The sequence below is a fragment of the Streptomyces megasporus genome, from assembly GCF_000718985.1.
GTDB classification, from domain to species: domain Bacteria; phylum Actinomycetota; class Actinomycetes; order Streptomycetales; family Streptomycetaceae; genus Streptomyces; species Streptomyces megasporus.
This window is the reverse complement of the sequence record NZ_JODL01000016.1, coordinates 1-57,671: the sequence shown is the minus strand read 5'-3', so window position 1 is coordinate 57,671 and position 57,671 is coordinate 1. Positions and strand designations below refer to the sequence as shown.

41 protein-coding genes and 1 tRNA gene (1 of these 42 running past the window's edge) are annotated in these 57,671 nt (G+C 71.6%); 25 read left to right on the top strand and 17 right to left on the bottom strand.

Annotation, left to right across the window (positions count from 1 at the left end; genetic code table 11):
- A protein-coding gene (locus IF47_RS0115070) for a dolichyl-phosphate-mannose--protein mannosyltransferase (protein ID WP_031509292.1) crosses the window boundary here: on the top strand, nucleotides 1-894 show its 3' portion. The gene continues 879 nt to the left of window position 1, outside the view; the window shows 894 of its 1,773 coding nt (coding positions 880-1,773); the start codon falls outside the window, past its left edge; it ends in the stop codon at nucleotides 892-894.
- 145 nt (nucleotides 895-1,039) lie between these two features.
- Here the strand turns inward: IF47_RS0115070 and IF47_RS31240 are convergent, their stop codons facing one another.
- Entirely contained in the window at nucleotides 1,040-1,438 is a 399-nt protein-coding gene (locus IF47_RS31240; RefSeq protein WP_031509291.1) for a hypothetical protein, read from the bottom strand.
- 2,010 nt (nucleotides 1,439-3,448) lie between these two features.
- Here IF47_RS31240 and IF47_RS0115060 point away from each other — a divergent pair.
- The 6 genes from IF47_RS0115060 (at nucleotide 3,449) to IF47_RS0115035 (ending at nucleotide 13,192) form a co-directional block, all read left to right on the top strand.
- Nucleotides 3,449-5,098, top strand: coding sequence for a penicillin-binding transpeptidase domain-containing protein (locus tag IF47_RS0115060; protein ID WP_031509290.1), 1,650 nt, complete (start codon nucleotides 3,449-3,451; stop codon nucleotides 5,096-5,098).
- Between the two features lie 586 nt (nucleotides 5,099-5,684).
- A complete protein-coding gene (locus IF47_RS27835; protein ID WP_157839975.1) occupies nucleotides 5,685-6,326 on the top strand; it encodes a hypothetical protein in 642 nt (213 codons plus the stop codon).
- A 160-nt stretch (nucleotides 6,327-6,486) separates the two neighbouring features.
- A complete protein-coding gene (locus IF47_RS0115050) occupies nucleotides 6,487-8,316 on the top strand; it encodes an ABC-F family ATP-binding cassette domain-containing protein (protein WP_031509289.1) in 1,830 nt (609 codons plus the stop codon).
- Between the two features lie 254 nt (nucleotides 8,317-8,570).
- Nucleotides 8,571-10,454 (top strand): outer membrane protein assembly factor BamB family protein, encoded by a 1,884-nt coding sequence (locus tag IF47_RS0115045; RefSeq protein ID WP_157839974.1) that lies wholly within the window; start codon nucleotides 8,571-8,573, stop codon nucleotides 10,452-10,454.
- A 437-nt stretch (nucleotides 10,455-10,891) separates the two neighbouring features.
- Nucleotides 10,892-12,271, top strand: coding sequence for an outer membrane protein assembly factor BamB family protein (locus tag IF47_RS0115040; RefSeq protein ID WP_031509287.1), 1,380 nt, complete (start codon nucleotides 10,892-10,894; stop codon nucleotides 12,269-12,271).
- A 207-nt stretch (nucleotides 12,272-12,478) separates the two neighbouring features.
- Nucleotides 12,479-13,192, top strand: coding sequence for a response regulator transcription factor (locus IF47_RS0115035; RefSeq protein WP_031509286.1), 714 nt, complete (start codon nucleotides 12,479-12,481; stop codon nucleotides 13,190-13,192).
- A 34-nt stretch (nucleotides 13,193-13,226) separates the two neighbouring features.
- On the opposite strand, the gene IF47_RS27830 is transcribed toward IF47_RS0115035, so the two are convergent.
- Nucleotides 13,227-13,592 carry a hypothetical protein gene (locus IF47_RS27830; RefSeq protein ID WP_051717709.1) on the bottom strand — a complete coding sequence of 122 codons (366 nt, stop codon included), beginning with the start codon at nucleotides 13,590-13,592 and terminating at the stop codon, nucleotides 13,227-13,229.
- A gap of 38 nt (nucleotides 13,593-13,630) precedes the next feature.
- On the bottom strand, nucleotides 13,631-15,301 hold the full coding sequence (locus tag IF47_RS0115025; protein WP_031509284.1) for a sodium:solute symporter family protein: 1,671 nt from the start codon (nucleotides 15,299-15,301) through the stop codon (nucleotides 13,631-13,633).
- Between the two features lie 121 nt (nucleotides 15,302-15,422).
- Between IF47_RS0115025 and galT the strand changes: the two genes are divergently transcribed.
- The 4 genes from galT (at nucleotide 15,423) to IF47_RS0115005 (ending at nucleotide 19,860) form a co-directional block, all read left to right on the top strand.
- Nucleotides 15,423-16,538 carry a galactose-1-phosphate uridylyltransferase gene (galT, locus tag IF47_RS0115020; RefSeq protein ID WP_031509283.1) on the top strand — a complete coding sequence of 372 codons (1,116 nt, stop codon included), beginning with the start codon at nucleotides 15,423-15,425 and terminating at the stop codon, nucleotides 16,536-16,538.
- Complete coding sequence (galE, locus tag IF47_RS0115015) at nucleotides 16,535-17,563, top strand: UDP-glucose 4-epimerase GalE (protein ID WP_051717706.1); 1,029 nt, start codon at nucleotides 16,535-16,537, stop codon at nucleotides 17,561-17,563. Before galT ends, galE begins: the two co-directional genes overlap by 4 nt.
- Nucleotides 17,560-18,771 carry a galactokinase gene (gene galK, locus IF47_RS0115010; protein WP_037732663.1) on the top strand — a complete coding sequence of 404 codons (1,212 nt, stop codon included), beginning with the start codon at nucleotides 17,560-17,562 and terminating at the stop codon, nucleotides 18,769-18,771. The genes galE and galK overlap by 4 nt, the downstream gene beginning before the upstream one ends.
- A 342-nt stretch (nucleotides 18,772-19,113) precedes the next feature.
- Nucleotides 19,114-19,860: a response regulator transcription factor gene (locus IF47_RS0115005; RefSeq protein WP_031509280.1), complete on the top strand. Its 747-nt coding sequence runs from the start codon at nucleotides 19,114-19,116 to the stop codon at nucleotides 19,858-19,860.
- Nucleotides 19,861-19,918: 58 nt separating this feature from the next.
- On the opposite strand, the gene IF47_RS0115000 is transcribed toward IF47_RS0115005, so the two are convergent.
- Nucleotides 19,919-20,425: a MarR family winged helix-turn-helix transcriptional regulator gene (locus IF47_RS0115000; RefSeq protein ID WP_031509279.1), complete on the bottom strand. Its 507-nt coding sequence runs from the start codon at nucleotides 20,423-20,425 to the stop codon at nucleotides 19,919-19,921.
- Nucleotides 20,426-20,498: 73 nt separating this feature from the next.
- Between IF47_RS0115000 and IF47_RS0114995 the strand changes: the two genes are divergently transcribed.
- Nucleotides 20,499-21,347: a methyltransferase domain-containing protein gene (locus IF47_RS0114995; RefSeq protein ID WP_031509278.1), complete on the top strand. Its 849-nt coding sequence runs from the start codon at nucleotides 20,499-20,501 to the stop codon at nucleotides 21,345-21,347.
- A gap of 583 nt (nucleotides 21,348-21,930) precedes the next feature.
- Here the strand turns inward: IF47_RS0114995 and IF47_RS0114990 are convergent.
- Entirely contained in the window at nucleotides 21,931-22,599 is a 669-nt protein-coding gene (locus IF47_RS0114990) for a TetR/AcrR family transcriptional regulator (RefSeq protein ID WP_031509277.1), read from the bottom strand.
- Nucleotides 22,600-22,606: 7 nt separating this feature from the next.
- Entirely contained in the window at nucleotides 22,607-23,611 is a 1,005-nt protein-coding gene (locus IF47_RS0114985) for an acyl-CoA desaturase (protein WP_031509276.1), read from the bottom strand.
- Between the two features lie 356 nt (nucleotides 23,612-23,967).
- Here IF47_RS0114985 and ppc point away from each other — a divergent pair, with 356 nt between their 5' ends.
- Complete coding sequence (ppc, locus tag IF47_RS0114980) at nucleotides 23,968-26,655, top strand: phosphoenolpyruvate carboxylase (protein WP_031509275.1); 2,688 nt, start codon at nucleotides 23,968-23,970, stop codon at nucleotides 26,653-26,655.
- Nucleotides 26,656-26,745: 90 nt separating this feature from the next.
- On the opposite strand, the gene IF47_RS0114975 is transcribed toward ppc, so the two are convergent.
- From IF47_RS0114975 to IF47_RS0114935, 9 genes are all read right to left on the bottom strand, one after another.
- Nucleotides 26,746-27,555, bottom strand: a complete 810-nt coding sequence (locus tag IF47_RS0114975) for an LPXTG cell wall anchor domain-containing protein (RefSeq protein ID WP_031509274.1) — start codon at nucleotides 27,553-27,555, stop codon at nucleotides 26,746-26,748.
- Nucleotides 27,556-27,759: 204 nt separating this feature from the next.
- Nucleotides 27,760-28,203: a hypothetical protein gene (locus tag IF47_RS0114970; protein ID WP_245641121.1), complete on the bottom strand. Its 444-nt coding sequence runs from the start codon at nucleotides 28,201-28,203 to the stop codon at nucleotides 27,760-27,762.
- Nucleotides 28,204-28,397: 194 nt separating this feature from the next.
- Nucleotides 28,398-28,988, bottom strand: coding sequence for an aminoacyl-tRNA hydrolase (gene pth, locus IF47_RS0114965; protein ID WP_031509272.1), 591 nt, complete (start codon nucleotides 28,986-28,988; stop codon nucleotides 28,398-28,400).
- A gap of 160 nt (nucleotides 28,989-29,148) precedes the next feature.
- Entirely contained in the window at nucleotides 29,149-29,733 is a 585-nt protein-coding gene (locus tag IF47_RS0114960; RefSeq protein ID WP_031509271.1) for a 50S ribosomal protein L25/general stress protein Ctc, read from the bottom strand.
- A gap of 222 nt (nucleotides 29,734-29,955) precedes the next feature.
- On the bottom strand, nucleotides 29,956-30,933 hold the full coding sequence (locus IF47_RS0114955; protein WP_031509270.1) for a ribose-phosphate diphosphokinase: 978 nt from the start codon (nucleotides 30,931-30,933) through the stop codon (nucleotides 29,956-29,958).
- 92 nt (nucleotides 30,934-31,025) lie between these two features.
- The gene (glmU, locus tag IF47_RS0114950; RefSeq protein ID WP_078591842.1) at nucleotides 31,026-32,492 is read right to left on the bottom strand and encodes a bifunctional UDP-N-acetylglucosamine diphosphorylase/glucosamine-1-phosphate N-acetyltransferase GlmU; all 1,467 of its coding nucleotides are present in this window, start codon (nucleotides 32,490-32,492) and stop codon (nucleotides 31,026-31,028) included.
- A 185-nt stretch (nucleotides 32,493-32,677) separates the two neighbouring features.
- A complete protein-coding gene (locus tag IF47_RS0114945; protein ID WP_078591841.1) occupies nucleotides 32,678-33,703 on the bottom strand; it encodes a hypothetical protein in 1,026 nt (341 codons plus the stop codon).
- Between the two features lie 351 nt (nucleotides 33,704-34,054).
- A complete protein-coding gene (locus IF47_RS0114940) occupies nucleotides 34,055-36,352 on the bottom strand; it encodes an SUKH-4 family immunity protein (protein ID WP_031509266.1) in 2,298 nt (765 codons plus the stop codon).
- Nucleotides 36,353-36,358: 6 nt separating this feature from the next.
- Nucleotides 36,359-37,363 carry an SMI1/KNR4 family protein gene (locus IF47_RS0114935; protein ID WP_031509265.1) on the bottom strand — a complete coding sequence of 335 codons (1,005 nt, stop codon included), beginning with the start codon at nucleotides 37,361-37,363 and terminating at the stop codon, nucleotides 36,359-36,361.
- Between the two features lie 213 nt (nucleotides 37,364-37,576).
- Between IF47_RS0114935 and IF47_RS0114930 the strand changes: the two genes are divergently transcribed.
- Nucleotides 37,577-38,083, top strand: coding sequence for a YwqJ-related putative deaminase (locus IF47_RS0114930; RefSeq protein ID WP_031509264.1), 507 nt, complete (start codon nucleotides 37,577-37,579; stop codon nucleotides 38,081-38,083).
- On the top strand, nucleotides 38,080-38,589 hold the full coding sequence (locus tag IF47_RS0114925) for an SUKH-3 domain-containing protein (RefSeq protein WP_245641120.1): 510 nt from the start codon (nucleotides 38,080-38,082) through the stop codon (nucleotides 38,587-38,589). The genes IF47_RS0114930 and IF47_RS0114925 overlap by 4 nt, the downstream gene beginning before the upstream one ends.
- A 60-nt stretch (nucleotides 38,590-38,649) precedes the next feature.
- Here the strand turns inward: IF47_RS0114925 and IF47_RS0114920 are convergent, their stop codons facing one another.
- Nucleotides 38,650-40,035 carry a sensor histidine kinase gene (locus IF47_RS0114920; RefSeq protein WP_031509262.1) on the bottom strand — a complete coding sequence of 462 codons (1,386 nt, stop codon included), beginning with the start codon at nucleotides 40,033-40,035 and terminating at the stop codon, nucleotides 38,650-38,652.
- 536 nt (nucleotides 40,036-40,571) lie between these two features.
- Between IF47_RS0114920 and IF47_RS0114910 the strand changes: the two genes are divergently transcribed.
- From IF47_RS0114910 to IF47_RS0114880, 7 genes are all read left to right on the top strand, one after another.
- Nucleotides 40,572-40,643 (top strand) — tRNA-Gln (locus IF47_RS0114910).
- 379 nt (nucleotides 40,644-41,022) lie between these two features.
- Nucleotides 41,023-41,811 carry an ABC transporter ATP-binding protein gene (locus IF47_RS0114905; protein ID WP_031509260.1) on the top strand — a complete coding sequence of 263 codons (789 nt, stop codon included), beginning with the start codon at nucleotides 41,023-41,025 and terminating at the stop codon, nucleotides 41,809-41,811.
- A complete protein-coding gene (locus tag IF47_RS0114900; protein ID WP_031509259.1) occupies nucleotides 41,808-44,384 on the top strand; it encodes an ABC transporter permease in 2,577 nt (858 codons plus the stop codon). Before IF47_RS0114905 ends, IF47_RS0114900 begins: the two co-directional genes overlap by 4 nt.
- A gap of 223 nt (nucleotides 44,385-44,607) precedes the next feature.
- Nucleotides 44,608-48,141, top strand: coding sequence for a transcription-repair coupling factor (gene mfd / locus IF47_RS0114895; RefSeq protein WP_031509258.1), 3,534 nt, complete (start codon nucleotides 44,608-44,610; stop codon nucleotides 48,139-48,141).
- Nucleotides 48,142-48,233: 92 nt separating this feature from the next.
- Nucleotides 48,234-49,217 carry an aldo/keto reductase gene (locus tag IF47_RS0114890; RefSeq protein ID WP_031509257.1) on the top strand — a complete coding sequence of 328 codons (984 nt, stop codon included), beginning with the start codon at nucleotides 48,234-48,236 and terminating at the stop codon, nucleotides 49,215-49,217.
- 142 nt (nucleotides 49,218-49,359) lie between these two features.
- Entirely contained in the window at nucleotides 49,360-50,634 is a 1,275-nt protein-coding gene (locus IF47_RS0114885) for an ATP-grasp domain-containing protein (RefSeq protein ID WP_031509256.1), read from the top strand.
- A gap of 8 nt (nucleotides 50,635-50,642) precedes the next feature.
- Nucleotides 50,643-52,664 (top strand): CocE/NonD family hydrolase, encoded by a 2,022-nt coding sequence (locus IF47_RS0114880; protein WP_031509254.1) that lies wholly within the window; start codon nucleotides 50,643-50,645, stop codon nucleotides 52,662-52,664.
- A gap of 108 nt (nucleotides 52,665-52,772) precedes the next feature.
- Here the strand turns inward: IF47_RS0114880 and IF47_RS0114875 are convergent, their stop codons facing one another.
- Nucleotides 52,773-53,360 (bottom strand): DUF4352 domain-containing protein, encoded by a 588-nt coding sequence (locus IF47_RS0114875; protein WP_031509253.1) that lies wholly within the window; start codon nucleotides 53,358-53,360, stop codon nucleotides 52,773-52,775.
- A gap of 187 nt (nucleotides 53,361-53,547) precedes the next feature.
- Between IF47_RS0114875 and IF47_RS0114870 the strand changes: the two genes are divergently transcribed.
- The 3 genes from IF47_RS0114870 (at nucleotide 53,548) to IF47_RS0114860 (ending at nucleotide 57,576) form a co-directional block, all read left to right on the top strand.
- The gene (locus tag IF47_RS0114870; RefSeq protein ID WP_031509252.1) at nucleotides 53,548-55,437 is read left to right on the top strand and encodes an N-6 DNA methylase; all 1,890 of its coding nucleotides are present in this window, start codon (nucleotides 53,548-53,550) and stop codon (nucleotides 55,435-55,437) included.
- A 133-nt stretch (nucleotides 55,438-55,570) separates the two neighbouring features.
- Nucleotides 55,571-56,203 (top strand): hypothetical protein, encoded by a 633-nt coding sequence (locus IF47_RS0114865; RefSeq protein ID WP_157839973.1) that lies wholly within the window; start codon nucleotides 55,571-55,573, stop codon nucleotides 56,201-56,203.
- Nucleotides 56,200-57,576 carry a serine/threonine-protein kinase gene (locus tag IF47_RS0114860; protein ID WP_051717703.1) on the top strand — a complete coding sequence of 459 codons (1,377 nt, stop codon included), beginning with the start codon at nucleotides 56,200-56,202 and terminating at the stop codon, nucleotides 57,574-57,576. Before IF47_RS0114865 ends, IF47_RS0114860 begins: the two co-directional genes overlap by 4 nt.
- Nucleotides 57,577-57,671: the final 95 nt, after the last annotated feature.

The following is a 57,671-nucleotide window of genomic DNA, read 5'->3' as shown; positions in this document are numbered from 1 at the left end:
TACGTGCTGGCGGCCTTCGGCGTCCTCACCGTCCTGTGGGACGCCGCGTCCCGCCGCACCGCCGGGGCGCGGCGTCCCCGCCGGTCGATGCTGCGCCGTGACGCCGCTCCCGCGTTCCTCTCCCTGGTGCCGGTCGCCGGCCTCGTCTACCTCGCCTCCTGGTTCGGCTGGTTCACGAGTCGGGACGGCTACTTCCGCACCTGGGCGGAGGGCCGCCGGGGCCTGTCGCCGGAGCTGTCGATCCCCCTGCCCCTCACCGAGCAGCGGATTCCACTGCCGCGGTTCGACATGACCTGGGTGCCGGAGGCGCTGCGCAGCCTGTGGCACTACGAGGCCGAGGTCTACACGTTCCACGTCGGGCTGACCTCCGAGCACACCTACCAGTCCCACCCCTGGAGCTGGCCGGTGGCCGCCCGGCCGGTGTCGTATTTCTACGAGTCCGCGGAGGAGGGCGAGCACGGTTGCACGGCCGCCGGCGGCTGCGCCCGCGAGGTGCTCGCGCTGGGCACACCGCTGCTGTGGTGGGCGGCGTGTTTCGCGCTGCTGTACTGCCTCTACCGCTGGGCGCTGCGGCGCGACTGGCGCGCGGGCGCGATCCTGTGCGGGGTGGCGGCCGGCTGGCTGCCGTGGTTCCTGTACCAGGAGCGGACGATCTTCTACTTCTACGCGGTCGTCTTCGTGCCGTTCCTGTGCCTGGCGTTGGCGATGGCGATCGGCGCGATCCTCGGACCGCCCGGCTCCCCGGAGCGACGGCGGGCGGTGGGCGCCGTGGCCGCGGGCGTGCTCGTGCTGCTGATCGTCTGGAACTTCGTCTACTTCTATCCGCTCTACACCGGGGTCCAGATTCCCAAGGAGGCGTGGCAGAACCGCATGTGGCTGGACACCTGGATCTGAAGAGACAGCGCGGGCCGGTGGTCCCGCGTCCCTCGGATTCGGCGGGGAGAAACCCGCACAGAACCGACGCCGCCCGCCGGGAAACCCGGCGGGCGGCGTCATCTGGAGGGTCAAATGGAGGGGCACATGGTCGGACGCGAGAGCGTCAGTCCTTCTTGGACTCGTACTCGTGCTCGTCGTCCTGCTTCTGCTTCTGCTTGGCCTCGGCGTCCTGCTTCTGACCCTGCTCGGCCTTGGCGTCCTGCTTCTGGCCCTGGCCCTGACCCTGTGCCTGCTCCAGCTTGGGGGCGAAGGTGAACTTGTGGTCCTTCTCGACCTTCACCTTCTTCTCGACCTTCACCTCCTTCTTGTAGTTCTCGGAGCAGTCGATGTTGTTGTTGGCGGACGACAGGATCGGGATGTCGATGACCTCGACCACGTCGCAGCTCAGGATCTGGGTGTTGTTCTGGAACTTCGTGTCGTCGCCGGCGTAGGCCCCGGTGGCCCCGCCCATGAGCGCCAGGGCGGCGGTGAACGAAACGACGAGCGTCTTCTGCAGCTTCATGCGGTCTTGTCTCCTTGACGAGAGAAGGAAAGGTCCGATGGTCCCCGACCGCCGCCGAGCGGTCGAAGAATCGGTTTCCGGAGTACAGTCACCATGCGGCCGGTCCACCGGAAGGGCGGGAGTGACCCCCACGTCGGCGACATTAACCGAATGAATCCGCGTTTTCTCGCTTTTGCGTCGCTGCGTGTCTCGCGGAAAGTCACCGATCGATGTCGCCCACCGGTGAACGAGCCGGCCTCCGATATGTTGCTGCGCCGATCGGGTGCCTTTGTGGACGGGTATTGCGCGACGTGCCGGGGAAAGGCGAAAGGCCGCCCGCCGGTGAACCGGTGGACGGCCTCGAGAAGCCGTGGTCGGACGTGAAGGACGACTTCAGTACCTGTCGTGGCCCTTGTCGCGGTCCTCGTCGTGCTTCCGGTCGTAGTCCCGGTCGCGGTCCCGGTCGTGCTTCCGGTCGTAGTCCCGGTACTCGTGCTTCTCGAACTTCGCCTCGTGCTTGTAGTTCTTCGAGCAGTCGATGTTGTTGTTGGGTGCGCTTCAGATTCATGGGTGTTTACCTCCAATGTACGAAGCCGCTTCACGGGCTTGTGCTGTGCAATGCTAGGGCGTGTTCGCCGAGCACACGGTAGACGTTGCCGCGTGCCGCCCTTTTGTTTTCTGCTCCATACGTGTCACGGGCCCGTGTTCTCGGGAGAAACACGGACCCAAGCCATTGTCTCCGGATGGCGGATAGGCCGTCTTTCGGTGTACGGGAACGCGCGGAACGGGGACGGAGACCCGTAGCGCCGCAAGAGTGAACGCACCGCGCGGCATCCGGGTGACCCGGTGGCGCGGGAGCCCTTCCCCGCCTTCTCGCCCCGGCGGAAACGCCCGTCGTTCCGCGGTGGCCGAGGGACGGGTGCCCCGCTTTCCGCACGCTTTCCGGCGAGTGGTGAGCACGTCCGCGGGCCACCCGGGTCCGGGAAGTCCCGCGCGGCGGGACAGTGGCGACCGGGCCCCACGGGGCGAAAAGGCCGGCCGTGTCCCGACCGGCGCGCCGGGAACGGTGGGTCGCGGGGCGAATCGTCGTCGCGGACGAGGGACCGACGATTTCCCGTTCGCCGACGAGGATTTCCGACGTTTCACGGTGGAGGTTTCCACCCGACCCCGGTGGCCGTGGAGACGGCGACATCACCGATCGGTCGCCGGATCGCGCGAGCCGAGCGCCGCGCGACTTCCCGTGCGCTCCGCCCCTCGGGCACACCGGAACTCGGATACCGCCTTCCGAACCCGGTCCCGAACACATTCGTGCCCCCGGCGCCGAAGCACAGCGAAAGGCTGCCCCCGGTACACCGGGGGCAGCCTTTCGCGGAGTCGTTCGGACGGTGTCTCCCGGCTATCGGCCGAGGAACGCCGAGAACTTCTTCTTCTCGTTGTGCGAGCAGTCGATGTTGTTGGTGCGCTTCAGATTCATGGGTGTTTACCTCCAATGTACGAAGCCGCTTCACGGGCTTGTGCTGTGCAATGCTAGGGCGTGTTCGCCGAGCACACGGTAGGCGTTGCCGCGCGCCGTCCGAATACTCCTCCGCCGAACACCAGCGGGCCCGTGCCACTGGATGTGGCGCGGGCCCGCACGGTTATTGCCGGGAGGAGGATCGGCCTTCCGCATCGCTGTGACAACGAGCGCCCGGAGCGACGGTCGTGCTGCCGTATGAGTGAATTCCGGATGCGTCATCCGGGTGACCACCGGCGTGGCCGGCTTCTTCGAGTTCCTTTCTTCCGAAGAAATGACCAATCATTCTCGTGGTGTACGGAAAGTCGGTAATCCCGTTTTCCCGCCGCCGCCGACGCACGGAGACCGGGTACCGGCGGCGGCGCCCCGGCCGCTTTTCCACCCGTTCGGCCCCGAGACACCCGGGTGACCCCGTGGCGGGCACCTGGACCTGACTCCTGTCACTCGAGTGCTCTAGGGTTCCTCGCACGGATCCTCGGCGGCGACGGGCCGAGGCAGGGGCGGAGGTTCGGACACGCATGCGCGACGGGCAGAAGGTGGCGGTGATCGGAGCGGTCTTCACCGTGATGGTCGGAGCCGCCGGATTCGGGGCGTACACCCTGATCGGCGACGGCGGCACGTCCTCCGACAGCGGTGGACGGGACGTGACCGTCGCCGAGGGATCGGCGAACGCGGCGATCGAGACCGGCCCACCGTCGGCCGAGGAGGTCCGAACGACAGCCGAGGAATTCCTCGACGCCTGGCAGGCCGGGAAGATCGAGGAGGCCGCCGCGCTGACGGACGACGAGAGCGGGGCCGCCGAGGCGCTGACCGGTTTCCGCAAGGACGCCCGGGTGACGCAGGCCCGCTTCGAGCGGGGCGCCCCCAAGGACGCCGAGGTCCCGTTCACGGTGCGGGCGCGGGTGGAGTACGACGAGGAACAACTCGCCGACTGGAGCTACGAGTCGGAGCTGAAGGTCGTGAGGGACACCCGGACGGGCAAGGCCGTCGTCGACTGGGAGCCCTCCGTCCTGCACCCCGCCCTGAAGGAAGGCCAGACGCTGGAGACCGCCGAGGCCGACACCCCGCCCGTCAAGGCCCTGGACCGCAACGGCACCGAGCTGACCGCCGAGGAACACCCCGAGCTGGCCGGCGTCCTGGCCGACCTGCGCAAGCGGTACGGCGACAAGACCGACGGAAAGCCCGGCGTCGAGGCCCGGATCGTCGACGCCAAGGGCAAGGAGGTCAAGACGCTCAAGGAGTTCAGCGAGGGCACCCCGGGTGAGCTGAGGACCACCCTGGACGCCACGGTGCAGAAGGCCGCGGTCCAGGCCGTCTCGGGCAAGACCAAGGCGTCGGTCGTGGCGCTCAAGGTCAGCACCGGCGAGATCCTGGCCGTCGCCAACACCCCGGCGGGCGGCTTCGACACCGCTCTCAAGGGCTCCCTCGCCCCCGGCTCCACGTTCAAGATCGTGACCGCGTCGATGCTCGCCGAGAAGGGCCTGGCGTCCGCCTCCGCGCAACACCCCTGCCCGAAGTACTTCACCCACGGCGGCTGGCGGTTCCAGAACCTGGACAAGTTCGAGATCAAGGGCGGAACCTTCGCGCAGTCCTTCGCCGCCTCCTGCAACACCGCCTTCATCAGCCAGGCCGGGAAGTTGAAGGACGACGACCTCACCCGGCAGGCCCGCGACGTCTTCGGCATCGGGCTGAACTGGCAGGTGGGCACGGCCACCTTCGACGGCTCGGTGCCCGTCCAGTCCGACGCCCAGATGGCCGCCTCGCTGATCGGACAGGGCGGAGTCCGGGCGAACCCGCTGATCATGGCCTCGGTGTCGGCGACGGTGAAGAGCGGTGTCTTCAAGCAGCCGTACATCGTCTCCCCCGAGGTGGACGGCCGCAGCCTGGCCCGGGCCCCGCGCACCCTCCCGGCACCGATCTCCCAGGAACTGCGCGACCTGATGCGGCTGACCGCCACCAGCGGCACGGCCGCCGAGGCGATGGCCGGCACGACCGGCGACTTCGGCGCGAAGACGGGCTCGGCCGAGGTGGACGGTCAGGAGAAGCCCAACGCCTGGTTCACCGGTTACCGCAACGACATGGCCGCCGCGGCGGTCGTGCCGGCCTCCGGCCACGGCGGCAAGAACGCGGGCCCGATCGTCCGCGCCGTCCTGAACTCCGCCGGCTGACCCACCCTCCGCCCACCCGGACGGCCCACGCGAAACCGTCTCGCGCGGGCCGTCCGCGTATCAGCCCCGAGCCGGTCGACCGCGCCCGAACCCGGTGCCGCCCGCTTCCAAGGCCGCGCGGAACTCGGGCGCACTCCCGAAACGACCCCGGGCGCCTCCGACCGGACGGGAGGCGCGGTGTCCACCGAAAGAACCGAAGGAACCGACGAAGGCCGGCGGGAACAAGCGGTCGGAATCGCCATGCTCGTCCGGGGGACCGCGGGGGCGCTGTCACACCCGGGAACGTGGCGGGCGCTGATCCACGTGGCGGTGGCGGGCACGGCGCGACCGAGGCGTGGGCGCGCCTGGGAGAAGGGTCGGTGACGGCCTGTGGCGGGAGCGCGGCCCGTGCCCGCCCGAGAACGGAAACGGACGTTCTCCGGCTCCGTGGGGATCGAATTCGGCAGGAGTCGTGTAGGAGTCGTGACCTGCGAACTCTCCGTGACGAACATCTCCCCGAAGCCGTCGCGGAGCGATACGGTACGGCTCCGAAACGTAAGGCCGATGCCGCGGAACCAGGCGGCTTCGGAAGGAGGGGGACCGTTCCGTGCCCACTGACTACGCGTGCCAGGCGGCTGCCGAGCAGGCTGCCCACGGTGTCGCGCCCGTGAGGGCGCTCCTGGTGCCCGCCCGGCAATCCGCCCCGCCGAGGCAGGAGGAGGTCTCGGTCGTCATCCGCTCGTTCCTGGGGGCGGACGGAGCCGCCGGGCCGCCCGCGTCGGACAACGCCCCTCCCCGGATCGAGCCCGTCAGCCCGCCCATGGGCGCGGCCGTGCTGCTGTCCCTCCTCGACGGCCTCCGAGCCGATCTGAACGGCGCGCTGGTCGACTGGTACTCCACGATTCCCACCCAGCTCCCCCTGACACTCGGCGCGCCGGCCGAGCAGCCGGGACGGCCCGCCGTCCGTCTGCCCAACGGCTGGCAGACCTTGAACGACCTCCAGACCAACGCCCAGGACGTGCTGACCGTCCTGGCGAGCCGCCCCCGCGGCCAGGTCGGCCCCGCCGAACTGAACTGGCGACTGGCGCTGCTGGAGGACGTGTTCTCCGGCGCCCTGCGCCGCATGGGCGTCCCGGACGACACGTCGGCGGAGTGCGCCGCGGAGCTGACGAGCGCCACCGGTTCGCTGTTCGGCCTCAACCGGCCCACACCGCGCTCGGCTCCCGCCCGGCACGGCCGGTCGTACTGAGGTCCCTGCGGGAAGGACCCCGTGGGGACCCCGTGTCCGCCCCGGACGCGGGGGCCCCACGGGGCGGACGGGCCGGGCCCGGCGGGACGGCGACTAGGCTGAGAGGTCGACCAGCACACTCGAACCACACCAGCCCGGCGCGCCGGGCAGCGGGAGCTCCATGGCCACGAACCTCGTCAATCTGGAAGCCGTCGGCAAGGTGTACGGCACGCGTGCGCTGCTCGACGGCGTCTCCCTCGGCGTCGGCGAGGGAGACCGGATCGGCGTCGTCGGGCGCAACGGCGACGGCAAGACCACTCTCGTCCGCATCCTGTCCCGGCTGGAGCCCGCCGACACCGGGCGGGTCACCCACGTGGGCGGACTGCGGCTGGGGGTGCTCACCCAGCACGACTCGCTCGACCCGGCCGCCACCGTCCGTCACGAGGTCATCGGCGACATGGCCGACCACGAGTGGGCCGGGGACGCCCGCGTCCGCGACATCCTCACCGGACTCTTCGGCGGACTGGACCTCCCCGGCTTCCCGCAGGGGCTGGACACCGTCATCGGCCCGCTCTCCGGCGGCGAGCGGCGGCGCATCGCGCTGGCCAAACTGCTCATCGCCGAACAGGACCTGATCGTCCTGGACGAGCCCACCAACCACCTCGACGTCGAGGGCATCGCCTGGCTGGCCGGACACCTGCGCTCCCGCCGCTCGGCGCTGGTCTGCGTCACCCACGACCGCTGGTTCCTGGACCAGGTGTGCACCCGGATGTGGGACGTGCAGCGTGGCACGGTGCACGAGTACGAGGGCGGCTACAGCGACTACGTCTTCGCCCGCGCCGAACGCGAACGCATCGCCGCCACCGAGGAGACCAAGCGGCAGAACCTGGTCCGCAAGGAGCTGGCCTGGCTGCGGCGCGGCGCGCCCGCCCGCACCAGCAAGCCCCGCTTCCGCGTCGAGGCGGCCAACGCGCTGATCGCCGACGTGCCGCCGCCGCGCGACAGCGCCGAGCTGATGAGGTTCGCGGGCTCCCGGCTGGGCAAGACCGTCCTCGACCTGGAGGACGTGACGATCCAGGCCGGACCCAAGGTGCTGCTCAAGCACCTGACCTGGCAACTCGGCCCCGGCGACCGGATCGGCCTGGTCGGCGTCAACGGCGCGGGCAAGACCTCGCTGCTGCGGGCGCTGGCGGCGGCGGCCGACAGCGCCGGAGAGGAACAGCCCGCGAGCGGCCGGATCAAGGTCGGCAGGACGGTACGGCTGGCGTACCTCTCCCAGGAGGTCGCCGAGCTCGATCCCACCTGGCGCGTGCTGGAGGCCGTGGAGCAGGTCCGCGCCCGCGTCGACCTGGGCAAGGGCCGCGAGATGAGCGCTTCGCAGTTGTGCGAGCGGTTCGGCTTCGGCAAGGAGAAGCAGTGGACGCCCGTCGGCGACCTCTCCGGCGGCGAGCGGCGGCGGCTCCAGCTCCTGCGGCTGCTGATGGACGAGCCGAACGTCCTGTTCCTGGACGAGCCGACCAACGACCTGGACATCGAGACGCTGACCCAGTTGGAGGACCTGCTCGACGGCTGGCCGGGCTCCCTGGTCGTCATCTCCCACGACCGCTACTTCATCGAGCGGACCACCGACACGGTGTACGCGCTGCTGGGCGACGGCACACTGCGGATGCTGCCGCGCGGACTGGACGAGTACCTGGAGCGCCGCGAACAGCTACGGCAGACCACCACCGCCCCCAAGGTCCCGGCCGCGAGGACGACCGGCGCGCCCGCCGAGCCGGACCGGCCCGCCGGCCGGTCCACGGGCCTCTCCCGGGCCGCCCAGAAGGAACTGCAGCGCATCGAGCGCAGGCTGGAGCGGATCGGGGAGCGGGAGGCGGCACTGCACGCCGAGATGGCCGAGCACGCCACCGACTTCGAGAGGATCGCGGGGCTGGACGCCGAACTGCGGGAGCTGGCGGGGGAGCGGGACGAGTTGGAAACGCGCTGGCTGGAGCTGGCCGAGGAGGGGTGACGGCGGTCGCGCGCTCGGCTTCGGGGAGCTTCGACGCGGGTAACGGCGCGGTCGCGGGCCGGTCTCACCTCACCGACCGGACGGGAACCGGCCCCGGGCCTGTCGGTGTCCGGTGATAGAAAGAGCTTCGTTCCCATCGTCGGTGTCCAACACGTCGAGAAAAGTCGAGAAGTGGCGGGCCAGTGTCCGATGCGCTCTGCCCTACGGGGGGCTGAAAAGCAGGGCAGCCGGTCCGCGCGTGAATGAGGAAACCCATGTCGCAGCCGCCTCCGCCACCCAACCAACCGCCCTCGGGCGGTTTCGGCGCACCGCAGGAACCGTCGTCCTCGCACGGCCGGCCGCAGCAGCCGTCGGAGCCGCCGGAGTCGTCGGAGCAGCAGTCGGAGCAACAGCCGCAGCAGCAACCGCGGTCCGACGGGCAGCAGCCGCAGCAGGACCGGCAGGACCCGCTGAGCAAGACCCCGCCGCCCGCCGCGCCGCCGCAGCAGCCCGAGCAGCCCCCGCAGGCGCCTCCGCCGGGATACGGCTACCCGCACCAGCAGCCCACGCTCGCCGCGGGGGCGCAGCCGCCGCAGCCCCCGCAGGTCCCGCCGTCCTACGGCTATCCGCAGCAGGGGCAGCCGCCGTACGGTCAGCCGCCCGCGTACGGTCAGCCGCCCGCGTACGGACAGCCCCCCTACGGCCAACCGCCCGTCTACGGTCAGCCGCCGTACGGGCAGCCACCGGCCTACGGGCAGTACCCGACGCAGCCCATGCCCGAGGCCGGGGGACGGCCGGGAGGCGGCAAGGGCAGGATCGTCGCCATCGTCGCCGCGGTGGCCGCGGTCCTGCTGATAGCCGGTGGCGGCGTCTGGCTCCTGGCCGGCGGTGACGACGACACCCGGGCCAAGGACGACACCAAGGGCTCCAGCGAGGGCGGCACGAACGGGGGCTCCGAGGGCAAGAGAAACCAGAAGAGCGAACTCGAGGTGGCCTGGAAGCTCGACCCTCCGGACATCTCCAAGGGCGAGGACAGGATCCACGAGCTGCCCGGCACCTGGTTCGTGGGCGACACCGTCGTCAGGGCCCTGGTCGACTCCGTCACCGCGTACGAGATGGACACCGGCAAGGAGGCCTGGTCCATCGACATGGCCCGCGGCGCCAAGTGCTCGGCCGCGCCCACCGCCGCGGAGAACAGGACCGTGGTGCAGTGGGGCCGCAAGTGCGAGAAGGTCATGGGGATCGACCTCGCCGCGGGCAAGAAACTGTGGGAGAAGGACCTCCCCAGCAAGGACTACGGACCGTCCGAGTTCAGCTTCACCGAGATGGCGGTCAGTGGTGACACGGCCGCCGTGTCGTGGACGGGCAACGCCGTCGGCTACAACCTGGCCGACGGCAAGAAGCTGTGGGAGATGGAGCGGGGCGCCGAGTGCCGGGACGCCGGCTACGCCGGCGGCGAGCAGCTCCTCGCACACGTCGAGTGCGGCTTCGGCGAGGAGCACACCCTCCAGTCCGTCGAGAACGGCGGGGACAAGGGCTGGGAGTGGAAGGCCCCCAAGGGCGTCGAGATCAAGCGGGTCTTCTCGGTCGATCCCGTGGTGGTCGGCGTGGTGGCCGGTGGCGGCCTCGACATCACCGACATCATGCTCCTGGACGACAAGGGGAAGCTCAAGGCGAAGATCGGCATCCCCAAGGACCGCTACCACTTCGCCTGCGAGGGCATCAAGCTGTCCGACTGCCACAACGTCGTCGTGGACAAGGCGAACAACGCCCTCTACCTGCAGACCGACACGCACCAGGGCGACGGTGGCACGGTCAACGAGATCGCCGCGTTCGACCTGACCACCGGCAAGTCGAAGTGGCTCTCCGAGCCGACCAGGGAGGGCCGGACGAGCCCGCTGGCGATCGAGGACGGCAAGCTGCTCGGTTACGAGCAGGCGACGTACGACAAGGCGGGCCTGATCACGAGCATCGACCCCAAGACCGGCAAGGCGACCCCGTACACGCGACTGCCGGAGGACAGTCGCCAGGCCGAGCGGGACATGGTCTTCGTCGGCCAGGCCCGCCCCTTCTGGAACGAGGGCGGGCTCGTCCTGGTGGTCACCGACTTCTACCAGGACACCAGCCTCAACAAGGGAAGCGTCCTGGTGTTCAAGTGACACCGTGACACCGAACGACCCCGCACCCCGTGAGAGACGGGGGCGGGGTCGCTCGCTCGCGTCTTCGGACGCCCGGGCCGACGGCCGCCCACACGGGAGCCGGTGGCGGAGAAGGACCCGCTCCGATCGCCCGGTGTCCGCGTACGAGAACAGCCGAGCAGCGACGGGCCGGTGCCCGATGAGGTATGGACGGCCGGTCCGCGCGTGAGTGAGGGGAACCCATGTCGCAGCCGCCTCCGCCGCCGAACCAGCCGCCCTCGGGCGGTTTCGGTCCGCCGCAGGAGCCGCCGCCGTCCTACGGTTATCCGCCGCAGGGGTCGCCGCCGTCCTACGGCTACCCGCCGTACGGCCAACCGCCCGTCCACGGTCAACCACCCGTCTATGGCCAACCGCCCGCCCATGGTCAACCGCCTTACGACCGGCGACCGACGCAGCCCATGCCCGAGACCGGGGGCGGGGGACGGCCGGGAGGCGGCAAGGGCAGGATCGTCGCCGTCGTCGCCGCGGTGGTCGCGGTCCTGCTGATGGCCGGCGGCGGCGTCTGGCTCCTGGCCGGCGGTGACGGTGACACCGAATCCCGGAAGAGTGACGGGAACACCGGCCGGGACGAGAGCGCGCGCAAGCACAAGGACCGGCTTGGGATGCTGTGGGAAGTCGACCCACCGCGGGTGGCGGGCAGCACGACGGGGCCCGCGGAGGCACGTGGCACCTGGTTCGTGGGCGACACCATCGTCCGGGCGTGGTTCGACTCCGTGACCGGGTACGACATGAACACCGGCAAAGAGGTCTGGTCACTGGACCTGGCACGCCGAGGGCCCGGGTGCGGGGCCGCTCCCACCGTCTCGGACGGCAGGACCGTGATCCAGTGGGGCGGGATGTGCGAGAAGGTCATGGCGATCGACCTCGTCCAAGGCGAGAAGTTGTGGACCAAGGACCTCCCCTCCAAGGGCCGGGGAACGGACGAGTACCTCGAGACCAGGATGGCGGTCAGCGGCGACATCGCAGCCGCCGCGTGGATCGGCAACGCCATCGGCTTCGACCTGTCCACCGGCGAGGTCCTGTGGAAGGCCGAGGACGGTGCCGAGTGCCGGGACACGGACTATGTCGGCGGCGAGCGGCTCATCGCGAAGGTCGAGTGCGACTTCGGCGCGACAGTGGCTCTCCACTCGGTGAAGCCCGACGGCTCCAAGGGATGGGAGTGGAAGGCCCCCGACGGAGCCTTCGTCGAGAGGGTCATCTCACTGGACCCGGTGGTGGTCGGGATCAAGGCCGGTGAAGCGCTCGACATGAGCGACATCGTGGTCCTCGGCGAGAACGGCGACGTCCGGTCGAAGATCAATATCCCCGAGGGGCGTTACCTGTTCCACTCCACGGGCATCGGGCTGGCCGACTGCTGCCGCAACATCGTCGTGGACAAGGCCAACGACGCGCTGTACCTACAGACCAACAACCATCAGGGCGACGACGACAGCGTCACCGAGATCGTCGCCTTCGATCTGTCCACCGGCAAGTCGAAGTGGCTCTCCGAGCCGGTGGAGGAGCGCTGGGCGGCTCCCCTGGCGATGCAGGGCGGCAAACTGCTCGGCTACGAGCAGGTGACACACGACGCACCCGGGCTGATCACGTCCATCGATCCCGAGACCGGCAAGGCGAGCGCGTACACACGGCTGCCGGAGAACACTCAGGAGAAGGAGTTCCAGATGGTGATCGTCAACGAATGCCATCTGTACTGGCGTGACGGCATGTTCCTGGTGGTGGCGTACTCGTTCAAACAGAACGAAGCGCACAACGAGGAGGGCGTTCTGGCCTTCGGGTGACGGCCGGGCGGGCCGGACCGGAGCCCGGACGCGGGCGGTTCCGCGCTCTCTCGGGGAGGAGCGCGGAACCGCCCGCGTCGTTCTTGTCGGAAGGGGCGCGCGGCGCCGGGCGAGCGTGTAGCTTCCGGGGGCACAGGGCGGAGTCGGGCGGGTCGGGGCGGTGCCCGGACACCACGGGCCCGCGCGGACGGAACGACAGGGGTGTGGATGACCGTGCGACTCGTGGTGGTCGACGACCACCGTCTGCACGCCGAGGCGCTCGCCTCGGCGCTGAGGTTGCGCGGGCACCGTGTGCTCGCCGCCGCCGCGCCGGCCGCGGGGGCGGCCGACCTGGTGATCGGCAAAGTGCCGGAAGTGTGCCTGTGGGGGACGGCGGCGCCCGCGGAACCGGAGGCGTTCGAGCCGGTGGCGCGGATCAAACGGGAGAGGCCGCAGATAGCGGTGGTGGTGCTGGGGCCGGTGCCCAGCCCGCGGGGGATAGCGGCGGCCTTCGCCGCGGGGGCGTCGGGCTATGTGCGGCACGACGAGCGGATCGAGTGCGTCGAACGCGGGATGGTCCGGGCCCGCGCCGGGGAGGTGGCGGTGACGCCGCAGCTACTCCGGGGGGCGTTCGCGGAGCTGCTCAACCCCACGGCCGAACCGGACGACGAGGGAGCGCGGCTGCTCAAGGCGCTCACGCCGCGGGAGATCGAGGTGCTGGTGCGGGTGGCGGAGGGGGAGGACACCCGTGAGGTCGCGGTGGGCATGGGGATAGCGCCCAGCACGGCCCGTACGCACGTGCAGCGGGTGTTGGTGAAGCTCGGGGTCGGTTCGCGGCTGGAGGCGGCGGCGCTCGCGGCCCGGACCGGGTTGCTGGACCGGGTGACCGGCCCGGGCTCCGGGGGCGGGAGACCCGGGAGACCGGGGCCGGGGAGGGCCTGAGGCGCGGCACCGTCCCCGGCCCCGGAACGGTGCGTCACTCGCCGTGGGACGGACGCTCCCGAGGGGCGGACCTGCGTTCGCGCTCCTCGGCCGACGGCGGCGGGACCGTCGGGCTCAGCCGCAGCCAGAGCAGGAAGAACAGCCCCAGGGCGAGCATCGCGAGCCCGGTCCACAGGTTGATGTTGATCTCCTGGGCCTTCATCAGGTCCTCGTCGGAGACGAAGAGCCCGGCGAGGGTGACCAGGAGGCCGTAGATCACGAAGAGGAAGCCGATGACCCGGCGGACGTCGAACAGCCGGGCGGCACTGGCCGAGCGCTGCTCCAGCTCCTTCTCTTCCTCCTGCCAGTCCGCGGCGGCGGAATCGTGGGAGCCGTGCGGGCCGTTGGTGCCGTTCGTCACGGTGGATCACATCCTTCGCTGTGCGGTGCGCGGGGAGCTCAGAAGGAGAACGGGATGTAGCAGAGGGCGGCGAGGATGATCGCGCCCCAGCCCAGCAGCGCGGGCTTGCGGTACCAGGCCTCGTCCCCGGCCTCCGGGAGCTCCTCCAGACCGGGGGAGCGGGTGCCGTACACCAGGCCGGCCAGTTGCTCGACGGGCCTGGGTTTGGTGAGGGGGGTGACGATCAGGACGACGATCGCGCCGACGACGAAGGCGATGATGGCCGAGACGAAGTTGGCGCCCTGGTCGGAGGGGATGTCGATGAGCCCGCCCTTGTAGAACCAGAAGTAGTTGATCATCGCCGCGACGGTGCCCGCCAGCAACCCCCAGAAACCGGCCGCGGGCGACATCCGCTTCCAGAACATGCCGATGATGAACACGGTGAACAGCGGCACGTTGAAGAAGGAGAACAGCGTCTGGAGGTAGTTCATGATGTTGCTGAACGTCGCCGCGATGAACGCCGTCCCCATGCCCAGCACCACGCCGACCGCGGTGACCACCCGCGCGGTGACCACGTAGTACTCGTCCGGGCGGTCCTTCACCAGGTAACCCCGCCAGATGTCGTGGGTGAACACCGTGTTGAAGGAGGAGACGTTGGCCGCCATGCCCGCCATGAAGGCGGCGAGCAGACCGGTCACCGCCACGCCCAGCACGCCGTTGGGCAGCAGGTCCCTCATCAGCAGCGGGATGGCGTCGTTGTACTGCAGCCCGTCGCCCTGCCCGATGTTCGGCGCGATCACCAGCGCGATCAGGCCCGGAATGACGACGATCGCCGGGATGAAGATCTTGGGGAAGGCGGCGATCAGCGGGGTGCGCTTGGCCGCGGAGAGGTTCTTGGCCGACAGGGCGCGCTGCACCTCGGCGAAGTTGGTCGTCCAGTAGCCGAAGCTCAGGGCGAAGCCGAGGCCGAGCACGATGGTGAGCCAGTTGGCGCCGAGTGGGTTGTCCGAGCCGATGCCCGTGCCGCCCCAGGCGGTCATGAAGTTGTCGCCCTTGGCGCCGGTGAGGGAGTCGTACAGCCCGCTCCAGCCGCCGACCCGTTTGAGGCCGACGATGGTCAGCGGGATCAGTCCGGCCAGGATCACGAAGAACTGCACGACCTCGTTGTAGATGGCCGAGGAGAGGCCGCCCAGGGTGATGTAGAGCAGGACGAACACACCCGAGACGACGATGGACACCCACTGCGGCCAGCCGAGCAGTGCCTCCAGCACGATGGCGAGCGCGTAGAGGTTGACGCCGGCGATCAGCACGGAGGCCGCGGAGAAGAGGATCGCGCTCAGCAGGTGGGAGGACGGCCCGAAGCGGTGGAGCAGGAACTCCGGGACCGAGCGCACCCGTGACCCGTAGTAGAAGGGCATCATCACCAGGCCGAGGAAGACCATGGCCGGGATGGCGCCCACCCAGTACCAGTGCACGGTGTAGACGCCGTACTGGGCGCCGTTGGCGGCCATGCCCAGGATCTCCAGGGCACCGAGGTTGGCCGCGACGAAGGCCAGGCCGGTGACCCAGGCGGGGAGCGAGCGGCCGGAGAGGAAGAAGTCGAGGCTGGTCTTGACGCTGCGCCGGGCCGCGAACCCGACTCCCAGGACGACGATGAAGTAGATGGCGAGGATCGCGTAGTCCAGAAGGTTCGTGGGGAGTCGCAGATCCTGGGCCAACTGGTGGGGCATGAGCAGGTCGCCTCCAAGGCGTGACGGGGCCGTTGCGTGGGGGGCGGCCCCTTGACGTCAATGTTCACTCATGGTTTTTTATGTTCGATTATGTTTGGATCGCAGTATAAGGAGGCCCCGGTTGAAAAAGACATCGACTCGCCTCGCGGACGGCCGTGAGCTCATCTACTACGACGCCCACGACGTTCCGGGGCGCGACGCGGTGGACCGGCGTCCCCTCGATGCCGTCGCCACCTCCTCGGAAATCCGACACGACCCGCTGCTGGACGAGTGGATCGCCGTCACCGCCCACCGCCAGGCCCGGACGTACCACCCGCCACCGGACGAGTGCCCACTCTGTCCGTCCCGGAACGGCCGCCTGACGGAGATTCCGGCGGACGACTACCAGGTGGCGGTCTTCGAGAACCGCTTCCCCTCTCTCGCGGGTCCCCCGGGGCCGTCGGAGGCGGAGGATCCCGGAGGGCTCTTCCTGCGCGCCCCGGGCGCCGGACGCTGTGAGGTGGTGTGCTTCACCTCCGACCACGACGCGTCCTTCGCCGATCTCGACGAGGACCGGGCCGCCCTGGTGTTGGCGGCCTGGACCGACCGGACGGCCGAGCTCTCGGAGCTCCCCGGGGTCCGGCAGGTCTTCTGCTTCGAGAACCGCGGCAGGGAGATCGGCGTCACCCTCGGCCACCCCCACGGCCAGATCTACGCCTACCCCTTCGTCACCCCCCGCACGGAGCGGATGCTGAGCTCGGCCGCCGCCCACCGGGAGCGCACGGGCGGCAACCTGTTCGACGACCTCGTGGCCGCCGAACGCGCCGACGGGCGACGCGTCGTCCTCGACGCGGAACACTGGACGGCCTTCGTCCCGCACGCCGCGCGCTGGCCGTACGAGGTGCACCTGTACCCCCGGCGACGGGTGCCGGACCTGACGGCGCTGGACGACGCGGCCCGCGCGGAGTTCCCCGGCGTCTACCTGGAACTGCTGCGGCGCTTCGACCGGATCTTCGGGCCCGACGAGCCCCCCACGCCGTACATCTCGGGCTGGCACCAGGCGCCCACCGGGCCGGAGGGCGAGGAGGACTGGGCCGGTCGGGCGGATTTCGCCCTGCACCTGGAACTCTTCACCATCCGACGCACATCGGGGAAGTTGAAGTACCTGGCGGGTTCCGAGTCGGGCATGGGCGTCTTCGTCAACGACGTACCGCCGGAGGCCGCCGCCGAACGACTGCGAGAGGTGGCAAGCGAGTGAGCGGCACGTATCTGGTGACCGGCGGCGCCGGTTATGTGGGGAGCGTCGTCGCGGCGCACCTGCTGGAGGCGGGGCACCGGGTGACGGTACTGGACGACCTGTCCACCGGCTTCCGGGAGGGCGTGCCCGAGGGAGCGGAGTTCGTCGAGGGGGACCTCCGGGAAGCCGCGCGGGTGCTGGACTCCTCCTACGACGCGGTGCTGCACTTCGCGGCCAGTTCGCAGGTCGGCGAGTCCGTGGTGCACCCCGAGAAGTACTGGAGGAACAACGTCGGCGGCACGATGGCGCTGCTGGACGCGATGCGCGAGGCGAACGTCCGCACGCTGGTCTTCTCCTCCACGGCCGCCACCTACGGCGAACCCGAGTCCATCCCGATCCCCGAGGACGCGCCCACCGCGCCGACCAGCCCCTACGGCGCCTCGAAGCTCGCCGTGGACCACATGATCGCGGGCGAGTGCACCGCTCACGGGCTGGCGGCCGTCTCGCTGCGCTACTTCAACGTGGCGGGCGCGTACCACGGCAAGTACGGCGTCCTGGGCGAGCGGCACCAGCCCGAGTCGCACCTCATCCCGCTGGTGCTCCAGGTCGCCCTGGGACAGCGGGAGTCCATCTCGGTCTACGGCGACGACTACCCGACGCCCGACGGCACCTGTGTGCGCGACTACATCCACGTCGCCGATCTGGCCGAGGCCCACCTGCTGGCGCTGGAGGGCGCCAAGCCCGGGGAGCACCTGGTGTGCAACCTGGGCAACGGCAACGGATTCTCGGTCCGCGAGGTCATCCGGACGGTCCGCGAGGTCACCGGCCACCCCGTGCCCGAGGTGGTCGCGCCGCGCCGCGGCGGGGACCCGGCGTTCCTGGTCGCCTCGGCGGACCGGGCCAGGGAGCGGCTGGGCTGGCGGCCGTCGCGCACCGATCTGAGGGACATCGTCGCCGACGCCTGGGCCTTCGCCCGGGGGAACGCGCTGGAGAAAACCGGGGAGAGCTCCGGGGAGAACGAGGAGAAGGCGGGGAGCGGCGGATGAGCGGGACGGGGACGGCGGAAGCGGCCGTCCGGGAGGCGGTCGAGGGGTTCCGCGCGGTCCACGGGGGCGAGCCCGCCGGGGTGTGGGCGGCGCCGGGCCGGGTCAACCTGATCGGCGAACACACCGACTACAACGACGGCTTCGTGATGCCGCTCGCCCTGCCGCACACCACCCGGGTGGCGGCGGCCCGCCGTGACGACGGGGTGCTGAACGTGTACTCCGCCGACGTGACGGGCGGCGCGGTCCGGCTGCACGTGGGCAAGTTGACGCCGGGCGGCGACGGCGGCGGGACGGGCGGTTGGGCCGCGTACCCGGCCGGCGTGGTGTGGGCGCTGCGCGAGGCGGGCCTGCTCACGGGGGACTCCGGACGCACGGCCGGGGGCGCCGACCTGTACGTCCACAGCGACGTGCCGACCGGCGCGGGCCTGTCCTCCTCGGCCGCGCTGGAGGTGTCCGTGGCCGTCGCGCTGAACGACCTGTACGGACTGGACCTGGAGCCCGAGCGGATCGCGCTGCTCTGCCGCCGAGCCGAGAACGCCTTCGTCGGCGTGCCCAGCGGGATCATGGACCAGATGGCGTCCGCCTGCTGCACGGCGGGGCACGCGCTCCACCTGGACACCCGGGATCTGGCCCGCCGCCAGGTCCCGTTCGACCTCGCGGCCGAGGGTCTGCGGCTGCTGGTGGTGGACACCCGGGTCAAGCACGCGCTGAGCGACGGCGAGTACGCCCGACGCCGGGCGGGCTGTGAGGCGGCCGCCGAGGCCCTGGGCGTGCGCGCCCTGCGTGACGTGCCGTACGAGGAGTTGGACGCGGCGCTGGCCCGGCTGACCGATCCGGCCCTGCGCCCCCTGGTGCGCCACGTGGTCACCGAGAACCGGCGGGTGGGCGAGGTCATCGCCCGCCTCGACGCGGGCGAGCCCCGCGCCATCGGACCGGTGCTGACCGCCGGACACGCCTCCCTGCGCGACGACTTCGCCGTCTCCTGCCCCGAGCTGGACCTGGCGGTGGAGACGGCCGTCGCGGCGGGCGCCCTGGGCGCCCGGATGACGGGCGGTGGCTTCGGCGGCTCGGCGATCGTCCTGGTGGAGGCGGTCGGGGCGGAGGAGATCGGGAAGGCCGTCACCGACGCGTTCGCGGCGGCGGGCCACCGGGCTCCGCGCCTGTTCGAGGCGGTGCCCGCACCGGGGGCGCGGCGACTGGACGGCTGAGAGGCACCGGGCGCGGGCGGCCGGTCGCCGGGGAGACCCCGGTCCGGCGGAAACGGTCGCTTCGCGCGTCGCGGAAGATCGAGGGTGGCGCCCGAGGTGGTGGAAAAAAGAGCGGAGCCGGTCAGTTTTCCACAATCCACTTCCCTTGTCGGACCCCCGCCGTACGCTGATGAACAGCGCCGGTGGGGGCCGATGCCGTTCCAGGGGCGGGACGCGCCGGATGCGCCGTCCGGCGCGGGGTATCCGGCAGGGCACGGCGGGCGGGCCGTGCGACCGCGATGCGTCTCCGTGTCGGGCGCCGTGCCCGGCACGGGTGGGTCCTTTCGGCGACAGGGGGTGTGCGTGCAACGTATCCGGGTTCTCGTGGTGGACGACCACCGCATATTCGCCGAGTCCCTCGCCGCCGCGCTCGCGGTGGAGCAGGACGTGGACGTGGCCGCCGCGGGCAGCGGCCCCGCGGCTCTGCGCGCCGTCGAGCGGGCCGCGGCCGACGGACGCCGTTTCGACGTGCTGCTGATCGACGCCGACCTGGGCGGGGCGCCACCGGAGGCGGTGGAGGCGTCCGCGCCGGAGCCGGGCGACACGCCGGCCGCGGCCGGCGGGCTGGCCCTGGTCTCGCGCGTCCACGCCCATCACCCCGACACCCGCACGGTCGTGCTCGCCGAGCGGGACGATCCGCGCCGCGCGGCGGCGGCGCTCCAGGCGGGGGCGTCGGGCTGGGTCGCCAAGGACTCCTCGCTGTCCCGGCTGCTCCAGGTGGTCCGGGGCGTGTTGCGGGGGGAGACGCACCTGCCGCCCGCGCTGCTGACCGGGGTGCTGCGCGAACTGACGGCGAGTCGCCGACACCGGAGCGAGAGCGAACGGTTGGTGGAGACGCTGACTCCGCGCGAGCACGAGGTGCTGCGCTGCATGGTGGCCGGGCTGGGGCGGAAGGCGGTCGCCGAGCGGCTGTACCTGTCCCCGCACACGGTCCGCACCCACATGCAGAACGTGCTGGGCAAGCTCGGTGTGCACTCCACCCTGGCCGCCGTGGCGCTGGCCCGGCGGGCGGGGGTCGGTCCGGTGGATCTGGAGCACGTCACCACATGACTCGTCCTGTCAGGGCCATGCCATACCTGGGTTCGCGGCACGGTCGGGTGCGGAGGGTCTAGCCGTGGTGCCCTTGAACGTTGTCGAAGGGAGCGGTGAGTTGCCGCAGCAGCCCGGCCAGCTCGCTCCGCTGGATCGGGGAGAGTCTCGCGAGGATGGCCCTCTCCTGCTCCAACAGTCCGGCCAGGGCGCGGTCGGCCCGGTCGCGCCCGGCGTCCGTCAGGCGGACCAGGACGCCGCGCCGGTCGCTGGGGTCGGGCAGGCGTTCCACGAGGCCCTTCTTGGCCAGCCGGTCGATGCGGTTGGTCATGGTGCCGGAGGTGACCAGGGTCTGGGTGAGCAGTTGGCCGGGGGAGAGCTGGTAGGGCGCGCCCGCGCGACGCAGCGCGGTCAGCACGTCGAACTCCCACGGCTCCAGCCCGTGCTCGGCGAAGGCGATGCGACGGGCCCGGTCGAGATGGCGGGCGAGCCTGCTGACGCGGCTGAGCACCTCCAAGGGCCCCACGTCGAGATCCGGACGCTCACGGCGCCACGCTGCCACCAGTCGGTCGACCTCGTCCTGCATGGGGTCAGTGTAGTAGTTCTGTCGACATGAAGTCTCTTGACATCAAGAGATATGGTGAGGAAAAGTGCTCATCATGGACATCTCGCCGACCGCCGTCGTCCCCGACTGGGACCCTGAGCAGTACCGTTACCACGCAGGCCCACGGCTGCGCCCGCTGTACGACCTGCTGGCCAGGATCCCCGAACTCCCCTCGTCGCGGCCCCGCATCGCCGACCTGGGGTGCGGCCCCGGCGGCCCGTCCCTGCTGCTGGCCGAGCGCTGGCCGAGCGCGGTGATCACCGGCTACGACGTCTCCGAGGCCATGCTCTCCGAGGCCCGAGCCTACGCCGGCCCCACCACGGGGGGCGGGCACCTGAACTTCGTCCACGCCGACATCGCCACCTGGCGCCCCGACGAGCCGCACGACCTGATCGTGTCCAACGCGGCCTTCCAGTGGGTCACCGACGAGGGCGGGAAGAGGACGGAGGGCCACACCGACCGCTTCCCGCTGTGGATCGAGGCCCTCCGTCCCGGCGGCGTCCTCGCCTTCCAGGTCCCCGGCAACTTCGCCGCGCCCGGCCACATCCTCCTCGCCGAACTGCGCACCTCCCCGCGCTGGCGCGACCGCCTGGGCGAGGGGGCCGTCCACACCCCCGTGGCCGAGCCGGTCGAGTACGCGCGCCTGCTGACGGACCTCGGCTGTGAGGCCGACGTCTGGGAGACCACCTACGCGCACCTCCTCCCCGGCGATGATCCGGTGCTGGAGTGGACCAAGGGCACCACCCTGCGCCCGGTGCTCTCCGCGCTCGACGACGACCCGGCCGCCCGCGACGCCTTCCTCGCCGAGTACCGCGCCCTGCTGCGCGAGGCCTACCCGAAGGAGCCGCACGGCACCTGGTTCCCGTTCCGCCGGATCTTCGTGGTCGCCCACAAACCCCGCTGAGCACGTCCGAACGCGCCTGGGCCCGTCCGGGTCCGAGGCGAGAGGGAGACGACCGTGACAGAGGCCCTCGGCCACGTCCGGATCGCCGCCCCGCCCGGCTCGGAGAACGACCCGCGCACCCACCACGCCGGGGTGCTCGGCATGATCGAGGTGCCCAAGCCGCCCGTGCTCGCGGCCCGCGGCGGCTGCCGGCTCCAGACCGGCACCCTCCTGCTCCACCTCGGGATCGAGCGGGACTTCCGTCCCGCCCGCAAGGCCCACCCCGGCATCCGGGTGGGGGACGTCGACGCCTTCGCCGCCCGCCCGACGGCCGCCGGGGCCCGGGCCGACCGGGACGACGACCTGCCCGGCCACCGCCGCTTCCACTCGACGGACCCGGTCGGCAACCGCCCGGAGTTCCTGGAACCCACCGGCCGACGCGCCTCGCCCCCGTCGGCGAGACGCCGGAGGCGGAGGGACGGCGAGGGGCGTCCGGGGACGGCGAGGGAGAGGCGGACGGCCGCCGAGAGGGCGGAGCCCCGCCCTCTCGCCGCGGGCGCGTGGCCCGGGAGAAGGCGGGGAGAGGGCGGGCGGCACCGCCCGGTCAGCTACGTCGATGGCCTATCAGACGCGGTTTCTGCTCCAACCCGTCCAGGCCGTGCCAGGCCAGGTTCACCAGATGGGCGGCCACCTCGGACTTGTTCGGCTTGCGGGCGTTCAACCACCACTGGCCCGTCAGGGCCACCATGCCGACCAACGCCTGGGCGTACAGGGGCGCGAGCTTCGGATCAAAGCCGCGCGCCTTGAACTCCAATCCCAGGATGTCCTCCACCTGGGTGGCGATGTCGCTGATCAGCGACGCGAAAGTGCCCGTCGACTGGGCGACGGGCGAGTCGCGCACCAGGATGCGGAAGCCGTCCGTGTAGTACTCGATGTAGTCCAGCAGCGCGAAAGCCGCCTGCTCCAGCAACTCACGCGGATGGCCGCCGGTCAGCGCGCCCGTCACCATGTCCAGCAACCGGCGCATCTCCCGGTCGACCACGACCGCGTACAGCCCCTCCTTGCCGCCGAAGTGCTCGTACACGACCGGTTTGGAGACCCCGGCCTTCGCCGCGATCTCCTCCACCGACGTGCCTTCGAAACCTCGCTCGGCGAAGAGCGCGCGGCCGATGTCCAGCAGTTGCTCGCGGCGCTCCTTCCCCGTCATCCGGCGGCGCCCCCGCCGGGTGGGGTTCGAAGCCCTGGCCTTGGTACTGCTGTCGTCGGTCGCCACACCTCCATCATGCCGCTTCGGCGGTCTCCCGTTGTCGTCGGGAGTTGATCCGCTTCTCGGACGGCCAGCGCACGTCGTACGCCCAACCGGCCTTCTCGAACCAGCGGATCAGCCGCGCGCTGGAGTCGATCTGACCCTTGAGCACTCCGTGCCGGGCGCAGGTCGGGTCGGCGTGGTGGAGGTTGTGCCAGGACTCCCCGCAGGAGAGCACCGCCAGCCACCACACGTTGCCCGAGCGGTCACGCGACTTGAAGGGCCGCTTGCCGACCGCGTGGCAGATGGAGTTGATCGACCAGGTGACGTGGTGCAGCAGCGCCACCCGGACCAGCGAGCCCCAGAAGAAGGCGCTCAGCGCGCCCTGCCAGGACATCGTGACCAGTCCGCCCACCACCGGCGGGATGAGCAGCGAGACGGTCGTCCACAGCACGAACTGGCGGGAGATGCGGCGGAGCACCGGGTCCTTGATCAGGTCCGGGGCGTACTTGTGCTGCGGGGTCTGCTCCTCGTCGAACATCCAGCCGACGTGCGCCCACCACAGGCCCTTGAGCAGGGCGGGGACGGTCTCGCCGTAGCGCCAGGGGGAGTGGGGGTCGCCCTCGGCGTCGGAGAACCTGTGGTGCTTGCGGTGATCGGCCACCCACCGCACCAGCGGGCCCTCCACGGCCATCGAACCGGCGATGGCCAGCGCGATCCGCAGCGGCTTCTTGGCCTTGAAGGCGCCGTGCGTGAAGTGGCGGTGGAAGCCGACGGTGATGCCGTGGCAGCCCAGGAAGTACATGCCGACCAGGAGCCCGAGGTCCAGCCAGCTCACCCCCCAGCCCCAGGCCAGCGGGATCGCGGCCACCAGGGCGATGAAGGGGACGGTGATGAACAGCAGCAGGGTGATCTGTTCGATGGAGCGGCGCTGTTCCCCGCCGAGCGTGGCGGAGGGGAGGGGAGACTCCTCGGAGGCCGCGGAGGTTTTCGCAGAAGACTCGGAAGAGGTTTTCAGTACGTCCGGACTAGTGGTCATGCGTGACTCTCGTTTGAAGCTGGGGGACGGGACGGCGATACTTACGATGCCGTAACCTACGGCACCGTAAGTATGGCAGTCCTGGGCGAGCGGACAAGAGGGCCGAATCGTGGGACGGGATGATCCACGGTGGCGGGCGCGGCCTATCCTGGTGGCCGTCGGACAGCGCGGTCCGTGACCTGCCAGAAGCATCGCCGCAAGGAGCCGCACCTGTGAGCAGTGCCGACACCTCCCCGAGCACCGGTGGTACGAATCCTGTCCCCGGCGGGGGGGTCCCCACACCGGGCCTTCCGAGTACCCCGGAGGGCCGGACGGAACCCGGCAACCCCGAAACCACACCCGGAACGAGCAGTGCCCTGCGGGCCGACATCCGCCGCCTGGGCGACCTCCTCGGCGAGACGCTGGTCCGCCAGGAGGGCACCGAACTGCTGGAACTCGTCGAGCGCGTCCGCGCCCTGACCAGGTCCGACGGCGAGGCAGCCGCGGCCCTGCTGAGGCGGACCGACCTCGCGACGGCGACCAAGCTCGTCCGGGCCTTCTCCACCTACTTCCACCTGGCCAACATCACCGAACAGGTCCACCGCGGACGCGAACTGCGCGCCCGTCGGGCCGCCGAGGGCGGCAACCTCTCCCGCACCGCGGACATGCTCAAGGAGGCCGACCCCGACCACCTGCGGGAGACCGTCCGCAACCTGGGCGTACGACCCGTCTTCACCGCACACCCCACCGAGGCCGCCCGCCGGTCCGTGCTCACCAAGCTCCGCAGGATCGCCGAGTTGCTGGAGAACACCGACCCCAACGAGCGGCGCCGCACCGACCTGCGACTCGCCGAGAACATCGACCTCATCTGGCAGACCGACGAGCTGCGCGTCGTCCGTCCCGAGCCCGCCGACGAGGCGCGCAACGCCATCTACTACCTCGACGAGCTGCACCGCGGCGCCGTCGGAGACGTCCTGGAGGATCTCTCCGCCGAACTGGAGCGCGCCGGAGCGCCGTTGCCGCCCACCACCCGCCCGCTCACCTTCGGCACCTGGATCGGCGGCGACCGCGACGGCAACCCCAACGTCACCCCTTCCGTGACCTGGGAGGTGCTGCTGCTCCAGCACGAGCACGGCATCAACGACGCCCTGACGCACGTCGACGAACTGCGCGCCGCCCTGTCCAACTCCATCCGCAACAGCGGCGCCACGCAGGAGCTGCTGGACTCCCTCCAGCGCGATCTCGACGTCCTGCCCGAGATCAGCCCCCGCTACAAGCGGCTCAACGCCGAGGAGCCCTACCGGCTCAAGGTCACCTGCATTCGGCAGAAGCTGCTCAACACCCGCAGGCGACTGGCCGAGGACGCCCCGCACGTCCCCGGCCGCGACTACCTGGGCACCGGCGAGCTGATCGAGGACCTCGCCCTCGTCCAGACCTCCCTGCGCGAGCACCGCGGCTCCCTGGTCGCCGACGGCCACCTGGACCGGGTGCTGCGCACCCTGGCGGCCTTCGGCCTCCAACTCGCCACCATGGACGTGCGCGAGCACGCCGACGCCCACCACCACGCCCTCGGGCAGCTCTTCGACCGGCTCGGCGAGGAGTCCTGGCGGTACGCCGACATGCCGCGCGACTACCGGCAGCGCCTGCTCGCCAAGGAGCTGCGCTCCCGCCGCCCGCTGGCCCCCACCCCACCGCCGCTGGACGCCGCCGGGGCGAAGACCTTCGGCGTCTTCGAAACGGTCCGCAAGGCGCTGGACACCTTCGGCCCCGAGGTCATCGAGTCGTACATCATCTCCATGTGCCAGGGCGCCGACGACGTGTTCGCCGTGGCCGTGCTGGCGCGCGAGGCCGGACTGATCGACCTCCACGCCGGATGGGCGCGCATCGGCATCGTGCCGCTGCTGGAGACCACCGACGAGCTGCGCATCGCCGACGAACTCCTCGACGCGATGCTGTCGGACCCCTCCTACCGGCGGCTGGTCGCCCTGCGCGGCGACGTCCAGGAGGTCATGCTCGGCTACTCCGACTCCTCGAAGTTCGGCGGCATCACCACCTCCCAGTGGGAGATCCACCGGGCCCAGCGGAGGCTGCGCGACGTGGCCCACCGGCACGGGGTGCGGCTGCGCCTGTTCCACGGCCGGGGCGGCACCGTCGGCCGCGGCGGCGGCCCCACCCACGACGCGATCCTCGCCCAGCCCTGGGGCACCCTGGAGGGCGAGATCAAGGTCACCGAGCAGGGCGAGGTCATCTCCGACAAGTACCTGGTCCCCTCCCTCGCCAGGGAGAACCTGGAGCAGACCGTCGCCGCCACCCTCCAGGCGTCCGCCCTCCACACCGCCCCGCGCCAGTCGGACGAGGCGCTGGCCCGCTGGGACGCGGCGATGGACACCGTCTCCGAGGCCGCCCACGACGCCTACCGGAAGCTGGTGGACGACCCGGACCTGCCCGCCTACTTCTTCGCCTCCACCCCCGTGGACCAGCTCGCCGACCTCCACCTGGGCTCCCGCCCGTCGCGCCGCCCGGACTCCGGTGCCGGGCTGGAGGGGCTGCGGGCCATCCCGTGGGTCTTCGGCTGGACCCAGTCCCGGCAGATCGTGCCCGGCTGGTTCGGCGTCGGCACGGGCCTGAAGGCGGCGCGGGAAGCCGGACTCGACAGCGTCCTCGACGAGGCGTACGGGCGCTGGCACTTCTTCCGCAACTTCCTGGCCAACGTCGAGATGACGCTGGCCAAGACCGACCTGCGGATCGCCCGGCACTACGTGGAGACGCTGGTGCCCGACGAGCTGCGGCACATCTTCGACATGATCGAGGCCGAGTACGAGCTCACGGTGCGGGAAGTGCTGCGGATCACCGGTGAGAGGGAACTGCTGGACGCCAACCCGGTGTTGAAGCAGACCTTCGCCATCCGCGACGCCTACCTGGACCCGATCTCCTACCTCCAGGTGGCGCTCCTGCACCGGCAGCGCGAGGCCGCGCGGCGCGGCGAGGAGCCCGACCCGCTGCTGGCGCGCGCCCTGCTGCTGACGGTCAACGGCGTCGCGGCGGGCCTGCGCAACACCGGCTGACCCGCCGACACCCGTGACGGGAAGGGCCCCTCTCCGGTGGGAGAGGGGCCCTCGCACGTTCGTGCGGTGCGGTGCCCGAGGGGCGCGTGGTCAGGCCTGCTGGGCGGCCTTGCGACGGCGCATCATCAGGTACGAGCCCGCGCCCAGCAGCGCCGCGGCGGCCGCGGCCAGCGCGGCGATCGGGGCCGAGGAGCCGGTCTCGGCCAGGTTGCCGTCGCCGGGGGTCTCGCCCGGGGTCTCGCCCGGGGCCTCGTCCTCGGTGGTCTCGTCCGGGTTCTCGGCGCCACCGGCGGTCTCGCCCGTGCTGCCGCCGGTGGTCTCCTCGACGGTTCCACCGGTGGTGCCTTCGGCGCCTCCGGTGGTGGTGTCGCCGGTGGTCCCGTCGGAGGTTCCGCCGGTGGTCTCCTCGGAGCCACCGGTGGTCTCGCCCGAGGTCTCGCCGGTCGAGCCCTCGGTGGTCTCACCGGCGGTGCCGCCCGGGGTCTCGGAGTCCTCGCAGTCCACCTTGAAGACCTTGTGCTTGGGGGCGCCCTTCTTGCCCTCGAAGGTCCAGTACAGCTTGTACTGGCCGTCGGGCAGGCGCAGGTCCTCGGTGCGGCCGTGGCCGTCACCGTCGAGGGTGATGGCTCCCTCCAGGGAGGGCTTGTCGGGGGAGTGCGGGTGCCGGTAGATCTCCCAGGAGACTTCCTGGGCCGCGTCGAACCGGAAGGCGTCGAGATAGAACTCGCACACCTTCGGGTTGTTCCGCATGTCGTACTCGGCATCGGTCACGGAGTCGTGGATCTTCACCGTGCCGTTGTCGCCCTTGGTGGCGGGCGAGAGGGCGTACGCGGTGGAGGCCGGCAGCAGACAGGCCGCTGCGATCGCCGTCACCACGGACACCGAAGAGAAGGTACGCATGAACTACCACCTTCGGTGGCGGGAAGTGTTCAGGGACGTGTGGGGAGTGGGGTGGCCGTAGCCTCTCCCGCCCCACCGGGCCGGTCAAGCGGGAAGAGTCCCATCTGCGCCATTGCGTCTCATCCGCACCAAAAGGATTGTGTAACAATCCCATTAAACTGGCGTTTGAAGGATTAGGACGGCGCGGAAGAAGAAAGTCGCTGGTCAGAGCGTTACGAACGCCGCCCCCAGCAACGCCGCGCCGGACAGCCCGGCGGCCCACGCCGTGCGTCGCTTCCCCAGACCGGCCGCGATCACCGGCGCGGCCAGCACCAGCGCCCCCGCGAACGGCGACCACGCCCGCAGGACCCCCGCGGTACCGGTGCGCAGCACCTCGTCCGCGCCCGGCCACAGCACGACCGGGACCTTCTCACCGGCCGCGTGGGGGACCGGCGCCTCCAAAGCGGCCTCGACGGGCGCGCCCCCGGCGGCGTCCTCGGGCGCGAAGGCGCCCCGGCACGTCCACCCGTCGCACTCCTCGACCGTCAGCGTGCCGCGCACACTGCCCCGGTCCGCCGTCACGAGCCGCATGGCGTCCAGGGAGGCCCACACCCCGGCCATCAGCAGAACCGCGGCCACCACACCCATCAGCGCGGTCCTCGCGAGCAACAGCAGGCCGTACGCGCTCTCACCGGCCCGACGCGCCGGACCGCGCCGAGCCGCGGCACCGGACGGCGACCCGGACGACGGCCCAGAGGACGACCCAGAGAACATGGCGGCGATCCTTGGCCATCGAACAACGGGCGGTCAACCTCCGCGCGCGCCCGTCCCGCGCCCACCGGCCCGGAGAGGGGCACGGGGTATCAGGAGTTGTAGGTGTTCTGCGCCCGCTCCAGACCGTCCAGGACCAGGGACTCCACCGCGTCGGCGGCCCGGTCCACGAAGTAGTCCAGCTCCTTGCGCTCCACCGACGAGAAGTCCTTCAGCACGAAGTCGGCGACCGGCATCCGGCCCGGCGGACGGCCGATGCCGAAACGGACCCGGTGATAGTCGGGACCGAGCGCCTTGGTGATGGACTTCAGCCCGTTGTGGCCGTTGTCCCCGCCGCCCCGCTTCAGCCGCAGCGCCCCGTAGTCGATGTCCAACTCGTCGTGGACGACCACCAGGCGGTCCGACGGGACCTTGTAGAAGTCGCGCAGCGCGGTGACCGGCCCGCCGGAGAGGTTCATGTACGACATCGGCTTGGCCAGCACCACCCGGCGACCGCCGGCGCCCGGTGCGCCCAGTCGACCCTCCAGCACCTGCGCCCGCGACCGGTGCGTCCTGAACCTCCCCCCGATCCGCTCGGCGAGCAGGTCGGCGACCATGAACCCCACGTTGTGCCGGTTCGCCGCGTAGCCGGGGCCGGGGTTGCCCAGGCCCACCACCAGCCAGGGGGCGTCGGCGTCGCTCATCGTCGTCCTCTCCTGCCACGGGCCGTCCGGGGCGCCGGGGCCGTCGGTGCGCGGAACGGGGAAAGCGCGGGCCCGCGGCACGTCCGCACGGACCCGGAGGCCGCCGCCCCGTGCCCACGGCACGGAACGGCGGCCGGAGAAAGAACCGGAGGGACCGAGGTCACTCCCCGGCGCCCTCGCCCTCCTCCTCGGTCTCGGTGACCTCGGCCTGGCCGGCCAGGACCTGCAGGATGATCTCGTCGTCCTCCAGCGCCAGGGTGGAACCCTCGGGCATGACGACGTCCTTGGCCTGGACGGAGTCGCCCGCGGACAGACCCGCGATGGAGACGGCGATCGAGTCCGGGATGCTGGTGGCCTCGGCCTCGACCGGCAGGGCGTTGTACATGTACTCCAGGACGTTCTGGCCCGGGGCCAGCTCGCCCTCGGTGTGGAACGGGATGTCGACGACGACCTTCTCGCCCCGCTTGACGACCAGCAGGTCCACGTGGACCAGGAAGCCGCGGATGGCCTCGCGCTGGACGGCCTTGGGGATGACCAGCTCCTGCTTGCCGTCCACGTCGAGCGTGATCAGCACGTTCGGGGTCTTCAGGGCCATCATCAGGTCGTAGCCCGGAAGGGCCACGTGCACCGGCTCGCCGCCGTGGCCGTAGACCACGCCCGGAACCTTCTCCGCGCGGCGCAGCCGGCGGGAGGCACCCTTGCCGAACTCCTTGCGAACCTCGGCGGAGATCTTCACGTCGCTCATGACGCACTCCTCGTCTCTCAAGTCGGATCTGTGGCGGTTGCCAGGGCTACTCGGCCACGACTGACCTGCTGCGAAGAGCGCGTCGATAACGGAGACCGTGCCACCACCGGACACGGCTCCCTCGCCGAGCAACTCCACGAGTCTACCGCCCCGGACACACCGGGTCGGAACGCACCCGGGGCGCCGTACCGGGCAGACCCGGCACGGCGCCCCGGCGAAGCGTCACGCCTGCTCGTCGAAGAGGCTGGTGACCGAGCCGTCCTCGAACACCTCGCGCACCGCGCGGGCGATCGTGGGAGCCATCGACAGCACCGTGATCTTGTCGACGTCCACCTCGCTGGGCGTCGGCAGGGTGTTGGTGAAGATGAACTCGCTCACCGCGGAGTTCTTCAGCCGGTCCGTCGCCGGACCGGACAGCACCCCGTGGGTGGCCGCCACGATGACGTCCTCGGCGCCGTTGGCGAACAGCGCGTCCGCCGCCGCGCAGATCGTGCCGCCGGTGTCGACCATGTCGTCCACCATCACGCACACCCGACCGCGGACGTCGCCGACCACCTCGTGGACGGTCACCTGGTTCGCCACGTCCGGGTCACGGCGCTTGTGCACGATCGCCAGCGGCGCGCCCAGTCGGTCGCACCAGCGGTCGGCGACCCGCACCCGGCCCGCGTCCGGCGAGACCACCGTCAGCTTGCTCCGGTCCACCTTGCCGCCCACGTAGTCCGCCAGCACCGGCAGCGCGAACAGGTGGTCGACCGGGCCGTCGAAGAAGCCCTGGATCTGGTCGGTGTGGAGATCCACCGTCAGGATCCGGTCCGCGCCGGCGGTGCGCAGCAGGTCGGCGATCAGCCGCGCCGAGATGGGCTCGCGACCGCGGTGCTTCTTGTCCTGGCGGGCATAGCCGTAGAACGGAACGATCACGGTGATGCTCCGGGCCGAGGCCCGCTTGAGCGCGTCCACCATGATCAACTGCTCCATGATCCACTTGTTGATCGGAGCGGTGTGGCTCTGCATCAGGAAGCAGTCCGCACCGCGGGCCGACTCCTGGAAGCGGACGTAGATCTCACCGTTGGCGAAGTCGAACGCCTTGGTCGGGACCACGCTGACACCGAGATGCCCCGCGACCTCCTCCGCCAGCTTGGGGTGGGCGCGGCCGGAGAAGAACATCATTTTCTTCTGGCCGGTCGTCTTGATCCCGGTCACAACAACAATCTCCTTGCCAGCATCGATTCGTCGAGGGTGCACCAGGGCGTGCGCTTCTCACGGTACGCCCTGCCCGGAGCACACTCCTCCGGTCACCCCCCGGTAACCGGGGCGTCGCCCTCGCGCTCCTCGGCGGCCCGCGCCGCCTGCGCGGCGGCGCTCCCGGGACGCTTACGAGCCACCCAACCTGGGATGTTGCGCTGCTGGCCGCGCGCCACGGCCAGCGAACCGGGCGGCACGTCCTTGGTGATCACCGACCCGGCGGCGGTGTAGGCGCCGTCCCCGACCGTGACGGGAGCCACAAACATGTTGTCCGACCCCGTCCGGCAGTGGGAGCCGATCGTGGTGTGGTGCTTGTTCACCCCGTCGTAGTTCACGAACACGCTGGCCGCGCCGATGTTGGTGTGCTCGCCGATCGTCGCGTCCCCCACGTACGACAGGTGCGGCACCTTCGTGCCCTCGCCGATGTCGGCGTTCTTCATCTCCACGTACGTGCCGGCCTTCGACTTCGGCCCCAGCCTCGTCCCCGGCCGCAGGTACGCGTACGGGCCCACCGAGGCGCCCGGACCGATCTCCGCCGAGTCGGTGACCGCGTTGCTCACCACCGCGCCCTCGCCCACCCGGGTGTCCGTCAACCGGCAGTTCGGCCCGACCTCGCAGCCCGCGCCCAGGTGCGTCGACCCCAGCAACTGCGTCCCCGGATGCACCACGGCGTCCGGCTCGTACGTCACCGTCGTGTCCAGCCACGTCGACGCCGGGTCCACCACCGTCACGCCGTCGAGCATCGCCCGCTCCAGCAGCCGGTCGTTCAGCAGCCTGCGGGCCTCGGCGAGCTGCACCCGGTTGTTGATCCCGACGATCTCCCGGTGGTCCTCCGCCACGCACGCCCCGACCCGGTGCCCGTCCGCGCGGAGGATCCCCAGCACGTCGGTCAGGTACTCCTCGCCCTGACTGTTGTCGGTGCTCAACCGGCCCAGGGCCTCGACCAGCAACCGCCCGTCGAACGCGAACACGCCCGAGTTGATCTCGCGGATCGCCCGCTGCTCCTCGGTGGCGTCCTTGTGCTCCACGATCGCCGTGACCGAGCCGTCCTCGCCCCGCACGATCCGCCCGTACCCGCCGGCGTCCGGCACCCGGGCCGAGAGCACCGTCACCGCGTTGCCCTCACCCGCGTGGGCCGCGGCCAACCGGGCCAGCGTCCCGCCCGTCAGCAGCGGGGTGTCGCCGCAGGTGACCACCACCGTCCCCGTCGGCTTCACACCCTCGGCCGCCAACGCCTCCAACGCCGTGCGCACCGCGTGCCCCGTGCCCCGCCGCTCGTGCTGCACCGCCGTGCGCACCCCGGCGTCCAGCCCGGCCAGATGCTCGGTGACCTGCTCGCGCCCGTGCCCCACGACCACCACCAGGTGCTCGGGCTCCAGCTCGCGGGAGGCCGCGACCACATGGCCGACGAGCGACCGCCCGCAGATGTCGTGCAGGACCTTGGGCCTCGTGGACTTCATGCGGGTGCCCTCACCCGCTGCGAGAACGACGACGGCTGCCGGGCGGATGGCGCTCACGGGTGTGCCCTTCGGCTTCGGGACGGATCAACGGGACACCCGCGGGGACGCACCCCGGACGGACACGGACCCGCCCGGAGGCCACCCCCGCACCCCTGGCGGACACCGCCGGTTCACGAAGAAGACGACCGCGGCGGAACCGCGCGGGAAAGAGTGGTGTCCCCCGCAGGATACCGGTGTCACGTTCATTCCGCCGGTGACCCCTGTCCCGGCACCGTCCCGCTCCCCGTTCCCCGATCCGGCCCCGGAACCGCGTCCCGGGCCGTCCCCCGGGCCGTCTCCCGGGCCTCGGCGTCACCGCCTCCCAGCACCGCGGCACCCTCGGCGCCCTCCTCCGACCCCCGCCCGGTGAGCGCCGCCAGACTGGCGCGCACGTGCGCCATGTGCTGACGCACCGCCTCCCGCCGCTGCTCGTGCGCGCGCACCACCCGCTCCGTCTCGCGCTCGACGCGGTCCTGACGCAGCCGCGCCTGCGCCAGCAACTCGGCCGCCCGAGCCTCGGCGTCCTCCTGGAACCGCCGTGCGTCCTCCTCGGCCCGGACGTGATCCCGCCGGGCCCGCTCCAGCAGCGACTCGCCCCGCTCCGCCAGCTCCGCCACCCGCGTCGACACCGCCTCCTCCCGCGCCGCCAACACCCGGTCGAGCTCCTCGCTCTCCTCCGCGTGCTTCCTCTCCTGGGCCAGCAGCAACGCCTCACACCGCTCGGCCGTCTCCCGCAGCTCCCGCTCCGCCGCGCCGCGCACCTCCCGCGCCTCGGCCAGCGCGGCCCCGCGCACCTCATCCGCGCGCTCCCGCGCCTCGGTCAGCACCCCCTCCGCGACCGCCTCGCCCTCGGCCCGCGTCCGCGCCGCCTCACCGTGCGCCGCCTCCCGCAGTGCACGGCCCGCCTCCTCGGCCGCCTCCCGCACCCGCCGCGCCTCGGCCTCGGCCGCCGTCCGAACCTCCCGCGCCTCGGCCTCCACCTCCGCCAGGATCAGCGCGGCACGCTCACCCAGCGCCTCGTACGTCTGGGGAGGCAACGTGGCCACCGCGGACCGCAGCCGATCCGCCTCGCCCTCCAACTCGCCGGCGAGCACACCCAACCGCGCCAACCGCTCCCGCGCGTCGTCGAGATCCTCGTACAGCCTGCCGGCGAAGCGATCGACCTGGTCGGGCCGGTAGCCACGGCCCCGTACGACGGCGAAGCCATGAGGCGACCTGGACACTGACATGGCGAACCCCTACCTCCACGCGATCCGGCGGACATCCCACCCAGCATGCGCCATGAGGTGCGGCAGTCCGCAATCGACACAAACCACGCGAACGCGCGCGGAAGCACGCCGAACGCCAACGCGCCCCCCGAACACACCCTTCCCGGCCCACCGCCCCCTCATCCGGTCCCACTCGACCCCGAGCGGCCCGACCGAACGAAGGGCAGGACCCGCGAGCGCCTCGACGGCCACACTGGCCGAAGCCAGCCGGAACCGGCCGGAAACATCCGAAAACGCCGCCGCGTCCGGCACCCACCACACGGGCACCGGACGCGGCGCGGAAGGAAGCGCGACGAGGACGAGGGACGCGGACTACAGCAGGCCGTCCCACATCTGCTCGAGCAGCACCGCCCACCAGTTCTCCGGGTCGGCCAGCGCCGCCGGGTCCAGACAGGCCAGCATCCCCTGGAAGTCCACCGTCCAACGGCCCGCCTGTTCCGGCGTCAGCCCGTACCGCAGCCGCCACATCCGGCCCAACAGGGCCAGGCACCGCACGAACTCCGGCAGACCGCTGTTCACGAACTGCGGCACCGCCGGCCGCCCGCTCGGATCACCCTCCAACGGCACCGCCACGATGTGCGCCGTGCCGTACTGCACGCACAACTGACGGCCGTAGTCGTTCCCCATCACCAGGTACGACGCCGCGTCCGACCCCGGCCGGACCCCACGCTCCTGCGCCAGCTCCGCCAACGTCGGCACCGGACGCCCCGGTTGGGCCTGCGCCCAGAAGAACGGACCGAACTCCACCGGCAGCCCCGCCCACACCAGCGTCTGCCCGACCACCTCGGGCACACCCTGCCGGGAGACCGCCCGCTGGTCGAACCGGAAGATCGCCTGCGGACCGAACGCCTCCGCCAACTCGTGCGCCAACCCCTGGGGCGGCACCGGCGGCGCCGGCTGGATCAGGTGCGGCGGCGGCAGCGGCACCCGCACCGGAGCCGGACGCGCCGGACCGTCCGCCACCTGGTGCAACTCGCCCTGGTGCTCGATCAGATGACGCACACCCTGCCGGCGCGACGTCACGTCACGCCCGTACGGCGCGGTGTGGCTGATCCGCACCTGCGGCCACGACTCCCGCACCATCCGGGCGCAGTAACCCCCGGGCACGTCACAGCACTCCAATTCCGTGTGCAGCTCCAGCACCTGCTGCGGCGGAACGTTCATCGACCGCAGCTCGTGCAGGATCTGCCACTCCGGATGCGGCAGGCCCGGCGCCGAACGCCGGATCACCTGCTGCTCGGACCCGTCCGGCGCGCGGTAGCGCAGCACCGCCATGTACCCCGGCCCCACCGTCGGCAGCCCACCGGGCTGCTGCGGATACCCGTACCCGGGAGCCCCCGGAGCACCCGCGGCAGCGGCGGGCGGAACACCGGGTGGGCCGGGGGGCGGCGGAGCGCCGGGCGGCTGCGGCGCGCCCGGACCACCGGGCCCCGCCACCATCGTCGCCGCGTGGTGCGCCCCGCCCGCCGGGGCACCCGGAGCGCCGGGCGGGCCGGGGGGCGGCGGAGCACCGGGACCGGCCGGGCCGATCGCCGACGGATCGGCCAGCATCGTCGCCGCGTGGTGCACCCCACCACCGGACGAACCACCGGCACCGCCACCGGGAGCACCCGGCGGGCCCGGAGGCCCCGGCACCCCGGCGCCCTGGGAGGCCACGTCGTCCGCCGACACCACCTGCGTCGGCGCGTACGCACCCGACCCGCCGCCCGACGACACGGCCCCCGGGACACCCGGAGCGCCGGGCGGGCCGGGGGGACCGGGCGGCGGCGGAACATCGGGACCGGCCGGCGGCGTCACCGCGTGAGGCGTCCCCTCCGCCGGCGTACCCGGACCCGCCGACGGCCCCTTGGGACCGTCGACCGCCGGAGCCACCGTCGTCTCCGGCAGCGCACCGCCCTCCGACAACAGCTCCGTCCTCGCCTCCGCACTCGCCCGCGGCGGCGGAGGCGCCTGACCGTCCTCGTCGTCACTGCCGCTGATCGGCGGGGCGAACACCGTCATGGGCGGCGACACCGACACACCGTCCCCACTGCCGCTGGTGTCCGTCGCGTCCCACGGCGACGCACCCGAAGACGTCCCCGTGGACGCCGACGAGGACGCGGAAGACGGGGCCGGCGGAGGCGTCGCCGAGGACGGCACCGGACCGCCCACCGACCCCTCCGAACCGGCCGACCCGCCACCGGAGCCACGACGGTCCGGAATGCCCATCCGATCCGCCGCCTCCTGCAACCACTCCGGCGGCGTCAACAGGAACGACGTGGCCTCCAGATCCACCCGCTTCGGCGGAGCCGCCGGCGCCGGCTCGACGGCCGGCGCACCGTACTCCTCCTGGTACCGCCGGATCACCTCACCCACCGGCAACCCCGGCCACAGCGTCGTGTCACCACTGTCCCGCGCGATCACCAACCGCTGCCGGACACCCGCCGGCGACGGACCGTCCGGACCGGAGAGACCATCCGAGCCGTCGGACCCGGCCCCGGAGGGAGCCTCGGCCCACGCCACGAAACCCAGATCGAACTCCCGCACCCGCACCTCACGGCGCCGGTGCGCCGGAACACCGCCGTTGATCCAGCGCTCCGCACGCTCCTGCGCCTGCGCGAACGTCACCATCGCGCCTCACCCCTCCACCGGGACGGCACGCGCGAACCCGCCGTCCACCATCAGGTTGGCCACGGTCTCCAGCTCCGGCGGACTGCCCGCCAACCGCAACAGGAACTCGTCGAAGTCCGCACCACACGGCAGCAGCAACTCGTCCACCCGCTCCCGCACCGTCAGCCCGTCCCGGTCCCGCGCGTCGTCATAGGCGCAGAACCACACCGACCCGACGCCCTCGCCGCGCACCTTCACCGCGACGATCCCACCCTGCACGAACCCCACACCCAGGTAGTCCTTCGTCAGGTGGTCCCGCAGACACTTGTTCACGTACACCAGGTCGTTGACCGCCGCCTCCTCACGCACCGTGAAGAACGGCTGGTCCAGCAACAACCCCAGCTCGGCGTCGAGCGCCACACCCACCGGCGCGCACCCGCCGGCCGCCTTCAGGAACGTCCGGTACGCCTCCGGCAACCGGTACCCCAGCGTCTCCTCCACATCCAGCACCTGCTCCTCGGACACCGCCACCCGGTGCGGCACCTCGAAGTGCGCCGGACGCGTCTCCTGCAACGGCCGCGTCCCCCGCTTGCCGTGATCCACCGCGGCCGTCGCCAACCCGCCGTGGTGCCGCAGCAACGCCTTCACCTCGGCCGGCACCAACTCCAACCGACGGCTGTACGGCACGTGATGCCACGTCCAACCATGAGGCGTCGCCACCGGCGACAGATCCGCCCACAACTCGTGACCCTCGGCGTGCAGCGCCGCGTTCGCCGACACGTAGTCCGTCAACCGCAACTCGTCCGCACCGAAACCCTCCGGCGGCTCCGCGACCTCCGCGGCGGCCCGAGCGTACGGCGAGAAATCCGGAAAGCCCCTCTCGTCCACCCGCACACCCGCCGGATAACGCGCGGCCCGTACCGGATCCGGAAAGTGCACGACCTGTCCGGCATAGGCCGTGTTCGGCGGCGCGGACTCTCCCCCAAACCGGGAACCGGGAGAGACCCCCAGCCCAGGCCTACCTGTCGTCATGGCGGTGCCCCTCTGCTGAAAACGGCTACACGGGCGCTGATGGGCGCTGACCGACACAGCCTAAGCGCAACACCCACCACCGGTCCCGCCCCGCCCCGACCACCCGACCCCACACCGGGACACGCGCCGGAACCGACCCGGTTTCCCCAACGTCCCACCCATTTGGCACTCTGAACCGACGCCATCGGGGGGATGCGCGGGAGGACACACGAGATGCACGCCACACGACACCACACACCCGGCCTGCCCGGAGACCCCCGCATCGGCTGGGGCGCCCCCGACGACACCGCCCCCACCCTGCGCCACCGCCGCGACGGCATCATGCCCACCGTCGCCGCCGCCCTCTCCGTCCGCGGCCAGACCCTCACCTGCACCGCGAGCAAGGCCGACCGACCCCCCGCCCTCCACCCCCTCGTCCAGGACTACCTCGACACCCTCACCACCGACCGACGCGAACGCCACACCGGACGCTGCCCCGAAGCCGTCCTCGTCTCCCGCTACCTCACCTCCGCCGAGGCGGCCCGCGGCAAACGCGCCTCCCGCAAACCCCTCACCACCTCCGAAGCGCGCCGCGCCCTCAAAGGAGCCAAAATCACCGCCCGACGCATCCGCGAGGACGGCGATCCCCGACACGGCAGCTACGCACCCCCCTGCCGCTCCTGCACCGCCCTCCTCGCCCACTTCGGCGTCCGCGCAGTCGACCCCACAGGAGAACGGTGATCACCCCCCACGCCGCCCGGACCGGCACCACCCGCTTCCCCGTCCCCGTCGACGCGGCCCTCCGCGCCGCCGGCTGGCACCCCGGACGCCGCGACATCGAACAAGCCGAAATCTGGGCCGACACCCTCCGCGACCACCGCTCGCCGGCCGGACACCGTCACGCGATCTTCCCCGCCGCCGTCGAAGCCTGGGCCGAATTCGGCAACCTCCACATCACCAGCGCCGAACCCGGCCGCCACATCGCGCCCACCGGAATCCACATCGACCCTCTCCGCGGACTCCACTGGCCCCGCACCCTCACCGACCTCGGCCGCGCCCTCGACACCCCCGTCGCACCCCTCGGCGAAGAGGACAACGGCAACGCCCTCCTCGCCATCGACGCCCACGGCCGCGTCTACAGCATCGACCACACCGGCGACTGGTACCTCGGCGCAACCGTCGACGACGCGCTCGCCACCCTCGTCACCGGCCGCACCCCCCGACGCCTCAGCCGCGAACCGGGCTGACCCACCCCGGGCGCACGCCCGCGCCCCCGACCCGAACCCCCGGCCCCGCGATCCGGCCCCTCAACCCCGGTCCGGAATCACCGCCGACACCCGGAAGCCCCCACCCTCCGTCGGCCCCGACACGAAACCCCCGCCCAACGCCGTCACCCGCTCGCGCATCCCCACCAGACCGTTGCCACCACTGGGCAACCCCGCGTCCCGCACACCCGCCGCCGGCGCGTCGTTCTCCACCAACACCGCGACCTCCCCCTCACGGTGCGCCAACCGCACCCGCGTCCGCGCGCCCCCCGCGTGCTTGTGCACGTTCGTCAACGCCTCCTGGACCACCCGGTACGCCGTCCGCTCCACCCGACCCGCGTACGAACGCACCTCCCCCTCCACCGAGAACTCCACCGTCACCCCCACCGCACGCGACTGCCCCACCAGCGCATCGAGGTCCGCCAGACACGGACCGGGCTCCTCGTGCCCCACCGCGCCCCCACCGGAACCACCCCCGTCCGTCCGAGCCGACCCGCGCCCCGCCGCGGCCGCCGCCTCGGCGGCCTCCGCCACCTTCGCCAACGGCCGCTCCGCCCCGACCGCGCCCCCGACCGCCGCGGGCTTCGACTCGTGCGCCCGCAACACACCCAGCATCGTCCGCAGTTCCGTCAGCGCCTGCCGACCCATGTCCCCGATCAACGCCGCGTTCCTCGACGCCTTCTCCGGGTCCTTCAACGCCACCGCCTGCAACGCCGCCGCGTGCACCACCATCAGACTCACCCGATGCGCCACCACGTCGTGCATCTCCCGCGCGATCCGCGTCCGCTCCTCGTTGCGGGCCCACTCCGCACGTTCCTCCGCGCGGTCGGCCAACAGCGACAGCTCACGTTCCAGCCCGTCCGCCCGCTCCCGCAGACTCTCCACCAGCCGCCGCCGGGCGCCCACGTACAGGCCCAACAGCACCGGCGGCGCCGTCACCCCCACCACCAGTACCAGCGAGACCACCGGAACGAACCACCGCAGCGGCTCGTAGTCGTAGGCGTCCGGCCCCAACTCCCGCCGCATCGGCACGAGGGTCATGATCAGCGTTCCCAGCGCCTGCATGCCGGTGAGCAGCGCGATGATCCGCCGCGGCACCTCCGACGCCGCCAGCGTGTACAGGGACACCGTCCCCAGCACGAGACCCATCTCGGCCGGCGTCACCGCGATCGACACCAGCACCACCGCGATCGGCCACCGCCGCCGCAGCACCAGCGACAACCCGGCCAGCACCCCCAGGCCGACCGCCAACCCCACCGGAATCCCGGCCTCACGCGCGAACGGAACCCCCTGGGCACCACACTCCGCACCGGACGCCAGTGCGAGCAGCACGTCCAGTACGACACTCCGACGCCGCCTCCACCACAGCGGCCCCCGAGGTGCGCGGCCCTGGTCCCGGGCGTCGACGCTTTCCCCCGTCTCGGTCATACCGCCCAGCCTACGACCGCCCGCCATCGGTTTTGGAAGGGGCATCAACCCCCAAAACCACTGTGTCCAGAGGGAGAACAGCGACATTTCACTCGAACTGTTGAATCGCCCTGATATTCGACTCGTCGGTGCCTTCGGGTGACCGGGCCGGCTCCATGGTCCGAATCAAGACGGAACCGAGGGAACGCGCCCGCGAGCTCCGCCGCGCGAGCGGGTCGTCCGCCGCCGGCAGACGAAGCCGGCGGCGGCCCGCGAGATCGGTCGCCTGACCGATCGGGAGCTGTTCCTGGTGGGGGTGGGGCTCCACTGGGTGGACTTGGTCGGGGCGGAGGTGTCGTTGCCCGAGAAGGCGACGCTGAAGAGGCGCAACCCCAAGACGTCCCGCAAGAACGCGGGGGAGGAGTGTCGGGAGTGCCTTTCCGTCCGCGTCCGGCGTAGTGCCGACCTATACCGTCGCGTCGAAGGCTGGTGGTACGGCATAGTAGTGGGAGCCGACCGGCAGCCTGAGTGAATGTCCGGTTCGGCATGATGCGCCATCCCCTGTGGTGTAATTGGCAGCACGATGGTTTTTGGTGCCATTTGTCCAGGTTCGAGTCCTGGCGGGGGAGCTTGAAGCTCGCGTGCGAGGGCCCCGACCTTTTCGAGGTCGGGGCCCTTTGTCGTGTCCACGGCCGAACCGGTGCCACTCCGGCTTGGGGTCGATGTAGGGGTGGGGGGCGACTCGGAGGCCGATTCCCCTAGGGGGCGGTACGCGGTTCCTCCTACCCGGGTGTCGTCCTGTGGCAGGACGAGGGGTGGGCCGCCCGCTTCCTAGGCTTGAGAAGGGTTCGCCGCACCGGTGGGGTGGGGCCGGCCCCAGCACGGATACGGAGCCGTGCACCATCGCGGCGATCGTCCCGCGTGCGACAGGCTCTGCGCGTACCCGGAACCACGACGAGTGTTCGAAGACTTCTCGCACCTCTCATCGACCTATATAGGAGACATACCGTGACAACGGCTGTAGCGGACCCCAGGACCGGGGGCAGTGGAGGGCGTACGGCCGTGGCCGCGAAGGCGCGGCAGGTCGTCAAGGCGTATGGCTCCGGGGAGACGAGGGTCGTCGCGCTGGACCGGGTGGACGTGGACGTCGAGCGGGGGGCGTTCACCGCGATCATGGGGCCGTCGGGCTCGGGCAAGTCCACGTTGATGCACTGCCTGGCGGGGCTGGACTCGGTGACGTCCGGGCAGATCTGGGTGGGGGAGACCGAGATCACCGGGTTGAAGGAGAAGAAGCTCACCCGGCTGCGGCGCGACAGCATCGGGTTCATCTTCCAGGCGTTCAACCTGCTGCCGACGCTGAGCGCGTTGGAGAACATCACGCTGCCGATGGACATCGCGGGCCGGAAGGTCGATCGGGAGTGGCTCGAGAAGGTGGTGGAGACCGTCGGCTTGTCGGGGCGGCTCAAGCACCGGCCGAACCAGCTCTCGGGCGGTCAGCAGCAGCGTGTGGCGGTGGCGCGCGCGCTGGCGGCGCGGCCGGAGATCATCTTCGGTGACGAGCCGACGGGCAATCTGGACTCGCGGGCGGGGGCGGAGGTGCTGGGCTTCCTGCGGCGTTCGGTGGACGACCTGGGTCAAACGATCGTGATGGTGACGCACGATCCGGTGGCCGCGGCGTACGCGGACCGGGTGCTGTACCTGGCGGACGGGCGGATCGTGGACGAGATGCGGGAGCCGACGGCGGAGGCCGTGCTGGACCGGATGAAGGCGTTCGACACGTTCGGGCGGGTGTCGTGACCGTTCTGAGGACTTCGCTGCGGAACTTCGTCGCCCACAAGGGGCGGATGCTGCTGAGCGGCGTCGCGGTGGTGCTGTCGGTGGCCTTCGTCTGTGGAACCCTGGTGTTCACGGACACGATGAACGCGACGTTCGACCGGCTGTTCACGGAGACGGCGGCGGACGTGACGGTCTCCTCCAAGGACGCGGAGAGCGACGAGACGCCGGACACGGGGAAGCCCGCGACGGTGCCGGCGTCGCTGTTGGACGAGCTGGAGGGTGTCGAGGGGGTGGCCTCGGTCTCCGGCGGCGCGCTCAGCATGGGCGTGACGGTGGTGAACGCGGACAACGAGAACATGGGGGCCACCACCGGCGCTCCGACGATCGCGAGCAACTGGAGCGATGTCGACGAGTGGTCGATGGACATCGCCTCGGGCCGGCTGCCGCGCGGCGAGGGCGAGGTGATGGTCGACGCGGACACGGCGAAGAAGCACGGTCTGGAGTTGGGGGACGAGCTGCGGACGATCGCGGTGACGGGCGAGTTCCGGGCCGAGATCGTGGGTGTGGCGGCGTTCCGGTCGACGAATCCCGGCGCGACGGTGGTCTATTTCGACACCGAGACGGTGCAGACGAGGCTGCTGGGCGAGGAGGACGCGTACACGTCGGTGTATGTGACGGCGGCCGAGGGTGTCGGTGACGAGGAGCTGAAGCGGAGCGTCGTCGCGGCGTTGGGCGCGGGCGAGTACAAGGTCCGGACGCGGGAGGAGTACGCGGCGGAGAGCCAGGACGAGCTGGGGGCGTTCCTGGACGTGATCAAGTACGCGCTGTTGGGGTTCGCGGGCATCGCGCTGCTGGTGGGTGTGTTCCTGATCGTCAACACGTTCTCGATGCTGGTGGCGCAGCGGACCCGTGAGATCGGTCTGATGCGGGCGATCGGTTCGAGTCGCCGGCAGGTGAACCGGTCGGTGCTGGTCGAGGCATTGCTGTTGGGCGTGCTGGGGTCGGTGTTGGGTGTGGGGGCCGGTGTGGGTCTGGCCGTCGGGCTGATGGAGCTGATGGGCCTGGCCGGCATGAACCTGAGCACGGACGATCTGACGGTGAAGTGGACCACGCCGGTGGTGGGTGTGGTGCTGGGTGTCGTGGTGACGGTGCTGGCGGCGTACCTTCCGGCGCGGCGTGCGGGGCGGATCTCGCCGATGGCGGCGTTGCGGGACGACGGTCTGCCGGCGGCGGGGAGCCGGGTGGGCCGGGTCCGTTCGGGTGTGGGGCTGGTGCTGACGCCGGTCGGCGTGGGTGCGCTGGTGGTGGCGGCCGGTTCGGCGGAGGCGTCGCAGGGTGCGGCGTTCCTGGGCCTGGGCGTGGTGCTGACGCTGGTGGGCTTCGTGCTGGTGGGTCCGTTGTTGGCGGGTGTCCTGGTGCGGGTGCTGGGTGCGGCGCTGCTGCGGGTGTTCGGCCCGGTGGGGCGGATGGCGGAGCGGAACGCGCTGCGCAATCCGCGCCGTACGGGGGCGACGGGTGCGGCGTTGATGATCGGATTGGCGTTGGTGGCGTCGCTGTCGGTGGTGGGTGCGTCGCTGGTGGCGTCGGCGGGTGACGAGCTGGACCGGACGGTGGGCGCGGACTTCATCGTGCAGTCGGACACGTACCAGCCGATCGTGCCGGAGGTGGCGGGGCGGCTGGGGTCGGTGGACGACATCGAGCACGTCACGGAGTACCGGGTGCTGGAGGCGCGGTTGTCGCTTCCGGGTGGTGGTTCGGTGCGGGACTCGGTGACGGCCGCTTCTCCGACGTACGCGGAGGACCTGCGGGTGGAGACGGTCTCCGGTGAGTTGGCGGACGCGTACGAGCGGGATGCGATGTCGGTGCCGGAGGACTTCGCGGAGAAGCACGGTGTCGAGGTGGGGGACCGGATCGGGGTGGATTTCGCGCGTGGTGATCGGGCGGAGCTGACGGTTCGGGCGATCACGGCGGCGGACACCAGTGTCGATCAGGGTGCGATGTACCTGAGCACCGAGACGGCCGAGCGGTATGTGGACGAGGACCGGATGCCGTTGAACATGATCATGTTCGCGAAGGCGGAGGAGGGCCGGGAGGACGCGGCGTACGCGGCGCTGAAGGCGGAGCTGGAGCCGTTCCCGCAGTACACGGTCCGTAACCAGGCGGATTACAAGGAGCTGCTGGAGGACCAGGTGGGGCAGTTGCTCAACATGGTCTACGGACTGCTGGCGCTGGCGATCGTGGTGGCGGTCCTGGGTGTGGTGAACACGTTGGCGCTGTCGGTGGTGGAGCGGACGCGCGAGATCGGTCTGATGCGGGCGATCGGTCTGTCGCGGCGGCAGTTGCGGCGGATGATCCGGTTGGAGTCGGTGGTGATCGCCCTGTTCGGCGCGGTGCTGGGCCTGGGTCTGGGGCTGGGCTGGGGGGTGGCGGCGCAGCGGCTGCTGGCTCTGGAGGGGCTGAAGGTCCTGGAGGTTCCGTGGCCGACGATCGCGGTGGTGTTCGTGGGAGCCGCGGTGGTGGGACTGGTGGCGGCTCTGGTGCCGGCGTTCCGCGCGGGTCGGATGAACGTGTTGAACGCGATCGCGACGGAGTAGCGGCGGGGTGTCGGGCGGCCGGGTGGCGGCCTGGCAGCGGCCCGGTGGCGGCCCGGTTCCGGTGGGTGGTGTGTGTGTCCGCCGGGGCCGGGCCGCCGGCGTGTTGTGGTGCGGCGGCGGCAGGGGAGTGACCGTCGTAGGCTGGAACCCCCCGGCTCGCGCGGCGTGTCGGGTTGTTCGTGTTGTCCGGATTTGTTGTCCGCCTTTGGGATGGAACGCCTCCATGAGTCTCACCGGTCTTCTTGATGCCGTCGTACGGGATCCCGCTCTGGGGGAGGCGGTGCGGGCCGCCGCGGACGGCAGGCGACACGATGTGGATCTGGTCGGGCCGCCGGCGGCGCGTCCGTTCGCGGTGGCGGCGCTGGCGCGGTCGGCGGGGCGTCCGGTGCTGGCGGTGACGGCGACGGGGCGCGAGGCGGAGGATCTGGTGTCGGCGCTGCGGTCGCTGCTGCCTCCGGACGGGGTGGTGGAGTACCCGTCGTGGGAGACGTTGCCGCACGAGCGGTTGTCGCCGCGTTCGGACACGGTGGGGCGTCGGTTGGCGGTGTTGCGGCGTCTGGCGCATCCGAGCGCGGACGATCCGTCGGCGGGGCCGGTGAGTGTGGTGGTGGCTCCGGTGCGGTCGGTGTTGCAGCCGCAGGTGAAGGGCCTGGGGGACCTGGAGCCGGTGAGTCTGCACACGGGCCGGCAGGCGGAGATGGACCGGGTGGTGGAGGCGCTGGCCGCGGCCGCGTACACGCGGGTGGAGCTGGTGGAGAAGCGGGGGGAGTTCGCGGTCCGGGGCGGCATCCTGGACGTCTTCCCGCCGACGGAGGAGCATCCGCTGCGGGTGGAGTTCTGGGGCGACGAGGTGGAGGAGATCCGCTACTTCAAGGTCGCCGATCAGCGGTCGCTGGAGGTGGCGGAGCACGGTCTGTGGGCGCCGCCGTGCCGTGAGTTGTTGCTGACGGACGAGGTGCGGGCGCGTGCGGCGGAGCTGGCCGAGGCGCATCCGGAGCTGGGCGAGCTGCTGGGGAAGATCGCCGAGGGCATCGCCGTGGAGGGGATGGAGTCCCTGGCTCCGGTCCTGGTGGACGAGATGGAGCTGCTGCTGGACGTGCTTCCGGAGGGGAGCATGACGGTGGTGTGCGATCCGGAGCGGGTGCGGACGCGCGCGGCGGATCTGGTGGCGACGTCGCGGGAGTTCCTGGAGGCGTCGTGGGCGGTTTCGGCCGGTGGTGGCGAGGCGCCGATCGATGTGGGGGCGGCGTCGCTGTGGTCTCTGGCGGACGTCCGGGAGCGGGCGCGCGAGCTGGGGATGATGTGGTGGTCGGTGAGCCCGTTCACGGTGGACGAGGAGTTGGACGGGGACTCGTTGACGCTCGGCATGCGGGCTCCGGAGAGCTATCGGGGGGACACGGCGCGTGCGCTGGCGGACACCAAGGGGTGGCTGGCGGACGGCTGGCGGTGTGTGTACCTGACCGAGGGGCAGGGTTCGGCGTCCCGGATGGTGGAGGTGCTGGGCGGTGAGGGGATCGCCGCGCGGTTGGAGCCGGAGCTGACGGAGATCGCCCCGTCGGTGGTGCAGGTGTCGTGCGGGACGATCGAGAGCGGGTTCGTCGATCCGGGGTTGAGGCTCGCGGTGTTGACGGAGACGGACCTGACGGGGCAGCGGGCGGCGAGTCGGGATCTGGGCCGGATGCCGGTGCGGCGCCGGAAGACGATCGATCCGCTGACGTTGCAGTCGGGCGACTACATCGTGCACGAGCAGCACGGTGTGGGCCGTTACATCGAGATGGTGCAGCGGACGGTGCAGGGGGCGACGCGCGAGTACCTGGTGGTGGAGTACGCGCCGGCGAAGCGGGGGCAGCCGGGAGACCGGTTGTTCGTGCCGACGGACCAGTTGGAGCTGATCACCAAGTACGTGGGTGGTGAGCAGCCGACGCTGCACCGGTTGGGCGGCGCGGACTGGACGAAGACGAAGGCGCGGGCGCGGAAGGCGGTCAAGGAGATCGCCGCGGACCTGATCAAGTTGTACTCGGCGCGGATGGCGGCGCCGGGGCACCCGTTCGGTCCGGACACTCCCTGGCAGCGGGAGTTGGAGGACGCGTTCCCGTATGTGGAGACGCCGGACCAGTTGACCACGATCGCCGAGGTGAAGGCGGACATGGAGAAGTCGGTTCCGATGGACCGGCTGATCTGCGGCGACGTGGGGTACGGCAAGACGGAGATCGCGGTGCGGGCGGCGTTCAAGGCGGTGCAGGACGGCAAGCAGGTGGCCGTGCTGGTGCCGACGACGCTGCTGGTGCAGCAGCACTTCGGGACGTTCTCCGAGCGGTACGCGCAGTTCCCGGTGAACGTGCGGGCGCTGTCGCGGTTCCAGTCGGACACCGAGGCGAAGGCGGTGTTGGAGGGGCTGCGGGACGGCTCGGTGGACGTGGTGATCGGTACGCACCGGCTGTTCTCGTCCGAGACGCGGTTCAAGGACCTGGGTCTGGTGATCGTGGACGAGGAGCAGCGTTTTGGTGTGGAGCACAAGGAGCAGTTGAAGAAGCTCCGGGCGAACGTGGACGTGCTGACGATGTCGGCGACGCCGATCCCGCGGACGTTGGAGATGGCGGTGACCGGCATCCGGGAGATGTCGACGATCACCACGCCGCCGGAGGAGCGGCATCCGGTGTTGACGTTCGTCGGGCCGTACGAGGATCGGCAGATCGGTGCGGCGATCCGTCGTGAGCTGCTGCGGGAGGGGCAGGTCTTCTACATCCACAACCGGGTGGAGACGATCGACAAGGCGGCGGCGCGGCTGCGGGGGATCGTGCCGGAGGCGCGGATCGCCATCGCCCACGGTCAGATGTCGGAGACGGCGCTGGAGCGGGTGGTGGTGGACTTCTGGGAGAAGAAGTTCGACGTGCTGGTGTCGACGACGATCGTGGAGTCGGGCATCGACATCTCCAACGCCAACACGCTCATCCTGGAGCGGGCGGACACCTTCGGGCTGTCGCAGTTGCACCAGTTGCGGGGCCGGGTGGGCCGGGGCCGTGAGCGGGGGTACGCATACTTCCTGTATCCGCCGGAGAAGCCGCTGACGGAGACGGCGCACGAGCGTCTGGCGACGATCGCCCAGCACACGGAGATGGGCGCCGGCATGTACGTGGCGATGAAGGACCTGGAGATCCGCGGGGCGGGCAATCTGCTGGGCGGGGAGCAGTCCGGTCACATCGCGGGGGTGGGCTTCGACCTGTACGTGCGGATGGTCGGCGAGGCGGTGGCGGATTACCGGGCCGCGCTGGAGAAGGGCGGCGAGGCGGTGGAGGAGCCGCCGCTGGAGGTGAAGATCGAGCTTCCGGTGGACGCCCATGTGCCGCACGACTACGCGCCGGGCGAGCGGCTGCGGTTGCAGGCGTACCGGGCGATCGCCGAGGCGGGCTCGGAGGAGGATATCGCGGCGGTCCGGGAGGAGCTGACCGACCGCTACGGCCCGCTGCCGGAGCCGGTGGAGAACCTGCTGCTGGTGGCGGGGCTGCGGATGCTGGCCCGTTCCTTCGGCGTCGCGGACATCACGTTGCAGGGGTCGAACATCCGGTTCGCCCCGGTGGAGTTGCGGGAGTCGCAGGAGCTGCGGCTGAAGCGGCTGTATCCGCGGTCGGTGGTCAAGGCGGCGTCGCGACAGGTGTTGGTGCCGCGGCCGACGACGGCGCGGATCGGTGGGAAGCCGGTGGTGGGGCGTGAACTCCTGGCGTGGGTCGGGGAGTTCCTGACCGGGGTGCTGAGCTGAGCCCGCCGGCCTGAGTGGGAGCGTTCCCGTAGGCGGTGACCTGGGGAGACCGGCCCGGGGTGCCGGGCCGGTCGGACCGTAGGATCGCTGTCATGGAACAGCGAGTACTGGGCAGGACGGGCCGTGAGGTGTCCGTCGTCGGGCTGGGCACGTGGCAGTTGGGCGCCGACTGGGGGCAGGTGCGCGAGGAGGACGCCCTGGCGGTGCTGGACGCGGCCGTGGAGAGCGGTGTGACGTTCTTCGACACCGCGGACGTGTACGGGGACGGCCGCAGCGAGCGGTTGATCGGCCGGTTCCTGCGGGAGCGCGGGGACGCCGGGGTGTTCGTGGCGACGAAGATGGGTCGCCGGGTGGACCAGGTGCCGGAGAACTACACCCTGGACAACTTCCGGGCGTGGACGGACCGGTCCCGCGCCAACCTGGGCGTGGACACCCTGGACCTGGTGCAGTTGCACTGCCCGCCGACGCCGGTGTACTCCTCGGACGAGGTGTTCGACGCCCTGGACACCCTGGTGGCGGAGGAGCGGATCGCGGCGTACGCGGTGAGCGTGGAGACCTGCGCGGAGGCGTTGACGGCGATCGCGCGGCCGGGTGTGGCGAGCGTGCAGATCATCCTGAACCCGTTCCGGCTCAAGCCGCTCCAGGAGGTGCTTCCGGCGGCGGCCGAGGCGGGGGTGGGCATCATCGCCCGGGTGCCGCTGGCCTCGGGTCTGCTGACGGGCCGGTACACGCGCGAGACGGTGTTCTCCCCGGACGACCACCGGTCGTTCAACCGGCACGGTGAGGCGTTCGACCAGGGCGAGACGTTCTCGGGCGTGGACTACGAGACGGGCCTTCAGGCGGCGGCGGAGTTCGTGGAGCTGGTCCCGGAGGGCGCCACCCCGGCGCAGACGGCGCTGCGGTGGGTCGTCCAGCAGCCGGGCGTGACCTCGGTGATCCCGGGGGCCCGCAACCCGGAGCAGGCGCGGGCGAACGCCGCGGCGGCGGCGCTGCCGCCGCTGTCGAAGGAGACGCTGGCCGCGATCGAGGACCTGTACGACCGGCGGATTCGGGCACAGGTGCACCACCGCTGGTGACGGCCCCGCCGTCTTCGTTCCCGTTCGCACTCTTTCCTCCCCGTGCCCTTGATGCACCTGTTGACCCCGTGTGGGGGAATGGCCCCCTGGGGGCTCGGGTAGCCGGAAGGACTCGTGATCCAACGGCACGAGGAGGCGACGGATGGGCCGGACGAACGTGTTCGTCATCGGAATGGACGAGGAGAACCTGCGGACCCTGAACGAGGTGCCGCACGCGGAGGAGTACCGGTTCCACCCGCTGCTGAGCGTCGAGGAACTCCAGCACGGCGAGATCGCCGTGGCGGACCTGCTGGAGAAGGCCGAGAAGGAGTTGGACGCCTTCGACGGCACCGTCGACGCCATCGTCGGCTACTGGGACTTCCCGGTCAGCACCCTGGTGCCGATCCTGGCCGAGCGGTACGGGACGCGCGCCACCAGCCTGGAGTCGGTGGTCAAGTGCGAGCACAAGTACTGGAGCCGGCTGGAACAGCGGAAGGTGATCGAGGAGCATCCCCGTTTCGCGCTGGTGGACCTGGAGGGCGATCCGGAGCCGCCCGAGGGCATGCGGTTCCCGATGTGGCTCAAGCCGGTCAAGTCCTACTCGTCGGAGCTGGCCTTCGGGGTGGCGGACGAGGAGGAGTTCCGACGGGCCGTGGCCGAGATACGCCGGGGCGTCGCCCGCATCGGCAGGCCGTTCGAGTTCGTGCTGGACCGGCTCGACCTCCCGCCGGAGATCGCCGAGGCGGGCGGGCAGGCGTGTCTGGCCGAGGAGTCCCTGTCCGGGGTGCAGGCCGCCGTCGAGGGCTATGTGTACGACGGCGAGGTGACCGTCTACGGGGTGCTGGACTCGATCAACTATCCCGACACCCCCTGCTTCATGCGCCACCAGTACCCCTCGGCGCTGCCCGAGCCGGTGGTGCTGCGGCTGAAGGACGTCTCGAAGCGGGTGATCGAGCAGGTCGGCCTGGACTGGGCGACGTTCAGCATCGAGTACTTCTACGACGCCGCCAACGACGAGATCGGCCTGCTGGAGATCAACCCGCGGCACTCGCAGTCGCACGCCGAGCTGTTCGAGTTCGTCGACGGTGTCCCCAACCACCACTGCATGCTCAGCCTGGCGCTGGGCCGCGATCCGCGACTGCCGTACCGGAAGGGCCCCTACGAGGTGGCCGCCAAGTGGTACCACCGGCAGTTCGCCGACGGTGTGGTGCGGCGGGCGCCGACGCGCGAGGAGGTCGAGCGCGTGGAGCGCGAGATCCCCGGGGTGCGGGTGGTGGTGAAGGCGAAGGAGGGGCAGCGGCTGTCGGAGATGCCGGGCCAGGACAGCTACAGCTACGAGTTGACGCACGTCTTCGTCGGCGCCGACAGCGAGGAGGAGATGCGCGAGAAGTACGACCGGTGTCTGGCGATGCTGCCGTACGAGTTCGGGGAGGAGTAGGTTCGCCCGTGCGCTGTGTGACCAACCTGCCGTACGAGACGAAGGTGGAGGAGCACGTCCGGATCCCGGTCTCCGACGGTGTCCGGCTGTCGGCCCGGATCTGGCGCCCGGTCTCCTCCGACACCGAGCCGGTGCCCGCGGTGCTGGAGTACATCCCGTACCGCAAGCGGGACCTGACCTCCGTGCGCGACTCGATCCACCACCCCTACGTCGCGGGCCACGGGTACGCCTGTGTGCGGGTCGACATCCGCGGCACCGGCGAGTCGGAGGGGGTGCTGCGCGACGAGTACCTGGAGGTGGAGCAGACCGACGCCGAGGACGTGCTGGCCTGGCTGGCCGAGCAGCCGTGGTGCGACGGGAACACGGGGATGATGGGCATCTCCTGGGGCGCCTTCGCCGCGCTCCAGGTGGCCGCCCGCCGTCCGCCGAGCCTGAGGGCGATCGTCATCTCGTCCTTCACCGACGACCGTTACGCGGACGACATGCACTTCATGGGCGGCTGTCTGCTGTCGGACAACCTGGCCGAGGCGGGCACGATGTTCGCCTACGCCACCTGCCCGCCGGACCCGGCGCTGGTGGGGGAGGCGTGGCGGGAGATGTGGTACGAGCGGCTGGAGAACACCCGGCCGTGGGCGTTGGAGTGGCTGAGCCACCAGCGGCGCGACGACCACTGGCGGCACGCGTCGATCTGCGAGGACTACTCGGCGGTGCGGGTGCCGGTGCTGGCCTCCAGCGGCTGGGCGGACGGCTACTCCAACGCCGTCACGCGCCTGCTGGAGCACCTGGACGTGCCCCGCAGGGGGTTGATCGGCCCGTGGTCGCACAAGTACCCGCACCTGGGGCAGCCGGGTCCGGCGATCGGCTACCTCCAGGAGGTGGTGCGCTGGTGGGACCACTGGTTGAAGGGCGTCGACAACGGGGTGACGGACGGTCCGATGCTCCACGCCTGGATGCAGGAGAGCGTCCCGCCGTCCACGTCCTACGAGGAGCGTCCCGGCCGTTGGGTGGGGGAGCCCTCCTGGCCGTCCCCGAACGTCGAGCCGGTGGCGCACCCGTTGGGCCGGCACCGGCTCGCCGCGCCGGGCGAGGCGGTGGAGGAGACGGAACTGACGGTGCGGTCGCCGCTGTCGGTCGGCCAGTTCGCCGGCAAGTGGGCCTCGTACAACGCGCCGCCGGACCTGCCGTACGACCAGCGCGAGGAGGACGGCGGTTCGCTGGTCTTCGACAGCGAGCCGCTGTCGGAGCGGGTGGAGATCCTGGGCGCGCCGAGCGTGGAACTGGAGCTGTCGGTGAGCGAGCCGGTGGCGATGGTGGCCGCCCGCCTGTCGGACGTGGCGCCGGACGGCCGGGCCACTCGCGTCACCTACGGGCTGCTCAACCTCACCCGCGCGGACGGGGACGAGCCCGTTCCGTTGGAGCCGGGCCGCCGGTACCGGGTGAGGGTGCAGCTCAACGGCGTGGCGCAGGCCTTCCCGCCCGGCCACCGCATCCGGCTGTCGCTGTCGACGTCGTACTGGCCGCTGGCCTGGCCGCCGCCACGTCCGGTGCTGCTGACCGTCCACACCGCCGGCTGTGCGCTGACGCTGCCGGTGCGTCCGAACGGCGCGCCCGACGGGGTCGAGGGGCGGCCGTTTCAGGAACCCGAGGGCACCGAGCCGATCCCCACCACCCGGGTGACCCCGTCCGAACAGCGCTGGGAGGTCTCCCGTGACCTGGTCGACTACAGGTCGACGCTGGAGATCGTCAAGGACGGCGGCACGATCCGCTTTGAGGACATCGGCCTGGAGGCGCACCGCCGCGCCTGGGAGCGCTATGGCTCGGTGGCCGACGACTTCACCTCCGCGCGGGGCGAGTCGGAGTGGACGATGGAGTTCTCCCGCGGCGACTGGAGGGTGCGCACGGTGACCCGTCAGGTGTTGCGCTGCACCGAGGAGGAGTTCCTGCTGCACGCGACGCTCGACGGGTACGAGGGGGAGGACCGGGTGTTCTCCCGCACCTGGAACCGGAGCCTGCCCCGCGACCACCTCTGATCCGCCGGCGGCGGGACCGCTCCGCTCGGTGGACGGTGGACGGTGGGGCGGACGGGCCTTGCTCCGGCCCGTCCGCCCCACCGTCCGGCCCGGCTCCGGGGTGGGTCTCTAGAGGGTCAGACCCCACTGGGCGGCCTCGGAGGTGAAGTCCAGCGGGTCGACCTCGACGTCGAGGTTCTTCGCGTCGGCCGGGGCGTCGAAGGCGTACTCGGCGGTGGCCTTCTTGCCGGGCAGCAGGTTGCCGTCGAAGCCCTCGCCGACCGTGTCGTCGAAGATCTGCTCGGCTTCCACGCCGTCCTCGCCGGCGCGGGCGGTGAGCGTGATCAGGGTGGTGTTCACCTTCTCGGCGCCGGAGTTCTCCAGGGTGACGGTGAGCTTGTAGGCCTTGTTGCCCTCGGTGTGGCCTATCGAGAACTCGCCGGGGGTGTAGGGGGTGGCCTCGGAGACGGTGATCCGCAGGCCGCTGTCGTAGTTCGCGGTGTCGCCCGCGGCGAGCTGACCGTCCGCCTGCCCCGTCGACTCCTTCTTCTGCTTCCCCTTGGCGTCCTCGCCGGCCTCCTTGGCGTCGGATGCCGGGGCCTTGGTGACGGTGGGCTCCTCCAGGCCGCAGGCGGTGAGGCCGCCCAGGGCGAGGACGGCGCCGGCCGCGGCGGCGATCAGGCGCTTGCGGGCGGTGAGGGACTGCTGAGCGGGCATGGACGGGCACCTTCCGGGCTGAGTCGAACCTGTGAACCGGTGCGTCGACTACAGCAGAAGCTGTGAATAAAGTCAACGCACGCTATGTTGGTTGCCTTGTTGAAGCGATGACTTGATGAAAGTGTTGGCCACGACGGTGTTTGAGGGCGCGGTGCGGGGCGGGAGGTGCGGTATGGGAGGCGGCCGGATGCCGGACGACACGACGGAGGTGACCGCGACCGGGATCGCCCGGATCGCCGGGGTGGGGCGCGCGACCGTCGGCGACTGGCGGCGTCGCCACCCGAACTTTCCCAAGCCCGTGGGCGGCACGGACACCGGCCCCACCTTCTCCCTCGCCGAGGTCGAGGAGTGGCTGCGCGCCCGGGGCAAGCTCGCCCGCGTCCCCCCGCGCGAGGAGGCGTGGCAGCGGATCGAGAGCGACCCCGACGGCGTGCGGGCCGCCCTCGTCCGCGCCGGCGAGGCGCTGCTGCGGCACCCGGAGAACCCCGTTCCGGGGCCCCTCGGCGAACTCGCCGACGAACTGGGCCCGTTCGGGGCGTACTCCTTCCTCCTCGGCCGCCACCTCGACACCCACCCCCGGCCCTCCCGCGCCACCCCGCCCGAGACCGCCGCGCTGATGGCCGCCGTCGCGGGCCCCGCCGCCCGCGTGCTCGACCCCGCCTGCGGAACCGGCGGGCTGCTCGCCGCGGCCGAGGGACCCGACGGCAGGGCCCGGCCACGTGAGGCCCACGGGTGGGAGAGGGACCCGGCCCTCGCCCGGCTCGCCGCCCTCGGTCTCGCCCTCCGCGGGAACGTCGCCGTCCACGTGCGCGCCGGGAACGCCCTGCGCGACGTCGACGCCGCGCACGACGTCACCGGCGTCGACGTCGTGCTGTGCCACCCGCCGTTCGGCGAACGCGACTGGGGGCGCGACGAGTTGGCGTACGACCCCCGCTGGGAGTACGGACTGCCCGCGCGCACCGAGTCCGAACTGGCCTGGGTGCAGCACGCCCTGTCCCGGTTGCGGCCCGGTGGCACCGCCGTCCTGCTGATGCCGCCCGCCGCCGCCTCCCGGCGCACCGGCCGCCGCGTGCGCGCCGCCCTGCTGCGCCGGGGCGCGCTGCGGGCCGTCATCGCGCTCCCCGCGGGCGCCGCGTCCCCACACGGCCTGTCGCCGCACCTGTGGGTGCTGCGCAGACCGGACGGCGGCCGGCCGACGCCGGGCGGGCCCGAGCCCCGGCTCCTGGTCGTCGACGCGAGCACCCGGCACCAGGCGGACCGGACGGCGGACGGCCGGCGGAAACCGCTCCGGGACGAGCTGCGGCGGACCGTGCTGGACGCCTGGCGGACCTTCGACCGCGACGGCACGGTCCCCGGGGAGCCCGGCGTCAGCGCCGCCCCGGCCGTGGTCGACCTGCTCGACGAGGACGTGGACCTCGCCCCCGCCCGGTGCCTGCCGCCCGCCGGCCGGGTCGACGCCGAAGCCCTCACCCGGACGCGCGCCGACCTCGACCGCGCCCTGCGCCGCGCCCTCCACCTCGTCCCGGTCCCCGTCACGCCCGCGCCGCCCCAGGGGGCCTCGCTCCAGGGGCCCCTCCCGGACGGGGCCGGGCAGGGCGGGGCGCGCCGGGCCGGCGTCACCGTCGGCGAACTCGCCCGCGGCGGCGCCCTCCGCCTGTGCCCCGGCGGCAACGGCGCCGAACCGGCCGTGACCCGGCCCGGCGACGTGGTGCTCCCCGCCCTCGGACCCGGCGCCGCCCACGTGGTGGAGCCCGATGCGGCGGGGGAGACGCTCGACCGCCGGCACTGGCTGCTGCGCCCGGACCCGGAAGTGCTCGACCCGTGGTTCGTGGCCGGTTTCCTGCGCGGCGCCGCCATCCCCCGCCGGACCGCCGGCCGCGCCTCCACCACCTCCCGCCCGGACGTGCGGCGGCTGCGGCTGCCCCGGCTGCCGCTGGAGGAACAACGGCGACACGGGCGGCGTTTCAGGGAGTTGGCCGCCTTCGAGACGGCCCTGCGGCGGGCGGCGGAACTGGGCGAGGAGTTGGTGAGGGACACCCGCGACGCGATCGTCGACGGCACCGTGGACCCGGACTGAGCCGGACCGACCCGGACCGAGCGGGCACGGGCAGGCATCGGATCGGTATCGGCGCACCACGACGGGGCCCGCGCCGTCGGCGGCGATGTATACCCTCACATCGAGAGATGTCGGAAAGGGAGTCCGCGCGCTGATGTACGGCCAGAGAGCCACTCCGCCCCCCGCCCCGTCCCGCCCCGGACCGGGGGTCGGAGGCATGGTGATGCGGCTGTTCTTCGCCTCGTTCCCCCTGTGGTCGCTCGGGCTGCTGACCTGGGTGCCCTCCCTGCGCTTCGCGATCATCCGCCGGCGCCGGCTGGACTGGGCCGTCTTCGGCCTCGCCGTCGCCCTGACCGTGATCTACGTGGTGCTGCTGTTCGTCTTCGGCGACGAGAAGAGCACCGGATCGGGCTTCGCCGGGATGTACATCCTCGCGCTGATCGGCGGCTCCGTGGTGCACGCCGTGCTCGGCGACCGCTTCCTCCGCGATCCCGCGTCGTACCGGACGGCCGCCCCCACCCCGCATCCCGCGCCGTACCCCGCCCCCACTCCGCATCCCGCGCCGTATTCCGGTTCCGCGCCGTACCCCGCCCCGCCCGTCGGCCCCCACGCCGCCGGTATCGCGAACGCGCCCACGGTGTACGGGTACCCGCGGCCCGCCGCGCCCCCGCCCGTCGCGCCCGTACCGCCCCCCGCCCCGCAGTCGCCGCGGATGCGTCAGGTCGCCTCCGAACTGGACGAGCTGGACGCGCTGCTGCGCGGCCGGGACGGACGGGAGAGCCGGTGAACGGACGGCTGATCGCGGACCGGTACCGACTGACCGAGCTCCTGGGCAGCGGCGCCATGGGCCAGGTGTGGGGCGGCCACGACCTCGGACTCGGCGAGCGCCGCATCGCGGTGAAGCTGATGCACTCCGGCCGGATGGCCTCGCTGTCGGGCAGCACCGGCCCCGAGGAACTGCGGGAGCGGTTCGAGCGGGAGTGCCGCGTCACCGCGCAGCTCGACCACCCCGGGCTGGTCGCCGTCCACGACGCCGGCCGGGACGGCGACGAGCTGTACCTGGTGATGCAGCGCCTGGAGGGCAGCGACCTGAGCGACCACCTCGCCGAGCAGGAGCCCTACCCCTGGCGGTGGGCCGTGGCCGTCGTGGCCCAGATGTGCTCGGCGCTGGTGGCCGTGCACGCCGTCCACATCGTCCACCGCGACCTCAAGCCCGGCAACGTCATCGTGCGGCCCGACGGCCGCGTGGTCATCCTCGACCTGGGCATCGCGGCCGTGAAGACGGGCGGCGACACCACCCGGCTGACCCGCACCGGAGCCCTCGTGGGCACCCCCGTCTACATGGCTCCCGAACAGGCCGTGGGCGGAACCCCCGTCGGCCCCCGCGCCGACCTGTACGCGCTGGGCGTGCTGCTGTACGAACTCCTCACCGGCCGGGTCCCCTTCGAGGCGCCGGAGGCGGCCGGGCTGCTGTACAAGAAGCTCCACCACAAGCCCGTTCCCGTGCGGGAGATGCGCCCGGAGGTCCCCGAGTCGCTGGACGCCCTGGTGTGGCGGCTGCTGGACCAGGACCCGAACGCCCGCCCCGCCGACGCCCACGAGGTCTACGCGGCCCTCGCCCCGCTGCTGCCCCGGCCGGGGGAGGGCGGTCCGATCCTGCCGCTGGACCCGACGCGCCCGTTCCGCGAACCCATGGCCCCCTGGCCGCCGCACCGGCCCGCCACGCCCCCGGCGCACGCGCCCACGGTGATCGTGCCGTCGCCCGTCCCGGCACCCACCGCCGCGCCCTCGCCCGCGTACGGCACCCCCGTGCCGCCGCCCGTCCCCGGTTTCGGGCCGCCGCCGCGGGGCGTCGACCTGACCGCCGTGCTGGAGGAGGTCCGGTCCCTGCTGGCCACCGGCCACTACACGCGCGTCGCCGACCTGTTGGGCGACGCCCTCCCGGCCGCGGTCGCCGAGCACGGCGCGGACTCCGCCGTCGTCCGCTCCCTGCGCAAGCAGTACGCGGCGGTGCTGCTGGACACCGGCCAGTACGCCCGCGCGCTGCCCGAGATCACCCGGCTCGCCCGGGAGTACACCGTCGAACGCGGCCCCCACGACCCGGTGGTGATCCAACTCCGCCAGGACGAGGCGCTCTGCCTGTCCCGGCTCGGCCGCTAGATGAATGAGTCCGATGTCTGTCCTGGTCGCGACCATGGCGAAGGGCGCCCGTTGGTCAGTGTGTGAAGACAAACCTGGACGCCCTTCTGGCAGCA

What these genes read in the sequence shown, in the direction of transcription:
- galK (WP_037732663.1), top strand. Translation starts at nt 17,560, where the DNA reads ATGAGCGGGACGGGGACGGCGGAAGCGGCCGTCCGGGAGGCGGTCGAG.
- IF47_RS0115050 (WP_031509289.1), top strand. Translation starts at nt 6,487, where the DNA reads ATGGCCACGAACCTCGTCAATCTGGAAGCCGTCGGCAAGGTGTACGGC.
- IF47_RS0115040 (WP_031509287.1), top strand. Translation starts at nt 10,892, where the DNA reads ATGCCCGAGACCGGGGGCGGGGGACGGCCGGGAGGCGGCAAGGGCAGG.
- IF47_RS0115000 (WP_031509279.1), bottom strand. Translation starts at nt 20,425, where the DNA reads ATGCAGGACGAGGTCGACCGACTGGTGGCAGCGTGGCGCCGTGAGCGT.
- IF47_RS0114960 (WP_031509271.1), bottom strand. Translation starts at nt 29,733, where the DNA reads ATGAGCGACGTGAAGATCTCCGCCGAGGTTCGCAAGGAGTTCGGCAAG.
- pth (WP_031509272.1), bottom strand. Translation starts at nt 28,988, where the DNA reads ATGAGCGACGCCGACGCCCCCTGGCTGGTGGTGGGCCTGGGCAACCCC.
- IF47_RS0114995 (WP_031509278.1), top strand. Translation starts at nt 20,499, where the DNA reads ATGGACATCTCGCCGACCGCCGTCGTCCCCGACTGGGACCCTGAGCAG.
- IF47_RS0114865 (WP_157839973.1), top strand. Translation starts at nt 55,571, where the DNA reads ATGTACGGCCAGAGAGCCACTCCGCCCCCCGCCCCGTCCCGCCCCGGA.
- IF47_RS31240 (WP_031509291.1), bottom strand. Translation starts at nt 1,438, where the DNA reads ATGAAGCTGCAGAAGACGCTCGTCGTTTCGTTCACCGCCGCCCTGGCG.
- IF47_RS0115060 (WP_031509290.1), top strand. Translation starts at nt 3,449, where the DNA reads ATGCGCGACGGGCAGAAGGTGGCGGTGATCGGAGCGGTCTTCACCGTG.
- IF47_RS0114870 (WP_031509252.1), top strand. Translation starts at nt 53,548, where the DNA reads ATGCCGGACGACACGACGGAGGTGACCGCGACCGGGATCGCCCGGATC.
- mfd (WP_031509258.1), top strand. Translation starts at nt 44,608, where the DNA reads ATGAGTCTCACCGGTCTTCTTGATGCCGTCGTACGGGATCCCGCTCTG.
- IF47_RS0114875 (WP_031509253.1), bottom strand. Translation starts at nt 53,360, where the DNA reads ATGCCCGCTCAGCAGTCCCTCACCGCCCGCAAGCGCCTGATCGCCGCC.
- IF47_RS0114945 (WP_078591841.1), bottom strand. Translation starts at nt 33,703, where the DNA reads ATGTCAGTGTCCAGGTCGCCTCATGGCTTCGCCGTCGTACGGGGCCGT.
- IF47_RS0114935 (WP_031509265.1), bottom strand. Translation starts at nt 37,363, where the DNA reads ATGACGACAGGTAGGCCTGGGCTGGGGGTCTCTCCCGGTTCCCGGTTT.
- IF47_RS0115025 (WP_031509284.1), bottom strand. Translation starts at nt 15,301, where the DNA reads ATGCCCCACCAGTTGGCCCAGGATCTGCGACTCCCCACGAACCTTCTG.
- IF47_RS0114930 (WP_031509264.1), top strand. Translation starts at nt 37,577, where the DNA reads ATGCACGCCACACGACACCACACACCCGGCCTGCCCGGAGACCCCCGC.
- IF47_RS0114975 (WP_031509274.1), bottom strand. Translation starts at nt 27,555, where the DNA reads ATGCGTACCTTCTCTTCGGTGTCCGTGGTGACGGCGATCGCAGCGGCC.
- IF47_RS0114985 (WP_031509276.1), bottom strand. Translation starts at nt 23,611, where the DNA reads ATGACCACTAGTCCGGACGTACTGAAAACCTCTTCCGAGTCTTCTGCG.
- IF47_RS0115045 (WP_157839974.1), top strand. Translation starts at nt 8,571, where the DNA reads ATGTCGCAGCCGCCTCCGCCACCCAACCAACCGCCCTCGGGCGGTTTC.
- IF47_RS0114885 (WP_031509256.1), top strand. Translation starts at nt 49,360, where the DNA reads ATGGGCCGGACGAACGTGTTCGTCATCGGAATGGACGAGGAGAACCTG.
- IF47_RS0115035 (WP_031509286.1), top strand. Translation starts at nt 12,479, where the DNA reads ATGACCGTGCGACTCGTGGTGGTCGACGACCACCGTCTGCACGCCGAG.
- IF47_RS0114920 (WP_031509262.1), bottom strand. Translation starts at nt 40,035, where the DNA reads ATGACCGAGACGGGGGAAAGCGTCGACGCCCGGGACCAGGGCCGCGCA.
- IF47_RS0114940 (WP_031509266.1), bottom strand. Translation starts at nt 36,352, where the DNA reads ATGGTGACGTTCGCGCAGGCGCAGGAGCGTGCGGAGCGCTGGATCAAC.
- IF47_RS0114890 (WP_031509257.1), top strand. Translation starts at nt 48,234, where the DNA reads ATGGAACAGCGAGTACTGGGCAGGACGGGCCGTGAGGTGTCCGTCGTC.